Origin of the sequence: Aeromonas sp. 600479 (assembly GCF_049175515.1) — a bacterium.
GTDB lineage: Bacteria > Pseudomonadota > Gammaproteobacteria > Enterobacterales > Aeromonadaceae > Aeromonas > Aeromonas veronii_A.
The window spans coordinates 171,745-218,193 of the sequence record NZ_JAAKVF010000005.1; the positions used below are offsets into that span (position 1 = coordinate 171,745).

43 protein-coding genes, 2 tRNA genes and 1 riboswitch (1 of these 46 only partly in view) are annotated in these 46,449 nt (G+C 59.9%); of the genes, 25 read left to right on the forward strand and 20 right to left on the reverse strand.

The window, feature by feature from the left end:
• Window positions 1-833, forward strand: the 3' portion of a protein-coding gene (gene rimK / locus G5149_RS08415; protein ID WP_337073133.1) for a 30S ribosomal protein S6--L-glutamate ligase. It extends 64 nt beyond the left edge of the window; only the last 833 of its 897 coding nucleotides appear in the window; its start codon lies off the left edge, out of view; it ends in the stop codon at window positions 831-833.
• A gap of 95 nt (window positions 834-928) precedes the next feature.
• Here rimK and G5149_RS08420 read toward each other — a convergent pair whose 3' ends face one another.
• Together G5149_RS08420 and G5149_RS08425 are read right to left on the reverse strand one after the other, a co-directional pair.
• On the reverse strand, window positions 929-2,173 hold the full coding sequence (locus G5149_RS08420) for a sensor histidine kinase (protein ID WP_421212235.1): 1,245 nt from the start codon (window positions 2,171-2,173) through the stop codon (window positions 929-931).
• Window positions 2,170-2,838, reverse strand: a complete 669-nt coding sequence (locus G5149_RS08425; protein WP_005342942.1) for a response regulator transcription factor — start codon at window positions 2,836-2,838, stop codon at window positions 2,170-2,172. The genes G5149_RS08420 and G5149_RS08425 overlap by 4 nt, the downstream gene beginning before the upstream one ends.
• A gap of 88 nt (window positions 2,839-2,926) precedes the next feature.
• On the opposite strand from G5149_RS08425, the gene G5149_RS08430 reads away from it, so the two are divergent.
• From G5149_RS08430 to thiH, 9 genes are all read left to right on the forward strand, one after another.
• The gene (locus tag G5149_RS08430; RefSeq protein ID WP_005340092.1) at window positions 2,927-3,349 is read left to right on the forward strand and encodes a hypothetical protein; all 423 of its coding nucleotides are present in this window, start codon (window positions 2,927-2,929) and stop codon (window positions 3,347-3,349) included.
• Window positions 3,350-3,435: 86 nt separating this feature from the next.
• Window positions 3,436-3,921: a hypothetical protein gene (locus tag G5149_RS08435; RefSeq protein ID WP_421212236.1), complete on the forward strand. Its 486-nt coding sequence runs from the start codon at window positions 3,436-3,438 to the stop codon at window positions 3,919-3,921.
• Between the two features lie 260 nt (window positions 3,922-4,181).
• Window positions 4,182-5,645 carry an aerolysin AerA gene (aerA, locus tag G5149_RS08440; RefSeq protein ID WP_421212260.1) on the forward strand — a complete coding sequence of 488 codons (1,464 nt, stop codon included), beginning with the start codon at window positions 4,182-4,184 and terminating at the stop codon, window positions 5,643-5,645.
• A gap of 252 nt (window positions 5,646-5,897) precedes the next feature.
• Window positions 5,898-6,010, forward strand: a riboswitch (TPP riboswitch).
• A gap of 280 nt (window positions 6,011-6,290) precedes the next feature.
• Window positions 6,291-8,282 (forward strand): phosphomethylpyrimidine synthase ThiC, encoded by a 1,992-nt coding sequence (gene thiC, locus G5149_RS08445; RefSeq protein ID WP_421212237.1) that lies wholly within the window; start codon window positions 6,291-6,293, stop codon window positions 8,280-8,282.
• Window positions 8,279-9,895 (forward strand): thiamine phosphate synthase, encoded by a 1,617-nt coding sequence (gene thiE / locus G5149_RS08450; RefSeq protein ID WP_421212238.1) that lies wholly within the window; start codon window positions 8,279-8,281, stop codon window positions 9,893-9,895. The genes thiC and thiE overlap by 4 nt, the downstream gene beginning before the upstream one ends.
• On the forward strand, window positions 9,885-10,661 hold the full coding sequence (locus G5149_RS08455; protein ID WP_421212239.1) for a HesA/MoeB/ThiF family protein: 777 nt from the start codon (window positions 9,885-9,887) through the stop codon (window positions 10,659-10,661). The genes thiE and G5149_RS08455 overlap by 11 nt, the downstream gene beginning before the upstream one ends.
• Window positions 10,658-10,864 (forward strand): sulfur carrier protein ThiS, encoded by a 207-nt coding sequence (gene thiS / locus G5149_RS08460; RefSeq protein WP_421212240.1) that lies wholly within the window; start codon window positions 10,658-10,660, stop codon window positions 10,862-10,864. The genes G5149_RS08455 and thiS overlap by 4 nt, the downstream gene beginning before the upstream one ends.
• Before the next feature lie 85 nt (window positions 10,865-10,949).
• Window positions 10,950-11,717 carry a thiazole synthase gene (locus G5149_RS08465; RefSeq protein ID WP_005342956.1) on the forward strand — a complete coding sequence of 256 codons (768 nt, stop codon included), beginning with the start codon at window positions 10,950-10,952 and terminating at the stop codon, window positions 11,715-11,717.
• The gene (gene thiH, locus G5149_RS08470; RefSeq protein WP_421212241.1) at window positions 11,714-12,973 is read left to right on the forward strand and encodes a 2-iminoacetate synthase ThiH; all 1,260 of its coding nucleotides are present in this window, start codon (window positions 11,714-11,716) and stop codon (window positions 12,971-12,973) included. Before G5149_RS08465 ends, thiH begins: the two co-directional genes overlap by 4 nt.
• A 599-nt stretch (window positions 12,974-13,572) precedes the next feature.
• Here the strand turns inward: thiH and G5149_RS08475 are convergent.
• The 3 genes from G5149_RS08475 to G5149_RS08485 form a co-directional block, all read right to left on the reverse strand.
• Window positions 13,573-14,163: a hypothetical protein gene (locus G5149_RS08475; RefSeq protein WP_421212242.1), complete on the reverse strand. Its 591-nt coding sequence runs from the start codon at window positions 14,161-14,163 to the stop codon at window positions 13,573-13,575.
• 99 nt (window positions 14,164-14,262) lie between these two features.
• Window positions 14,263-15,576: a DUF3644 domain-containing protein gene (locus tag G5149_RS08480; protein WP_421212243.1), complete on the reverse strand. Its 1,314-nt coding sequence runs from the start codon at window positions 15,574-15,576 to the stop codon at window positions 14,263-14,265.
• A 185-nt stretch (window positions 15,577-15,761) separates the two neighbouring features.
• Window positions 15,762-16,190 carry a GNAT family N-acetyltransferase gene (locus G5149_RS08485; RefSeq protein WP_421212244.1) on the reverse strand — a complete coding sequence of 143 codons (429 nt, stop codon included), beginning with the start codon at window positions 16,188-16,190 and terminating at the stop codon, window positions 15,762-15,764.
• Window positions 16,191-16,477: 287 nt separating this feature from the next.
• On the opposite strand from G5149_RS08485, the gene G5149_RS08490 reads away from it, so the two are divergent.
• Window positions 16,478-17,059 carry a penicillin-binding protein activator LpoB gene (locus tag G5149_RS08490; RefSeq protein WP_421212245.1) on the forward strand — a complete coding sequence of 194 codons (582 nt, stop codon included), beginning with the start codon at window positions 16,478-16,480 and terminating at the stop codon, window positions 17,057-17,059.
• 89 nt (window positions 17,060-17,148) lie between these two features.
• On the opposite strand, the gene G5149_RS08495 is transcribed toward G5149_RS08490, so the two are convergent.
• Both G5149_RS08495 and G5149_RS08500 read right to left on the reverse strand, forming a co-directional pair.
• Window positions 17,149-17,784, reverse strand: coding sequence for a Vat family streptogramin A O-acetyltransferase (locus tag G5149_RS08495; protein ID WP_216952783.1), 636 nt, complete (start codon window positions 17,782-17,784; stop codon window positions 17,149-17,151).
• 23 nt (window positions 17,785-17,807) lie between these two features.
• Window positions 17,808-18,125 (reverse strand): DUF6968 family protein, encoded by a 318-nt coding sequence (locus G5149_RS08500; protein ID WP_058056329.1) that lies wholly within the window; start codon window positions 18,123-18,125, stop codon window positions 17,808-17,810.
• A 295-nt stretch (window positions 18,126-18,420) separates the two neighbouring features.
• Between G5149_RS08500 and G5149_RS08505 the strand changes: the two genes are divergently transcribed.
• Window positions 18,421-19,311 carry a GGDEF domain-containing protein gene (locus tag G5149_RS08505; protein ID WP_421212246.1) on the forward strand — a complete coding sequence of 297 codons (891 nt, stop codon included), beginning with the start codon at window positions 18,421-18,423 and terminating at the stop codon, window positions 19,309-19,311.
• A 153-nt stretch (window positions 19,312-19,464) separates the two neighbouring features.
• Here G5149_RS08505 and G5149_RS08510 read toward each other — a convergent pair whose 3' ends face one another.
• On the reverse strand, window positions 19,465-19,719 hold the full coding sequence (locus G5149_RS08510) for a hypothetical protein (RefSeq protein WP_421212247.1): 255 nt from the start codon (window positions 19,717-19,719) through the stop codon (window positions 19,465-19,467).
• Window positions 19,720-19,783: 64 nt separating this feature from the next.
• On the opposite strand from G5149_RS08510, the gene G5149_RS08515 reads away from it, so the two are divergent.
• Window positions 19,784-21,058, forward strand: coding sequence for an amino acid permease (locus tag G5149_RS08515; protein ID WP_421212248.1), 1,275 nt, complete (start codon window positions 19,784-19,786; stop codon window positions 21,056-21,058).
• 66 nt (window positions 21,059-21,124) lie between these two features.
• Here the strand turns inward: G5149_RS08515 and G5149_RS08520 are convergent, their stop codons facing one another.
• The gene (locus G5149_RS08520) at window positions 21,125-21,763 is read right to left on the reverse strand and encodes an exopolysaccharide biosynthesis protein (RefSeq protein WP_421212249.1); all 639 of its coding nucleotides are present in this window, start codon (window positions 21,761-21,763) and stop codon (window positions 21,125-21,127) included.
• Between the two features lie 251 nt (window positions 21,764-22,014).
• On the opposite strand from G5149_RS08520, the gene G5149_RS08525 reads away from it, so the two are divergent.
• Entirely contained in the window at window positions 22,015-22,638 is a 624-nt protein-coding gene (locus G5149_RS08525) for an outer membrane beta-barrel protein (RefSeq protein WP_421212261.1), read from the forward strand.
• Between the two features lie 91 nt (window positions 22,639-22,729).
• Here G5149_RS08525 and G5149_RS08530 read toward each other — a convergent pair whose 3' ends face one another.
• The gene (locus G5149_RS08530; RefSeq protein ID WP_421212250.1) at window positions 22,730-23,653 is read right to left on the reverse strand and encodes a GGDEF domain-containing protein; all 924 of its coding nucleotides are present in this window, start codon (window positions 23,651-23,653) and stop codon (window positions 22,730-22,732) included.
• Between the two features lie 505 nt (window positions 23,654-24,158).
• On the opposite strand from G5149_RS08530, the gene amt reads away from it, so the two are divergent.
• Entirely contained in the window at window positions 24,159-25,586 is a 1,428-nt protein-coding gene (gene amt, locus G5149_RS08535) for an ammonium transporter (RefSeq protein ID WP_216979591.1), read from the forward strand.
• A gap of 82 nt (window positions 25,587-25,668) precedes the next feature.
• Here the strand turns inward: amt and G5149_RS08540 are convergent, their stop codons facing one another.
• The 9 genes from G5149_RS08540 to G5149_RS08580 all read right to left on the reverse strand — a co-directional run bounded on the left by G5149_RS08540 (window position 25,669) and on the right by G5149_RS08580 (window position 33,808).
• Window positions 25,669-26,136, reverse strand: a complete 468-nt coding sequence (locus G5149_RS08540; protein WP_421212251.1) for a glycine zipper 2TM domain-containing protein — start codon at window positions 26,134-26,136, stop codon at window positions 25,669-25,671.
• A gap of 97 nt (window positions 26,137-26,233) precedes the next feature.
• Window positions 26,234-26,731 (reverse strand): GNAT family N-acetyltransferase, encoded by a 498-nt coding sequence (locus G5149_RS08545; protein ID WP_005340127.1) that lies wholly within the window; start codon window positions 26,729-26,731, stop codon window positions 26,234-26,236.
• A 112-nt stretch (window positions 26,732-26,843) separates the two neighbouring features.
• Window positions 26,844-27,248: a nitrous oxide-stimulated promoter family protein gene (locus G5149_RS08550; protein ID WP_005356534.1), complete on the reverse strand. Its 405-nt coding sequence runs from the start codon at window positions 27,246-27,248 to the stop codon at window positions 26,844-26,846.
• A gap of 87 nt (window positions 27,249-27,335) precedes the next feature.
• Window positions 27,336-29,138 (reverse strand): aminopeptidase P family protein, encoded by a 1,803-nt coding sequence (locus G5149_RS08555; RefSeq protein ID WP_421212252.1) that lies wholly within the window; start codon window positions 29,136-29,138, stop codon window positions 27,336-27,338.
• Between the two features lie 33 nt (window positions 29,139-29,171).
• Window positions 29,172-29,837, reverse strand: coding sequence for a GntR family transcriptional regulator (locus G5149_RS08560; RefSeq protein WP_041234058.1), 666 nt, complete (start codon window positions 29,835-29,837; stop codon window positions 29,172-29,174).
• Window positions 29,838-30,029: 192 nt separating this feature from the next.
• Complete coding sequence (gene pckA, locus G5149_RS08565) at window positions 30,030-31,655, reverse strand: phosphoenolpyruvate carboxykinase (ATP) (protein WP_421212253.1); 1,626 nt, start codon at window positions 31,653-31,655, stop codon at window positions 30,030-30,032.
• 149 nt (window positions 31,656-31,804) lie between these two features.
• A complete protein-coding gene (gene hslO, locus G5149_RS08570; RefSeq protein WP_216980233.1) occupies window positions 31,805-32,689 on the reverse strand; it encodes an Hsp33 family molecular chaperone HslO in 885 nt (294 codons plus the stop codon).
• A gap of 83 nt (window positions 32,690-32,772) precedes the next feature.
• Complete coding sequence (gene hslR, locus G5149_RS08575) at window positions 32,773-33,171, reverse strand: ribosome-associated heat shock protein Hsp15 (protein WP_421212254.1); 399 nt, start codon at window positions 33,169-33,171, stop codon at window positions 32,773-32,775.
• 256 nt (window positions 33,172-33,427) lie between these two features.
• Window positions 33,428-33,808, reverse strand: a complete 381-nt coding sequence (locus tag G5149_RS08580) for a hypothetical protein (protein ID WP_005340143.1) — start codon at window positions 33,806-33,808, stop codon at window positions 33,428-33,430.
• A gap of 185 nt (window positions 33,809-33,993) precedes the next feature.
• Here G5149_RS08580 and G5149_RS08585 point away from each other — a divergent pair, with 185 nt between their 5' ends.
• Both G5149_RS08585 and ydiK read left to right on the forward strand, forming a co-directional pair.
• Entirely contained in the window at window positions 33,994-35,373 is a 1,380-nt protein-coding gene (locus G5149_RS08585; protein WP_421212255.1) for a bifunctional NUDIX hydrolase/phosphatase PAP2 family protein, read from the forward strand.
• Window positions 35,370-36,461: an AI-2E family transporter YdiK gene (gene ydiK / locus G5149_RS08590; RefSeq protein ID WP_421212256.1), complete on the forward strand. Its 1,092-nt coding sequence runs from the start codon at window positions 35,370-35,372 to the stop codon at window positions 36,459-36,461. Before G5149_RS08585 ends, ydiK begins: the two co-directional genes overlap by 4 nt.
• Window positions 36,462-36,565: 104 nt before the next feature.
• Here ydiK and mutS read toward each other — a convergent pair whose 3' ends face one another.
• The gene (gene mutS / locus G5149_RS08595) at window positions 36,566-39,157 is read right to left on the reverse strand and encodes a DNA mismatch repair protein MutS (RefSeq protein WP_421212257.1); all 2,592 of its coding nucleotides are present in this window, start codon (window positions 39,155-39,157) and stop codon (window positions 36,566-36,568) included.
• Between the two features lie 250 nt (window positions 39,158-39,407).
• On the opposite strand from mutS, the gene pncC reads away from it, so the two are divergent.
• The 8 genes from pncC (at window position 39,408) to G5149_RS08635 (ending at window position 46,449) form a co-directional block, all read left to right on the forward strand.
• Window positions 39,408-39,899 (forward strand): nicotinamide-nucleotide amidase, encoded by a 492-nt coding sequence (gene pncC, locus G5149_RS08600; RefSeq protein ID WP_042052756.1) that lies wholly within the window; start codon window positions 39,408-39,410, stop codon window positions 39,897-39,899.
• Between the two features lie 80 nt (window positions 39,900-39,979).
• A complete protein-coding gene (gene recA / locus G5149_RS08605) occupies window positions 39,980-41,044 on the forward strand; it encodes a recombinase RecA (protein WP_005348744.1) in 1,065 nt (354 codons plus the stop codon).
• Between the two features lie 41 nt (window positions 41,045-41,085).
• Window positions 41,086-41,595, forward strand: coding sequence for a regulatory protein RecX (locus tag G5149_RS08610; protein WP_139742581.1), 510 nt, complete (start codon window positions 41,086-41,088; stop codon window positions 41,593-41,595).
• A 295-nt stretch (window positions 41,596-41,890) separates the two neighbouring features.
• Complete coding sequence (alaS, locus tag G5149_RS08615) at window positions 41,891-44,515, forward strand: alanine--tRNA ligase (RefSeq protein ID WP_421212258.1); 2,625 nt, start codon at window positions 41,891-41,893, stop codon at window positions 44,513-44,515.
• Window positions 44,516-44,531: 16 nt separating this feature from the next.
• Entirely contained in the window at window positions 44,532-45,770 is a 1,239-nt protein-coding gene (locus G5149_RS08620) for an aspartate kinase (protein WP_005336054.1), read from the forward strand.
• A 103-nt stretch (window positions 45,771-45,873) separates the two neighbouring features.
• Entirely contained in the window at window positions 45,874-46,062 is a 189-nt protein-coding gene (gene csrA, locus G5149_RS08625; protein ID WP_005336053.1) for a carbon storage regulator CsrA, read from the forward strand.
• Between the two features lie 214 nt (window positions 46,063-46,276).
• Window positions 46,277-46,369, forward strand: a tRNA-Ser gene (locus G5149_RS08630).
• Between the two features lie 3 nt (window positions 46,370-46,372).
• Window positions 46,373-46,449 (forward strand) — tRNA-Arg (locus tag G5149_RS08635).

A 46,449-nucleotide genomic window follows, 5' to 3' on the forward strand; every position in this document is an offset into this window, starting at 1 on the left:
CACAGGCGCGCGGTCATCAGGTAGAGGTGCTCGACACCCTGCGCTGCTATATGAATATCGCTTCCCACAACCCTTCCATTCACTACGAGGGTGGGGAGCTGGGAAGTTATGACGCCGTGATCCCGCGGATCGGGGCCAGCATTACCGCCTACGGCACCGCCGTGCTGCGTCAGTTCGAGATGATGAATACCATGTCCCTCAACAGCTCGGTGGCCATCAGTCGTTCCCGCGACAAGCTGCGGGCGATGCAACTGCTCTCCCGCCACGGTATCGGCCTGCCCATCACCGGCTATGCCCACAGCACCCACGATGTGCCCGACCTCATCACCATGGTGGGCGGGGCACCGCTGGTGGTGAAACTGCTGGAGGGAACCCAGGGGATTGGCGTGGTGCTGTGCGAGACCCAGAAAGCCGCCGAGAGCGTGATCGAAGCCTTTATCCAGACCAACAACAACATTCTGGTGCAGGAGTATATCCGCGAGGCCAATGGCGCCGATATCCGCTGTCTGGTGGTCAACGGCAAGGTGGTTGCCGCCATGCGCCGCCAGGCCCAGCCGGGGGAGTTTCGCTCCAACCTGCACCGTGGCGGCACCGCCGAGGCGATCAAGATCACTCCGGAAGAGCGCGCAACCGCGGTGCAGGCCGCCAAGATCATGGGGCTGGATGTAGCGGGGGTCGATATCCTGCGCAGCGCCCGTGGCCCGCTGGTGCTGGAGGTCAACTCCTCCCCCGGCCTGCAAGGGGTGGAAGCCGCCTCCGGCAAGGATGTGGCCGGCAAGATCATCGAGTTCCTCGAACTCAAGGCGAGCCGCAAGAATAAACCGGCGGAGTGAGCCTAACGCTTGCATCCATCAGATAGAAACAGGGCGCCCTCGGGCGCCTTGTTGCTATCTGGCTGGTGGGTTGGCGGTGCCACTGCGCCCTCACCCTAATCCTCTCCCAAAGGGAGAGGGAACTGTTCGGCAGTGATCATCGCCAGCCTTGCGCTGAATACGCCATTCTCGAGCCGGGTGTCGATCTGCCAGCCCAGCTTCTCGCAGATGCGCTGGATGATGGTGAGGCCACAGCCGTAGCCGAGGATCTGATCCGGCGCCGCTGCCGTCGGGTTGCTGATGGTGAGCACCGGGCCGCACAGCTCGATGTCGATATGTCCCTCGGCATAGCTCAGGGCATTTTTCAGCAGGTTGCCGAGGGCGATGGCGAGCAGGGAGAGGGGGGCATTTACTTCGCTGCTCTCGTCCAGATTAAGCCGGATATCGAGGGCCTCCCGCTGCAACAGCGGGGCGAGGCGGGCCAGCTCCTGACGGATCAGCGGGGTGACCTGTTGCAGCGGTCGCTCCACTGCCTCCTTGCGGCCCAGTAGCAGGAAGGTCTCGGTGAGCAGCGCCATCTCGTCGGCGGCGGCGCGGATGCGGGTGGTGGCGCGGGCGGCCGGTGCGGGCAGATCCGTCACCTTGCCGAGCAGGGCCGCCGAGCCCTGGATCACCATGTTGGGGGTGCGCAGCTCGTGGCTGGCGAAGCGGCTGAACTCCTGCTCGCGGGCGAACACTGCGCTCACCTCCTGCTTGCCGGCCAGCAGCGCCAGCTCGATATCCCGCAGCTCCTGCCAGGGGGCGTCGGGCTCGAAATCCGCCTGATCCGGGGTGAGGTGGGCGACTCTCTGTTGCAGCCGTTGCAGCGGCCCTGTGATGTGGCGTACCAGCCAGATGCCGAAGCCGAGGCAGCCCAGCAGCAGCGCCAGCCCGATCAGCCGGGTCGCCAGATGCAGCTTGTCTTCGTAGGGGTCGAGGTAGTCGTCGGCGTCGTCGTTGAAGACCAGATAGAGCAGTCCCTCGCCGGAGGGGTGACGGGCCACCAGAAAGTGTTTGTCCTCCTTGCCCAGCTGGTGCTCGAAAAAGCCGGGAGTCTGATAGGGCTTCAACCACTTAGGCAAGCGGCCCGCCTCGGTCCAGTAGCTGGAGAACTGTCTGGGGCTCGGAGCCGCCGCAGCCGGGCCGAGTCGCAGCCAGTCATCGCTGTAGCGGGTCACTTCCGCCTCCAGCCAGTGGCGCAGGCTCAGCTCCTCCATCTTGTCTTCGGCCACCAGCATCAGGCCGGAGAGCAGGATCAGCAGCACCACCCCGGCGCCGCCGAGCGCCATGATCAGGCGGCGGCGCAGGCTCGGCAGGCTCATGCGCTCACCAGTCGATAGCCCTGACCGTGCAGGGTCTCCAGCATGGGAGTGGGGAAGGGTTTGTCGAGCGCGTTGCGCAGGGCATAGATATGGCTGCGCAGGGCATCGGAGTCGGGCTCCTCATCCCCCCAGACGGTGTCGAGTACCTCCTGACGGCTGACGATGGCGGGGGCGCGGCGGGCCAGCAGGGCGAGGATTTGGAACGGGATCTTGCCGAGCTTGAGGGGCTCACCGGCGCGGGTGGCGCGGCCGCTGGCGACATCGACCGTCAGCTCGCCAAAGCTGATGGCACCCACATCGCCGCGCGGGCCGCGCAGGCTGAGGGCTTGCAGCCGTACCTCCAGCTCCTCCATGGCGAACGGCTTGACCAGATAGTCATCCCCTCCAGCCTTGAAGCCTGCCAGCTTGTCCTCCAGGCTGTCGCGGGCGGTGAGAAACAGCACCGGAGTGGCAATCCCCTGCTCGCGCAGGCGAGCCACCGTGCTGAGGCCATCGAGGCGCGGCATCATCACATCCATGATGATGACGTCAAAACGCTGCTCCTCCAGCAGTTGCAGCGCCGCCTGACCGTGATAGGCACAATCGAGGCGGTGACCGGCCAGCTCCAGATAATCCATGATGGTTTCCGCCACCTGAGGATTGTCTTCCACTACCAAAATCTTCATGCTTTGCTCTCCTGGTTGGCGAGCGTTTCACGCTCTTTTCACACCGGATTCGGCATCCTGTTTGCCAGTGTAACCCCGAGGATCCCTGATGAAGAAGTCTCTCTGCGCCCTCCTGTTGCTGATCTTGTTGCCACTTGGCACCGCACAGGCGACCGAATTCAAACTGACCGGCCGCACCACCTGGCAGCTTGGCCAGTTGATGGTCAACGGCATGCCGTTCGTGATCGACGACCAGACCCGCTTCAAGGATTGGCTCAACGAGGATGATCTCGGCGGTACCTGGGTCGAGATGAAGGGGGTGGTGGAGAACGGCGTGCGCTATGTGCGCAAGGTCGAAGCCCTCGACGAAGATGACAAGGACGAGATGGATCTGGAGGGGCCGGTGGAAGGGGGGCGGATCTGGGGCTACACCACTTCGGATAACAGTCTGGCGCCGTTTGAAGGGCGCTGGCTTGAGCTGGAGTGCAAGTTTGACGGCATGCGCCTGAGCCGCTGCCGCGAGGATGACTGATCCGATCTCTGCGTTCCGATTAGAAATGCTCCCGAATGAAGCCCATGCTTGTCCAGCATGGGCTTTTTGTTCAGGGACGAACGAAGATGGAACAATCGAGAAAGTGGTGTGCATGGATGCTGGGTGTGCCGCTCTGGGCGGTGCAGGCGGGAGCCGACGAGCTGTGGCTGGTGGAGCTGGAGCACAGCGACGGCATCCGCCTGCAATTTCAGGGGGCCGAGGTGGAGCAGGGCAGTGCCGCCGTCTGGCGGCAGGGGGAGATTTGGCCGCAGCCACTCAAACCCGGCGACCAGCTCGCTCTGCTGGTGGCTGATGGCGTTGCCACCCGGATTGAGCTGCTGGCCGCCAGAGCCCCGCTGGCCAATCAGCCCTGGCAGCGGGCGCAAGATCGCCTGCAATCCTTTGATGATCGGCAGCTCACGCTGGCTACCCTGGGCATTGTGCCACTCAATCCGCAGGTGCGCTGGGTCAACGGTTCGGCCGCCGATCTGCATGCCGGGAGCGAGCTGGTATTGATCAGTTCGGCGGATGGAATATTGCAGGGAATTGAAGTGATCAATCCGGAAGAGTAATTCAGCATCTTCTTATTTAATATAGTTTCACCATATTGTGGCAGCCATTAAATAATGACTGTCACAATATTTATGATTTATTCCTCAATAAAGTCATCACTCTAATTATTTTCTTATACCACCATTATTTTGTTTGTCATGGATGTTTTTTGGTGGTTTATTTTATTGGTGTCAGGTTTTTTCGGAGTCCATACCTGTCAAATGAAAAAGGATATTTCTACACAATAACAATTATCGTATGTCTGAAAGAGGGATAAATGATGAATAGAATAATTACCGCCAATCTGGCGTTTTTGGCGTCTTCATTGATGCTCGCTCAGGTGCAGGCGGCTGAACCTGTCTACCCTGATCAGGTCAAGTGGGCGGGCATTGGCACGGGCGTCTGTGCCAGTGGTTACCGTCCTCTGACCCGCGATGAAGCCATGAGTATCAAGGGTAATCTGGTCAGCCGCATGGGGCAGTGGCAGATCACCGGGCTGGCGGATCGCTGGGTGATTATGGGGCCGGGATATAATGGCGAAATCAAACAGGGCACTGCCGGAGAAACCTGGTGTTATCCCAACTCACCGGTTTCAGGAGAAATACCAACACTCTCTGACTGGAATATTCCGGCGGGTGATGAGGTCGATGTGCAATGGCGGCTTGTCCACGACAATGATTATTTTATCAAACCAGTCAGCTATCTCGCTCATTATTTGGGATACGCCTGGGTGGGTGGAAATCATAGCCCCTATGTCGGGGAAGATATGGATGTTACCCGGGTTGGCGATGGCTGGTTGATAAAGGGAAATAATGACGGCGGCTGCTCCGGATATCGTTGCGGGGAAAAGAGCTCCATCAAGGTAAGCAACTTCTCATATACCCTGGAACCCGACTCCTTCAGCCATGGCCAGGTCACCGAGAGCGGCAAGCAGCTGGTGAAGACCATCACGGCCAATGCGACCAACTACACCGACCTGCCCCAGCAGGTGGTGGTGACCCTGAAGTACGACAAGGCCACCAACTGGTCGAAGACCGACACCTACAGCCTGAGCGAGAAGGTGACCACCAAGAACAAGTTTCAGTGGCCGCTGGTGGGGGAAACCGAACTGGCTATCGAGATCGCTGCGAGCCAGAGCTGGGTCTCCCAGAAAGGGGGCTCGACGACCGAGACCGTCTCGGTTGAAGCGCGCCCCACGGTGCCGCCTCACTCCAGCCTGCCGGTGCGGGTTGCCCTCTACAAGTCCAATATCTCCTACCCCTACGAGTTCAAGGCCGAGGTCAATTATGACCTGACCATGAAGGGCTTCCTGCGTTGGGGCGGCAATGCCTGGTATACCCATCCGGAGAATCGTCCGACCTGGGAGCACACCTTTGCTGTCGGCCCGTTCCGCGACAAGGCGAGCAGCATCCGTTACCAGTGGGACAAGCGTTATATCCCGGGTGAAGTGAAGTGGTGGGACTGGAACTGGACCATCAGCGAGTATGGTTTGTCGACCATGCAGAATAACCTGGGTCGTGTGCTGCGCCCGATCCGTTCGGCAGTGACCGGTGACTTCTATGCCGAGAGCCAGTTTGCCGGCGATATCGAAATCGGTCAGCCCCAGACCCGTTCCGCAAAGGCTGCCCAGCTGCGCAGTGCCTCTGCCGATGAGGTGGCGCTTACCGGTGTGGATCTGGACAGCGAGGCCCTTGCCAACGAAGGATTTGGCAATGTATCCCTGACCATAGTTCCGGTTCAATAACCTCCCTCACAGGCCCCTTTCATAGGGGCCTGTTTCTGTTTGCCCTGCGCCCCTCGATTTTCCCTCTTTTTCTCCTCTTGTCCCTGAATGATCACAGCGGGAACCTGTGGCGTGCCAAGGTGATGCCAACGCAGGTTTGACCTTTGTTTGGGGTGGCCCCGTGAGCGAGGCATCGTTCACTCATTTGTTGAAAGAGGCGTGTTGGCCAGATTGTTAACGGCTTGTGCTTTAAATTTTCCCCCTTATACTGGCGCCATCTTGTCGGAGTGCTGACCGTCGAACGACGCGAAGCTGAGACCGTTAATTCGGGATCCGTGGAACCTGATCAGGTTAAAACCTGCGAAGGGAACAAGGGTAACTTGCGGGTTACCGCGCCGGAGGAGGAACAAGCCTCTTCCGCTCATCGAAGGGATCACCCTTGATGGGTCAGGGCGCACAGGAGGGAGTCTGTCCCGTCCGGTTTTCCAGCACGTGGGGCGCCTTGCCCACAGCGTGCAGAGAGCGGGAAGGGGCAGTACAGCAGCGCGGAGATCTATCCCGCGCGCACTCCCTCCCGAGATAAACACCCCGCCGCAAGTTCATCTTCTCCTCGAACTCCAGACAAGCAAACACCCATAACTTCAACCAGTTAATGTGAGTTTTGCTATGTCTACTTCTGTATCTGATACCACCAAATCCAGCCGCCGCGAGCAGCGCTCCAGCGCCCAGGCCTTTATCGACAGCCTCAAGGGGATGGCTCATCCCAACTCCCGTCGCATTTTTATCGAAGGCTCCCGCTCCGATATTCGTGTTCCCCTGCGGGAGATCCAGCTGGCCGACACCTTCGTCGGCGGCACCAAAGAAGATCCCAAGTTCGAACCCAACGAACCGATCCCGGTCTACGACACTTCTGGCCGTTACGGGGAGGAGGGGGTTGCCATCGACGTGCGCCGTGGCCTGCCGCGCCTGCGGGAGAACTGGGTGCTGGAGCGTGATGACACCGACGAACTGCCGGGGCTCAGCTCCACCTTCACTCAGGAGCGGCTGGCCGACGAGGGGCTGGATCACCTGCGCTTCGAGCATCTGCCGAAACCGCGCCGTGCCAAGCCGGGCCGCCGGGTCACCCAGCTCCACTACGCCCGTGCCGGTATCGTTACTCCCGAGATGGAATTTATCGCCATTCGCGAGAACATGGGTCGCGAGCGGGTGCGCTCAGAGCTCCTGCGTACCCAGCATCCGGGCCGCGATTTCGGTGCCCGCCTGCCGGAAAATATCACCCCCGAATTTGTCCGTGATGAGGTGGCCGCCGGTCGCGCCATTATCCCCAGCAACATCAACCACCCGGAAGCGGAGCCGATGATCATCGGCCGCAATTTTCTGGTGAAGATCAACGCCAACATCGGCAACTCGGCGGTCACCTCCAGCATCGAAGAGGAGGTGGAGAAGCTGGTCTGGTCGACCCGCTGGGGCGCGGACACAGTGATGGATCTCTCCACCGGCCGCTATATCCACGAGACCCGCGAGTGGATCCTGCGCAACAGCCCGGTGCCCATCGGTACCGTGCCCATCTATCAGGCGCTGGAGAAGACCAACGGCATCGCCGAAGACCTCACCTGGGAGCTGTTCCGCGACACCCTGCTGGAGCAGGCCGAGCAGGGGGTGGACTATTTCACCATCCATGCCGGCGTCCTGCTGCGCTTTGTGCCGATGACCGCCAAACGCCTCACCGGCATCGTGTCGCGCGGCGGCAGCATCATGGCCAAGTGGTGCCTCTCCCACCACAAGGAGAACTTCCTCTACCAGCATTTTCGCGAGATCTGCGAGATCTGCGCCGCCTATGACGTGGCCCTGTCGCTGGGCGACGGTCTGCGCCCCGGCTCCGTCTATGACGCCAACGACGAGGCCCAGTTCGCCGAGCTGCGCACCCTGGGCGAGCTGACCAAAATCGCGTGGGAGTACGACGTGCAGGTGATGATCGAGGGGCCGGGTCACGTGCCGATGCACATGATCGAGCGCAACATGACCGAGCAGTTGGAGCATTGCCACGAGGCGCCTTTCTATACGCTAGGCCCGCTCACTACCGACATCGCACCGGGTTACGATCACTTCACCTCCGGCATCGGTGCCGCTCTCATCGGCTGGTACGGCTGCGCCATGCTCTGCTACGTGACCCCCAAGGAGCATCTGGGGCTGCCGAACAAGGAGGATGTGAAACAGGGGCTGATTACCTACAAGATCGCCGCCCACGCCGCCGATCTGGCCAAGGGTCATCCTGGTGCCCAGATCCGCGACAACGCCATGTCCAAGGCGCGCTTCGAGTTCCGCTGGGAGGATCAGTTCAATCTGGCCCTCGACCCCGACACTGCCCGCGCCTATCACGACGAGACCCTACCGCAGGAGTCCGGCAAGGTGGCTCACTTCTGCTCCATGTGCGGGCCCAAGTTCTGCTCCATGAAGATCACCCAGGACGTGCGTGACTATGCGGCGAAGCTTGAAGCCGTTGAGATCAAGCTGGTCGGCATGGATGGCCAGCAGGAGCAGGTAGTGGCTCAGGTGGAGAGCGGCATGGCCCGCATGGCCGAGACCTTCAAGGAGACCGGCGGCGAGATCTACCATCAGGCGGCGGCGCTGAAACAGGCCGCAGGGGAGGAGGCGTGAGCAGCGCAAGCGGGGCTGTCAGCCCCGCCGATCTGCCGCCCGTGACCGACTCGCGTCCTGTGGTCTGGACGATAGCGGGATCCGACTCCGGCGGCGGTGCCGGTATTCAGGCCGACTTGCACACATTGTATGACCTTGGCGTGCACGGTTGCTCGGTTATCTCCGCCATCACAGCCCAGAACTCGGTGGCGGTGAAGATGGTTGACCCTGTGCTGATGCAGACCTTCACCGCCCAGATCGACGCCCTCGGCGTCGATCTGCCGCCCGCCGCCATCAAGATCGGCCTGCTGCCGACCCGGCTCCATGTGGAGGTGCTGGCCCGCCGACTGGCGGCTACCCCGGCCCCCTTCGTGGTCTACGACCCGGTGGCCATTGCCAGCACCGGCACCCCGATGGCGGAGCCCAATATGCTGGAGGCGGTGCGCGAGCAGCTGTTGCCACGTCTGTCGCTCATCACCCCCAACGGCCCCGAATTGGAAGCCCTGACCGGACTGCCGGTCAGCAGCCCCGAACTGGTGCGCCTCGCCGCCCGCCGCCTGCGCGAACTCGGCGCCCGCGCCGTGCTGGTCAAGGGGGGCCATCTGGAGTGGAGCGGCGATCTCTGCCTCGACTACTACCAGGATGAGACCCGCGAATTCTGGCTGGCGGCGCCGCGCCTGAATACCCGCCACGGCCACGGCACCGGCTGCTGCTACGCCAGCGCCATCGCCGCCGTGGTGGCGCAGGATTATCCGGTAGAGGACGCCATCACCCTCGCTCGTGCTTACCTGCAACAGGGGCTGGCGGCGGCGCAGGGAGTGGGGGCAGGCCCGGGCCCCATCGCCCATCTTGGCTGGCCAGCCGATCTTGCCCACTTCCCCCGTGCCGTGCTGGCAGGGTCTACCCTCGATCGCCGCTTCGGATTGTATGAGACAAGCAGTGCCCGCCTGCCGCAGGGTCCCTTTGCCGCAACCGAACACAACCTCGGCCTCTATCCGGTGGTCGATTCGGTCAAGTGGCTGCGTCGCCTGCTGGGGCAGGGGGTCAAGACCATCCAGCTGCGGATCAAGAATCTGCCCGCCGCTCAGGTAGTACCGGCCATTAGTGATGCGGTTGAGCTTGGTCGCCGCCACGGGGCGCGGCTCTTTATCAACGACTACTGGCAGCAGGCCATCGAGGCGGGCGCCTGGGGCGTGCATCTGGGGCAGGAGGATATGGAGACCGCCGATCTCGCCGCCATTCAGGCGGCCGGGCTGCGTCTTGGCATCTCCACCCACGGCTACTTCGAGCTGATGCGAGCCCGCGAGCTGGCCCCCTCCTATATGGCGCTCGGCCATATCTTCCCGACCAACACCAAGGCGATGCCTTCGCGCCCGCAGGGGCTGGTGCGGCTGCACCGCTACCGCGCCCTGATGTGCGACTGGCCGACGGTGGCCATCGGCGGCATCAGCGAGGAGCGGGTGGCGGCGGTCAAGGGGAGTGGGGTCGGCAGTATCGCGCTGGTCTCGGCTATCACTGCCAGCGACGACTGGCAGGGGGCGACCGAGCGGCTGCTTGCTGCTGTGGGGGGGGGGGATGAGCCGCGCTCGGCGCAGCTTATGACCGACATGCAGGAGGCGGCCCATGCTCTCTGATGTTGAGTATTTGCGATACGGCCGCCAGCTGATGCTGGCGGAAGTGGGTGAAGAAGGGCAGGCACGGCTCAGGGATAAATCCGTGCTGATCGTCGGCCTCGGGGGGCTCGGCTCGCCGCTCGCCCTCTATCTCGCCGGGGCCGGGGTGGGCACCTTGTGGCTGGCCGATGGCGATACGGTCGATTCCAGCAATCTGCCGCGCCAGATCCTGTTCGATAGCGAGGCAGTCAACCACTCCAAGGCGGAGCTGGCCCGCGAGCGCTTGGCGGCCCACAACCCGCTGGTGGAGCTGATCGCCATCAACCAGCGGCTCGATGCCGCCAGCCTGCCGGAGTTTGTGGCCGAGGTAGATCTGGTGATCGACTGCTGCGACAACCTCGCCACCCGCCAGGCCATCAACGCCGCCTGCGTGGCTCAGGGCAAGCCCTGGATCTCCGCCGCCGCAGTGGGTTGGCAGGGGCAGCTGATGGCGCGCACCAGCACGGATCACGCCTGCTACGCCTGCCTCTATCCGCTGGATACCAAGCTCGCCCAGAGCTGCGAGACCAGCGGCGTCACCGGTCCGCTGGTCGGGGTGATGGGCTCTTTGCAGGCGCTGGAGGCACTGAAACTGCTGCTCGGGATGCCGAGCCTGGTCGCTGGCACATTGCGCCGCTTCGATGCCCTGACCCATCAGTGGCAGACCCTCACTCTGGCTCCCGATCCCGATTGCCCGGTTTGCGGGCAGCGCCGATGCCCGACACACGATAAGGAGATCACCCCATGACCCTCACCATCCGACTCAACGATAAAGCCCAGTCGCTGACGGCAGGGCAGAGCGTGGCCGACCTGTTGGCGGCGCAAGACGTTAATCCACAGGGGGTGGCGGTGGCCCTCAACGGCGCCGTGCTGCCCCGAGGCCGCTGGGTCGAGACCCGTCTCAATGACGGGGACGAACTTCACCTCTTTACCGCCATTGCAGGAGGCTGATCCATGATGCTTGCGTTCCCAACTTCGAGTGCTCTGCCTTGCGGCGAAACTTCATCTCTTCTTACCACTGTGGCGGGAGGCTGACATGCTCAAGATTGCCGATCACACCTTCTCATCGCGCCTCTTTACCGGCACCGGCAAGTTTGCCCGCCCGGAACTGATGGCCGCCGCCATCGAGGCGAGTGGCTCCCGGCTGGTCACCATGGCTATCAAGCGGCTTGAACCGGGCAAGGCCCACGACGATATCCTGAGCCCCTTGTTGCAGCTCGGGGTCAAGCTTCTGCCCAACACCTCAGGCGCCAAGACCGCCGCCGAGGCGGTATTTGCCGCCCACCTCGCCCGCGAGGCGCTGGGGACGAACTGGCTGAAGCTGGAGATTCACCCCGATCCGCGCTATCTGCTGCCCGATCCCATCGAGACACTGAAAGCCGCCGAGCAGCTGGTGAAAGAGGGCTTTGTAGTGCTGCCCTACTGCGGCGCCGACCCCGTGCTCTGCAAGCGGCTGGAAGAGGTGGGCTGCGCCGCCGTGATGCCGCTCGGCGCGCCGATTGGTTCGAATCAGGGGCTGGTAACCCGGGAGTTTCTCTCCATCATCGTCGAGCAGGCCAATGTGCCTGTGGTGGTGGATGCGGGGATCGGTGCGCCGAGCCACGCCGCCGCCGCCTTTGAGCTGGGTGCCGACGCCGTGCTGGTCAACACCGCCATTGCGGTGAGCGGCGACCCGGTCGCCATGGGCCGCGCCTTTGCGCTGGCCTGCACCGCCGGTCGCAGCGCTTATGAAGCTGGCCTTGGCGCCCGCGCCCTGCAGGCCCAAGCCTCCAGCCCGCTCACCGATTTTCTGGGGGCGTTATGAGTCATGATGCTGGCTCGGGGCAAGAGCCAATCGCCACGCCCTCTTTCTCGGTTTCTCACGAGGCCGATGTGTTTAGCCCCCCTCTCCCTCTGGGAGAGGGGCTGGGGGTGAGGGCACTGGGTGTAAGGGCTAAGGAGCCTTCTTTTCTCGACCGATGGCAGGAGCTGGAGTGGGACGATATCGGCATGCAGATCCGCGCCAAAACTGCCGCCGATGTGGCCCGCGCCCTGAGCGCACCCCGCCGCACCCTGGCCGATTTTATGGCGCTGATCTCCCCAGCCGCCGAAGCCTATCTGCCGCAGATGGCGGCCGAGGCCGAGCGGCTGACCCGCCAGCGCTTTGGCAACACCATCGGCTTCTATGTGCCGCTCTATCTGTCGAACCTCTGCGCCAACGACTGCACCTATTGCGGCTTCTCCATGAGCAACCGCCTCAAGCGCAAGACCTTGAATGCAGAGGAGATAGAGCGCGAGTGTCTGGCCATCAAGGCGCGCGGTTTTGACAGTGTGCTGCTGGTGACCGGCGAGCACGAGCACAAGGTGGGGCTCGCCTATTTTCGCGAGGTGATGCCCATCATCCGCCGCCACTTCAGCACGGTAGGGATGGAGGTGCAGCCCCTCTCGCAGGCCGACTATGCCGAGCTGAAAAGCCTCGGCCTCGACGCCGTTATGGTCTATCAGGAGACCTACCACGCCCCCACCTACGCCCGCCACCATCTGCGCGGCAACAAGCGGGACATCGCATGGCGCCTCGCCACACCGGATCGGCTCGGCCGTGCCGGTATCGACAAAATTGGCTTGGGGGCGCTCATCGGTCTCTCCTCGGACTGGCGCGCCGACAGCTACTTTGTCGCCGAGCATCTGAGCTGGCTTGAGCGCCACCACTGGCAGAGCCGCTACTCGCTCTCCTTCCCGCGCCTGCGCCCCTGCACCGGCGGACTTGAACCTGCCGTGGTCATGTCGGATCGCCAGCTGGCCCAGCTGATCTGTGCCTGGCGCCTCTTCTCGCCCACGCTGGACTTGTCCCTCTCCACCCGCGAGTCCGCCACCTTTCGCAACGGCGCGGTGCGCCTTGGCATCACCCAGATGTCGGCCGAGTCGCGCACCCAGCCGGGGGGCTATGCCGAAGGGGATGCGGAGGAGCTGGAGCAGTTCGCCATCCACGACGACCGCCCGGTCGGTGAAGTCGCCGCTGCCGTGCGACAGGCGGGGTTGCAGCCGGTGTTCAAGGACTGGGAACCCTTCTTGGGCCGATAGGGGCGGCCATGCCCCCCTTTGCCGGTGGCATCCCGGCGTCCAGCCAGACTCCGTGCCAGTGGTGAACAGGCACGGCTGCGCCGTGCAATCGTAGGGTCGATTAGCCGGTAGGCGTAATCGTCCGTTCCGAGGTATGGCGTTGGCGGCAGGGGCCGTTGTGTGGTGGCACGGCTTCGCCGTGCAGGACGCGAGGCCTCTGGCCTCGAAGGGGTTTCGCCCGCCCCTCGGGCCGGGGCGAGTGACTTTGGAAAGACCCGCTCTTTTCAAAAAATGCACCAAAGGTCTTCTCCCCCCGCTTATTCGCCCGACTTCGTCTCACCCGCTTGTCCGACGGCACGCGCCGACGGGCCTTTGGCCTTCGCCATCCATGGCTTCGGCCAAAGCCCGCTTCGAACATCCCTGTTCTCGCGCCTAATCGGGTCGAGCAGCGCTCGCCCTTTCCCGATTTGGCCCATGGCCCGGCGCCGCTCGCTCGACATCCTGTCTCGCGGCCTGGACAAGCGGGTTCGCCTCTGCGAATTAGAGGGGGACTAAGCCCTTATTTACCCCCAACGTTCAGTGTGGGATGTATGGATATGGTATGCACTTCGGTTATGGAGTTATTGGTAGTTCAGTTTTAAATCTTCTATAATTTCTTTTCTTATTGAAGATAAAACTGGACCTACGCTTCCTATTACAATCATTGCTTGTTCTGGTTTTACAGTCTCTTGACTTTCTTCAGCCATGTTACGCATTCTGTTAATACAGCCCATCAATTCCCCTATTGAAGTCATAATATTTGAATCTTCGTTAAAAAAGATGGCCTTTTGAGAACAATATTTATAAAGCTCTTCAAACTTGCGTGATGCATCACAAAGGGTGTTTATATCCTTGGTCTTAGAGTCAATAAACATAGGTACAACATACTGCTCCAATGTGATCTTGACATCAGCAGCCATTGAATATGCTTCAGAAAGTACATCAATCCGTTTGGCATGATTTGAATTTATTATGTAGGTCATTCTCTCCAAATCTGTGTGTAAGCTAGCTAAACTAGACTGATAGTTTGCTTCTATCTGTTTAAGTCTAAGTGAAAGCTCCTCACTTGATCTTCTTGCTGCATCAGCTTTTTTCTGTGACAATATGACCCCCAAGAGTGCAATTAGCGCAGAAATTATACTTGCTATCGCGGCTATAACTGCTGATTCCATTTTGGTAAAGTCCTCATAAATTTAGCTGTGCAGAGCATTGGTTGTAATACTCTGATATAAGGTGTGTTTTTATGCTTGGTGAAATACTATTCAGGAGATTTACTTATACACTTTCTGCTTTCTGGCTAGGTTGTAACTCCTCTTGGCATTTTTTAAATAATCACAGTGTTCCATTATTTTTTTGATAAACTCTTCGACTAACTCAATGGAGTAATAGTGTAGCTCTGGGTTTGCATTCTTATAATGGAACTTATTGTTACATGATTTCCACGAATTCTTGAATGCGACAGCATCGAAACAATTTTTATTTATTAGCGGTATGCCTGTTTTCTTATCATGTGACAAATGCTTTTTAAGAACACCCTCATCATATCTATCTTGTAGCCGAGAGTTTATTTCATTGATCGCATCCTTCTGTAAGAATGGATGGGTCTTTTCTCTATCGGTTGGCTTTTCTATTATTAGTGCTTGTCTAAGGGCTTCAATACCATCCTCCGCTCTGGTTAACGCAATAGTATTTCCTTGAGCATCATCGGTAGCAAATATTAGTTTTACATTAAGTGGAATGGCAAACTCAATGTCATTGCTTTGATTTACTTCATTTTCGATTGATGTCGCTAATTCTAGGATGTCATCAGCTATGTCACCATAAGTTGACTTCATTATAGATATAGGTGGTGATTTAAATTCACCAACTAAAGAAATCATGCCTGTGTGGCTATTGTTTATAAATGAAACCTCAGTGAAACTTTCGAATTGCGATGTGTAGTTAAGGACTCCAGACTGAAATACTCTGGATATAATTCCTTGTATCTCAGGCATAAGTAGATGAACAGCTTGATCTCTAAAATAAGCGACCTGCTCTATGTTTTTCCTTATTTTAGAGTTTGCAGGGTAATATCTTTCTAAGCACTCCCGTAAGGATATTGTTTCTTTGAATCCTTTAGTCTTGGTTCGAAAAATAGACTTTTCACCATCTCGTTCTATGAGCGCAGCCTTTAAAAATTGCTCCCACGCCGTGCAAAAGCACATTGAGAAAGCATCCATCTTGTTCTCCAAGGATGGCCTGTTGTATAACTCCAAGGCAAGAAGCATATTGTCTTTAGATTTTGCTAATAATGCTTTGGCTAATTTTGACCTGCAGTTGTGACCTAATCCTCTCCTGTTTTTGGATTGGGATAGTAATTTAGAGAACTCTACTTCTGATATATTTTGACAGTTGGATGCATCATATAAACCATCAGGGGTTTCACTGATGAAGTCTGCTAGTTGCCCTTTTATCCAATAAGTTCTGAATGTTGTTGCTTTCCATCCTGTTGCAGTCAGAACTTCTTCTAGGGAGAAAGAAATACCATTTTTTTCTTTTTCTTGAAGAAATAAAAACAATGAAGATAGAGACTTACTTATTTTCATAAACACCCCGAGACAATAATTATATATATTAAAAATCATCTTGTGGCAGTGTAGCTCCAACCAATCGCAGGATGAAGCATTTGAGTCTTTTAATGTGAGTTGGTGCACCCTCTGCATCGCCGATGCGAAATGATGGAATGTATGTTCTGGGGTATCCTCCCTTTGACAGGTGGCAGGATCTTCAATTAGTGCTCCTGCTTTTTCAGGAAGTAACTGATATGCCCCGGCGGCATATCGGGCAGCTGGCCAAAGACTTCGTAACCCTGCTTCTGGTAGAAGGGGAGGGCCTGAAAACTGGTGGTTTCCAGATGGTAGTTGCTGATGCCCTTGCCTTGGGCGTACTGCTCCATGGCGCCGAGCTGGCGGCCGCCCCAGCCATCGCGGCGGATGCTTTCATCGATCCAGAGCCAGTCGACGTGCAGCCAGCCCCACTTGATGTCGGCGATGATGCCGCCATGTACCTTGCCCTCTTTATCCTTGATAAAGCTGGCGATCCGCTCGCGCCGAAGTTCGTACAGTTGAGGGCCTGCCTGGCTGACGTTGTAGCCCGTCAGGCCAATGCGCAGCGCTTCAACATCATCGTCCTGAGGCGGTTGGGGGGGGGTGAGTTGCATAGTGCTTCCTGCTTGAGTGTGATGATCTCTGTCGGGTTGCGACGTGTTGTGCGCCGGGCTTACCGCTGCGTTACTGTTGATGTTTTACCGACACTACCCTAACGGAATCGGGTGGAGCCGTGCCAGCTTTTTCGTGGGCCCAGGTTCGCCAGTCTCTGTCGCCCTGTGGTGGTGGGCGTATCGACCCCGCCGGGGTTTGTCCCTAGCATAAGGAGGATGCGGGGCAGGGGCTCCGCCATGCGGGCATGTGTTGATGCCCGTTTACGGATTTCTGGCGGAGAGAAAAGATGAAGCTGCGTTCCTTGTTGATGGTGGGGGCCCTGCTGCTGGGCGGTTGTGCGGTCAATCCCTACGGTGGTACTCAGGCTCCTGTCAGTGAACCCGATCAGCCAGTGAGCCAGCCGGACAAGCCGGTGACCAAACCGGATAGCGGGGACGTTCAGCCCAAGCCGGTGGCGCCGACAGGACTGGCCCAGGCCATGGCCGATCTCTTTGTGCAGGCCCCCGAGGTGCGGGAGCTGGCGCAAACCGGTCAGCCGGTGCTGCTGCTCACCCCGCCCCAGAACGGCACCGGCGAGCCGGTGGACACCCGCGCCATGGCGGCGGCCATGAGCAAGCGCATCCAGAGCAAGAGCGGTTTTCATTTTGTCGACCAAGGGCAGGTGGCAGCCATCACCGGCCAGCTTGAGTATCAGCAGGGCAGGATGAACCCGGCCTCCCTGGTGCGGCTTGGCCGTCAGACCGGCGCCGGCTACATGCTCTACGGGGATCTGGTGGCCGAGGGGAGCCGTTATCGGTTGTCGATGACCCTGATGGAGCTGCGCAGCGGCGAGCTGATCTGGAGCGGTAGTCGCTCCGCCAGCCACTGAGCGGTCTGCGACCAATCAAAAAGAGGGTTGAGTGCCTGTGCGCTCAACCCTCTTCTCATTTCTGGCCCTATGCCTGATGGGGCTTGTCTCTAGCGGATTGCCGCTTCCAGCGCGGCTATCTCGCCGCCGCTGATAAGCGGCAGGTTACGGCTGATCTGCTCCACCGGCCAGTCCCACCAGGCGATGGCGTTGAGACGGGCTATGGTGTCGTCGTCGAAGCGGTAGCGGATCACCTTGGCGGGATTGCCGCCGACCACGGCATAGGCGGGCACGTCTCCGGTGACCACGGAGCGGGCGGCGATGATGGCGCCGTTGCCGACTTTTACTCCCGGCATGATCAGGGCGTCATAGCCAATCCAGACATCGTTGCCGATGACGGTATCCCCCTTGTAGGGGAGGCTGCCCGGGGCGGGGGCGGCATGCTCCCAGCCGTTGCCGAAGATAAAGAAGGGGTAGGTGGAGAAGCCGGAGGTCTGGTGGTTGGCGCCGTTCATGATGAACTTCACCCCGCGGGCGATGGCGCAGAACTTGCCGATGATGAGCTTGTCGCCGATGAAGGGAAAGTGGTAGAGAACGTTGCGCTCGAAGCCCGCCGAATCCTCCGGGTCGTCGTAATAGGTGTAGTCACCCACCTCGATATTGGGCCCCTTGATGGTGTTCTTGATAAAACACACCTGGGGGAAGCCATTCATGGGGTGGGGATTGGCGGGATCGGGTCCGTGCATCCGGGCTCCTAGGGTTGGCCGGGCTAGAGCGCCGGGAAGTAGCAGGCGCTCATGTCGATAGGGTGATCGGGGCAGCCTGGCAGATAGAATTGCCAGCCCGCATCGGAGAAGGCGCGCAGTTCAGTTTCGACAAACTTGATGGCGAGGCTCAGGGCCTGCAGGCTGTCGATGCCGTAGATAAAGGTTTTGTCGCTCAGCCCCGCCAGCTTCACCTTGCAGCGCCAGTCACCGCTGGCGGACTTGGGATCCGGCTCGGGGGCCTTGATGGCGATCTTGAGGGTGAGCTGTTCCCCTTCGGTACTGATAGCGTCGAAGCGGGCGGTAACGATGGCGTTCTTCATCCTGCAACTCCTTGTGCGATTCCCCTCCTGCGGCATCGGGCTGCGTCTCCATGGAGGGATAAAAATGGGGGCGAGCCAAAGGAGCCTAAACGAAGCCTCTTTTTGAAACAATGGGATATGGGGGGATCCCGGTGGTTTGCGTGTTGCGACGGGCTGTTTCACCACGCGGGGTACACTTGCTGTAAAGGATTGTTGGCTACCGCTGCAAATCTATCTCTTATGCTGATTGCTGGTGGATCATCGGGTTGGGGCACAATATACGGCCCCTGTTGGCCGCTGAAGTACAGGAGCATCTATGACACTGTCGGTATTGCAGCTTTACGAGGTGATGGCCCAGTTGCCCGACCCGGTCTTTATCCTGAGTGAAGATGGTTATTACGTTGAATACATAGGAGGCATGGAGCAGCAATCCTATCAGGACGGCAATCCGCTGGCAGGGAAGCAGTTGCGGGATGTGCTGCCGGAGACGATGGCGCTCTGGGTGATGGCGCAGGTCGCGCTGGCGCTGGATAGCGGCCAGGTTCAGGTGGTCGAGTACGATCTGGCGGCCAGCGAGGTGGGTGGCATTGATGCCGGTGTCGGGCCACAAGGGATACAGCGCTTTGAGGGCAAGATTGCTCCTCTGCCCTCCCTCTATGACGGCAAGCGGGCGGTAGCCTGGGTGACCCGCAATATTACCCGCCAGTACGAGTTGCAGCAGCGATTGCTGCGTCAGAGTGAAACCGACCAGCTGACCGGTCTCTACAATCGCCATTTTTTCTTCGAGCACTGTCAGCCGTTGCGGGCAGGGGAGGCGCCCTGTGGCCTTATCATGCTCGACATCGATCACTTCAAGCAGATCAACGATCACTACGGTCATCAGCAGGGAGATCGGGCCTTGCAGCGATTCAGTGGCTGCATCGATGCCCTGTTGCGGGCGGACGATCTCTTTGTGCGCAGCGGCGGCGAGGAGTTTCTGATCCTTTTGCCACGGATCGATGAAGCCGGTTTGCTGCAGATAGCGGAGCAGATCCGTGCCGCTGTCGAAGCATTGCCTGCCGATCCGGTCGCCATCACGGTCAGTCTGGGCACAACCCTGGTGCAGCCGGAGGAGGAGATCAATCAGGCGCTGGCCCGGGCCGACGAGTGGCTCTATCGAGCCAAGCGGGCAGGCCGCAACCGGGTAGCACACTGCCCGGCAGGTTGAGAGAGTCTATCCGGTCGCATGGCGGAAATAGCCCGTTCTTTTACTCTAAATAAGTTGACTGACATCACTGTCAATTAGTAGAAAAGTTGGGCTTATTATTTAACTCATATTCTAAAGGATAAGGTGTTAATATTATCGGCCTGATCGCTGGTCTTATTTATGTTGTTGGGCAACAGGATGAGGTTTTATCGGTATGTTATCAAAAGGGTTTGAATCTGGTTCTTGATGACGAATGTGACACATTTCGTTGTCTTTTGAAACAATCTGATTCAAACGGTCATGAATTATTAACCTTGACCAGGTTGGCGATTTCAACGATGGTAGCGTGGCAGCTCCGTTCCCTTCCGGTGGCCCTATTGGCCACTGGCGGTGTTGTTCTTTCACGAACAGGGCGATCTGCCATGACATATCGCCAGCCTGTTATTCGGGCCAATAAAAATAATGATGACAGACTAATAAGGTATATATTGCAATGAGTGTTTCTATTGCTGAAAAGAGTAACCCTGTTTCAAAATTGAAATGGGAGAAAAGCGATTCGGTATGGACCATGGGCTTATATGCCACTGCGGTTGGTGCCGGTACGTTATTTCTCCCTATTACGGTTGGCAGTAATTCTCCGGTTATTTTGCTATTTATATTATTGCTGGCTTTCCCGCTCTCTTATTATTCCCACCGGGCATTGAGCCGCTTTGTGCTCTCCAGCTCCCATAAGGAAGGGGATATCACCCATGTGGTGGAGGAGCACTTCGGTGCCAGAGCGGGCAAGCTGCTGATGCTGGTCTATCTGATGGCCTTCTACCCCATCATTCTGGTCTACAGCATCTCTATCACCAATGCGATCCAGAGCTTCGTGGTTCACCAGCTGGGGGACGCCGAGCTTCCCCGCGGCTTGCTGGTGCTGGGGGTGATGCTGGGCCTGCATCTGATCCTGTTGGCTGGCAAACAGATCGTGGTGTCGGCCATCAGCGTGCTGGCTCTGCCGATGGTCGCCTTTCTGATTGGCCTATCCATCTATCTGCTGCCCCAGTGGAGCCTCTCCTATTTCAGCGAGAGTCAGGCAGTGGAGTGGCGTGATCCGGCGTTCTGGAAATCCCTCTGGCTGATCGTGCCGGTGATGGTGTTCTCCTTCAGCCATGCGCCCATTATCTCCTCCTTCAGTGCGGCGCAGAAGAAGCGTTGTCAGGAGAGTGCCGACCTGCGTGCCAAGCGGATCATCAAATACAGCAGCATGCTGATTTGCGGCAGCGTGCTCTTTTTCGTGGTGAGCTGCGTGATGAGCCTGAGTCAGGCCGAGATGGCGCTGGCCCGCACCGACAATATCTCCGTGCTGTCGGCGCTGGCGAACAAGTTCTCCAATCCGCTGATCGCCTATGTGGGGCCGCTTATCGCCATTCTGGCCATGTCCAAATCCTTCCTCGGCACCTCCATGGGGGTGAGCGAGGGGACGGTGAGCATGGTGAGCGGTGCCTGTCAGGGGCTGGGGCTCTCTCTCAAGGAGTCGACCATCGCCCGGGTGTCGTCGGTGATCCTGTTTCTGGTGACCGCCCTCATCACCTATCTGAACCCCAATGTGCTCGACATCATCGAACGCGTCAGTGGCCCGCTGATCGCGGTGATCCTGTTTCTGCTGCCAGCCTGCTCTATCTATCGCTTGCCCGCACTCAAGCGTTATCGCGGGCCGAGTACCCTTTTTGTGTTGGTGATGGGGCTGCTTGCCATCTCGGCCCTTATCTACGATCTGCTTTGACCGGGCAGTATCCCGCACAAATCCAAAAGGGCGACCATCTGGTCGCCCTTTTTCTGTGCATCGGGGTTAGCCGAGCAGGCCGGTGGCGCTCTGGCCCGCCATCAGCAAGCCGATGGCCAGCACGCTGAACCAGACCAGGGTTGCGCTTACCAGCAGATAGCCGCTGGCGACGAACAGACCGTCCCGCTGCAACATGCCGGTGGCCAGCAGCAGGATGGCCCAGGCAGGCATGGCGTTGGTGAAGGGGATGGCGCCCAGGGGTAGCATCAGCAGCAGGGCGGCCAGCATGATCAGCAGACCGTTGCAGCGGTTGACCGTGCTGCTGCCGGTCAGCACCAGCAGACGCGGGCGGATAACGCGATCGACACGGGCCAGCAGAGCTGCCCCCTTGTGCAGGGTCGGCTTGAGCTGGTCGGCGGCGAAGCGGCGCTCCATCAGGATGGCGGGCAGCCAGGGCACCCGGTTGAGGGTGATGCCGATACCGATAAAGAGGATCAGCAGGCCAAACGGGGTGCTTACGCCGGGGATGGAGACCGGCAACAGAAAGGGGACGGTGAGCAGGACGCAAAACAGCAGCATGCCCTGTTCGCCCACCAGCTCCAGCATCTGGCGCAGGCTGATGTGGCTTTCGTCGATGGCGTGCGCGGTGGCCCGCAGGGTATCCGCGAGGGTGGTTTGGGGGTCGTGAAGTTGCGCGGCAACCATTCCCTGATGTCCTTCTGAGTGGTGATCACGGGCTCCGATGACCCGATTTGGCGCCAGCATACGTGGCAGAGGTTAACCGTCGATGAATGGTGATGGGTGTTACATAGCGGCGGTTGTCGCGTTGCTTGGCAGAGGTTTCGGCGAGGGGATATCGCGCACTGAAAGTGATCCGGTACAGCCGCCATTTAGGATGGGCGCAGGATGCCTCTGGTATGCTTTCTGCACAATCACACAGGGAGCAGGGGACGATGATGAAGAGAGCCGGGATAGCGATGATGGGGCTGTTGCTGCCACTGGGGCAGGCCTGGAGTAGCGAGGCTGCGACCACATCTGGTTGGCAGGTGACGCCGTTTTTCGGCTACAGCTCAGCCATCGACTTCGAGAAGAGTGACGAGGTGGTGCAGCCGGTCTCGCGCTCGGCCTCGCTCGATTCACTGCAGGGGCAGGGCTCCGGCAGTTGGGGTCTCTTTATCAGCAAGGAGGTGGATGATCCGGGCATGATCGAGCTGCTCTACAGCCATCAGTCCACCACCCTCTCTCCCGACCAGCCGGATCGCCTGACGGTGGACATCCTGCACTTTGCCGGTGCTCTGACCCTCTCTGACAACCTGATGGCGCCCTATATCGGCGCCGGGATCGGGGTGACCCGCTTTGCCGCTTACGACAGCGAGGTGACCCCTTCCATGTCGCTGGCGCTCGGGGTGCAACCGCGCCTCGCCGAGCATCTGGCGCTGCGGGCCGAGGTGCGCGGTTATGGCTCGCTGGTTAACGACAACAACCAGTTTCTCTGCAACCCGGAGCAGTGCGTGTTCAAGGTACGCGGGGAGCTGGTGACCCAGTGGCAGGCCAATATCGGTCTTACCTTCCGCTTTTAGGTGGGGGGATTTCCCCCCATAAAACAGGGGCCCCTGGGCCCCTGTTTCAGCAGCAATGTTCCGCAGTGACCGGCAATCAACCGGCAGCTCTTCACGCCTCTTTATTAGTCGGCGTCGCCCATACCGCGCAGTTTCTACCCGCCTCCTTGGCGCCATAAAGCGCCTGATCCACCCGTTTGAACAGCGAGACGGCCGGCTCCCCGGGCTCGCGGATCCCCATCCCCAGACTGACCGTCATGGTATGGGTCGGGTCGGGGGCTATGGTGCGGGTCGCAGTGAGCAGGGTGTTGGTCAGTTGCTGCAAATCGGCTTCGTGAGCGACGGGCAGCAGCAGGGCAAACTCTTCACCACCGACACGGGCCGCCAGCGCACCCGGTGGGCAGTGCTGTTGCAACAGCTCGCCAAACTGCTGCAACACCCGATCCCCGATATCGTGGCCGTAGTTGTCATTGATCCGCTTGAAGTGATCCAGGTCCAGCAGGATGAGGGCATGGCAAACCCCTTGCTCCAGAAACAGCTGCTGATGAAAGTAGCGCCGGTTTGGCAGCTTGGTCAGATCGTCAAACAGCGCCTGCTCTCTGAGCCGGGTATTGATATGAAAGAGGTGGTGCATGGTGCTCAGGATGCCGATGCTGCTGAGCAGGATGCCGCTGGAGCGCAGCAGATCCTCGGCATAGATGGCGAGCCAGAGCGGCTGCGCCACCAGCTCATCCATGATGTCGGCGGTGGCCCCCATGATCCACAGCATCAGACCGCAGGAGAGCATGCGGTAGGTGTGGGTGGGCAGGTGGGCGCACTGCACCACCCAGAACAGGAACAGCATGGTGAGCCAGTTGATCACCTCGAAGCCAAAGCTGACGGCGTAAAAGCGCTCGTAAGGGAAGTGGGGCAGCAGCAACAGATGCAGGGCCATGATGGCCAGCATCACTATCCCCAGCAGCGCGATGTGGGCGCGATGCTCCCGGTCGAGATGACGGTAGTGGGAGAGGCTGATGTCGAGACGATCGAACTGCATGGTGTTCCTCGGATTGGGCCTGCCATCAGCTTGCAAACAAGGGGCTGTGTAATGGCATGCCGTGGTCGGATAACAGGAAACGGCTGGTCTGTCAGTGTAAACGAGCGGGCCCGCAGCGCGCGATATCGATGACGTCAGCTTGTGGGCTGGCTCAGGGTTTGCGCACTTCTGGTGCGCGACGTATCGCCTGCCCTGTGACAGGGCGACCCAGGGCAGGTTAGCGCAGCTCATGCGCTAAATTGGTGCATTGATAATGCATGATCTTTATAACGCAATGATTTAAAAGGATTTAAATTTGTGGCCCGCTTTATGCTTTTTACATGTCAGACGGTCTCTTGCGGTCATCGGCGGCAGACGCAGTGATGAGGAAGTGGCAAGAGGCATCCCCGTGCCGGGCGCGGGTGTGATTCTGGCGGGTTGCAGCAACACCTTGCGGTTCGCCACAGATTCAATCAGGGAAACGGAGCCGGTCTTGTACCGGTACGACAGGGAAGGAGAGTGCTCTATGGTCAAAAAATGGATGATGGCGGGTCTGACGATGTTGCCTGCCTTGCTGGTTACCCCAAGTTGGGCCGAAGAGGTCGCTCAGGTACAGGCGGCGGTGGCACCGGTTGCCGCCATGACAATCAACAAGGGTGACAACACCTGGATGCTGCTCTCGGCGGCCCTGGTGATCCTGATGTCGATCCCCGGTCTGGCCCTCTTCTACGGTGGTCTGGTGCGGGCCAAGAATATGCTGAGCGTGCTGATGCAGGTCTTTACCCTGTTCTGCCTTATCTGCGTGCTCTGGGTAATTTACGGTTATTCACTGGCCTTTACCGAGGGGGGCAATTTCTACGGCTCCTTCAGCAAGGTGCTGCTCAAGGGGGTGACCCCTGACTCCATCGCCGCCACCTTCAGCAAGGGTGTCGGGATCAGCGAGCTGATCTATGTGGTGTTCCAGGGGGCCTTTGCCGCCATCACCTGCGGCCTTATCGTGGGGGCGTTTGCCGAGCGCATCAAGTTTGCCGCCGTGCTGCTCTTCTCGGTGATCTGGTTCACCTTCGCCTATATCCCGCTGGCTCATATGGTGTGGTATTGGGCGGGTCCGGATGCCTATACCAGCGCCGAAGCCGCAGCAACCGCGACCGCAACTGCCGGGTATCTGTTCCAGCATGGTGCGCTGGACTTTGCAGGCGGCACCGTGGTGCACATCAACGCCGCTGTGGCGGGTCTGGTGGGTGCCTATCTGGTGGGCAAGCGTCTGGGCTACGGTCGTGATCCCATGACCCCCCACAGCCTGACCATGACCATGATCGGTGCCTCCCTGCTCTGGTTCGGCTGGTTCGGTTTCAACGCGGGCTCCGCGCTGGAAGCCAACGGGGTGGCTGCGCTCGCCTTTATCAACACCTGGGTGGCGCCGGCTGCGGCAGCTCTGTCATGGACGCTGGCCGAGTGGGTGATGAAGGGGCGTCCCTCCCTGCTGGGTGCGGCGTCCGGAGCGGTGTCCGGTCTGGTGATGATCACCCCGGCGGCCGGGTTTGTCGGTGTTGGTGGCGCGCTGGTGATGGGTCTTGTCAGTGGTGTGGCCGGTCTGTGGGGCGTCCACGGTCTCAAGCGTCTGCTGGGGGCCGATGACAGCCTGGACGTGTTTGGCGTACACGGGGTGTGCGGCATTCTCGGCGCCCTGCTGACCGGCGTCTTTGCCAGCCCGGATCTGGGCGGCACCGGGGTGTGGGACTATGTTACCAATCAGGTTGCCGAGGGGTACTCCATCCTGACTCAGGTGAAGATCCAGGCTATCGGGGTCGGTGTCACCCTGCTCTGGTCCGGTGCCGTGGCGGCGATTGCCTTCAAGGCGGTCGATATGCTGATCGGGCTGAGGGTCAATGGCGATGCCGAGCGGGAAGGGCTGGATGTCACCTCCCACGGCGAGAAGGCTTACAGCATGTAATCCAGAACGTCAGACAACAAAAAACCGCCGGAACCGGCGGTTTTTTTATGGCTCGAGGGTGGCGAAACCTTGGTTCACACGCTTAATTCACGACGGCCACGTTGATGCTGCCATTGCCCTGGGTCATGCGTACCCGCGCGCCCGGCACGAAGGTGGGGCTGGCTTTCTGCACCACCACGATGGCTTCGCCGTTCTCTTTCTTGATCTCCAGCTCGACCCCGTCGACCTGGTTGAGTTTGTCGCCAGCGGCCTTGCCGGCTGCCGCGCCGGCAATGGCACCACCTGCTGTGGCGATATCACGGCCGGTGCCGCCGCCTATGGTGCTGCCCAGCAGGCCGCCGACCACGGCGCCGCCAATAGTGCCAATCAGGGAGTTCTCATCGGCCTGGATCTTCACCGGGCGGGTGGAGATGATGGTGCCATAGCTTACGGTTTGTACCTGTTTGGCACGGTCTTTGGTGTAGACATCGCCAGAGTAAACATCGCTGTTGGCGCAACCGGTGATGGTGGTTGCTGCCAGCAGGGCAATAAGGGTCATACGCTTCAACATGGTGGGCCTCCTGGGCTGCACGTAATTTGAACAATTCGGTTGATGAGTGAACTTTACTCCAACCCCGTCACACATGAAATCGGCAAAATGTAACCAATTATGCGTTCTGTAACCGGTTTTGTCCTTGAATCGCAGCTGTACCGGAGAGGGTTTTAACCAGCAGCAGACGGTCTTCTCCGGGGCCGAAATAGTCGGCTACTTCCGCCTGCAATGTGTAACCGAGCCGGTAGTAGAGGCGCTGGGCCGGATTGGCCGGATCGACCGTGAGCCGCAGTTCGCTGATCTGCAGCGCCTGCTGGTTGGCCTCCATCTGGCGCATCATTCGCTCGGCCAGACCAAAACCGCGCGCCTCGGGCAGCACCGCCAGCGAGAGCACCCAGCCTTGCGACCGCTCCTGACCGAATCCCCCCAGCACATACCCCACCAGCTGCCCCTCGTATTCGGCCACCAGCAACAACTCTGGCCACAAATCCATCGCTTGACGAAAGAAGAAGGCGGGATAGACATCTTCGCCAAACACCTTGGCATCGATCTGCCAGATGGCGTGCATGTCATTGTGGGTAGCGGTGCGTAGCAGGGGCGGGTTGTGGTGCATCAGGACTCCATTGGAAACAAACGGATCGGCAACGCCGCTGACCTTGGGGTCAACGGCAAAAAAGGAGTCATAGGGTAGTGGTCATCCCCTGCCGGATGCAAGGGATTGGCGGTTATGGCGGCAGGGGGCGGCTCTGGGGCAGTTTGGGCGCCTTGCGCAAGCCGTCGAGCAGGTGGCGGAGGGTGAGCCAGGGGTGGCGCAGCAACATGCGCGGGCCGCTCCACTTCATCACCTGCTGGATCTGTTTGCGCATCGCCGGTGCGTAGCAGTGGATATTGCAGTTGGCACAGGTGGGTTTGTGGCCGTGGCCATAACGGCAGCGACGAAGGCGCTGATGGGCGAAATCCCGCAACTGGCGACAGTGGCGGCAATGGGGATCCTGATGATGGTGCTGGCAGTAGAGGCGGATCATGGCGCTGACCGTCTGCTGCTCGCGCATGAGTCTGGGATGGTCACTCGCCTTTTTGCTGGCTGCGGCGTGTGAGCCCCGGGCTGGGCTGGCATGATGACTTTTCATGGCCGCCATTCTCCTGACCTGCTCGCTTTGGGTGTTGATACAGGTCAAAAGGGGGGATAAAAAACAGGGCCCGCAGGCCCTGTGTCATCAGATGAGGCTGGTTGCCTGCTCCAGCCAGGCGAGATCCTCGCCCTCGAGCAGTGGGCTCAGGCGGCGGAACACCTCGACATGGTATTCGTTGATCCAGCGGAATTCGGCCGGGCTCAGCAGGCTGCGATCGATCAGGCGGGTATCGAACGGAACATAGGTCAGGCGCTCGAAGCCCAACATCGGCAGCTCACCGATCTGCTCCAGCTCGGTCACCACCACCAGGTTTTCACAGCGGATGCCGAAGCCATCTTCGCGGTAGTAGCCCGGCTCGTTGGAGAGCACCATGCCCGGCTGCAGGGCGACCATGCTCCCTTTCGGGGCGATGCGCTGGGGCCCTTCGTGGACGCTCAGGAAGTGGCCGACGCCGTGGCCGGTGCCGTGGTCGTAGTTGTAACCGGCTTGCCACAGCGGCATGCGGGCCAGCACGTCGAGCTGGATACCGGCGGTGCCGCGCGGGAAGCGGGCCTGATCCAGCGCAATATGTCCCTGCAGCACCCGGGTAAACATCGCCTTCTGCTCATCGGTCACCTCACCCACCTTGATGGTGCGGGTGATGTCGGTGGTGCCATCCAGATACTGGGCGCCGGAGTCCAGCAGATAGAGGCTGTCCTGGCCGAAGGGGCGCGGGGTGCCATTGGTATGGCGGTAGTGGCACATGGCGGCGTTGGGGCCGAGTGCCGAGATGGTGTCGAAGCTCGGCTCGACGTAGTGTTCCTGCTCGCGGCGGAACGCTTCCACCTGATCGGCCAGGGTGCCTTCATCCACTCCCTCGAATTCGCCGGAGGCGATCAGCCGATCCAGCCAGGCGAGGAAGCGGGTCATAGCCACGCCATCGCGCAGGTGGGCGGCGCGCATGCCGGTCAGCTCGATCTCGTTTTTGCACGCTTTCGGCAGCATGGTTGGATCCTGGCCTGCCACCAGAATGGCACCCGCCTCTTCCATGATGAGCTGGGTCCAGGCATTGGCCGTGTCCGGATCGGCCAGCACCTTTTGCTGATCTTCACCGATGCGTTGCAGCACATCTTCCAGCTTGTCGACAGGATAGACGGAGACATCCTGGCCCACGTGTTGACTGAAGGCGAAGCAGTCGATCTTGTCGGTATCGACGAAGAAATCCATGGTGGTGTTGGCGTAGAGCACGGCAAAACCGAGCACCACCGGCAGCCGCTCGATGTCGCGGCCACGCAGGTTGAGCAGCCAGTTGATCGGCTCGGCCTGGGTCAGCAGCACGGCATCCAGCCCGCGCTTGCGCAGATCACTGGCCAGCATTTCACGTTTGGCCTGGCTGGACTGGCCCGCAAGCTCCTCGCTGTAGAGGATGACCGGTGCCTTGGGGGGCTCGGGGCGATCGCTCCAGTTCAGGTCGATGGGGTTCTGCTCGACTCGCACCAGCTCGATACCGCGCTCGGCCAGCACTGCCTTGGCGTTCTTGTACCAGGTCAGACTGTGCAGACGGGCGTCGAAACCGACCCGGGTGCCGGAGGGGAGTTGTTCAGCCAGCCACTGCACGTGGGGATTTTCGATGAGGTGGAGCAACTCGAACAGTTCGGACGGCGCCTGCATGCGGGCCTGTACCGTATAGCGACCATCGACAAAGAGGGCGGCACGCTGGGCCATGATGATGGCAACGCCGGCAGAGCCATTGAACCCGGTGATCCAGTCAAGCCGCTCGGCACAAGCGGGAATGTACTCGCCGAGGTGCTCATCATCGTGGGGGACGATAAAGGCGTCCAACTCCTGCATGGCCAGCTCGGCCCTGACTTGGGCGACGCGGGTTTCAATTATCTCGAAATTATTCATGTCGTTAGTGCCAGATGGTTGCTATATGAGTGTTCAGTTTTTATGGCCGCTGGCCAGGATCTGTTTGATCGACTGGCCCGCCGCCTCGATATGCTGCCTGAGCAGCACCACCGCCTCGTGCTTGCGCCGGGTGCGGCACAGTTCCAGCAATTGGGCGTGTTCACGTTCCGCCTTGTCTACACCGCCCTGGGCAAAGAGCAGCTCGAAGCGGACATAGCGGTCACAGCTCAGATTGATCTGGGCGATCAGGTCAAGTGCCTGGGGGCGACCGGCAGCCTGATAGAGGGTGGCGTGAAAGCTGTGATTCAACTCGGCCCAATGTTCGATCTGGGTGCCTGACTCCAGGGCGTGATCAAATTGGGCGAGGATCGCCTCCGCTTGCGCGAAGGTGGCTTCCGTCATCTTGTCGACGGCGTGAAACAGGGTATCGGCTTCCAGCAGCGCTCGCAAATAAAAGAGCTCGTCGATGGCCGAGGCGTCCAGCATGGTGACCACTGCGCCGCGATGGGCTTCGAACTTGACCAGCCCCTGCGCCTCCAGCTGCATCAGGGCTTCGCGCACCGGGATGCGGCTAACGGCCAGCTCTTTGGCAATGGCATCCTGACGCAAGGGGGCGCCAGCTGGGAACTCCCCACGGAGGATCCGGCCACGGAGGTTTTCCATCACCATCTGGGTTCGGGTCTTGTAGGGTGGGGTCATGGTCGGGTCACGATTGGGCGTTACAAAATTGTATATTGTATAAAGTTTGGCTGAATCTACCCCGTCAGGGCTGGCAAGGCAAGGTTTAGGGGTCTGTTGCTGCGTGGTTGGCGGCGTTCGGGGCTGCCATAAAACAAAAATGCCGGTCAGCATGGCTGACCGGCATGATATCAAGGGTTCGAAGCGGGACAGTTACAGCTGCGGACCTGCCGCAACCAGACGCTTGCCCTCTTCATTGTCGGTGAAGCGCTCGAAGTTTTTGATGAAGCGCTGGGCCAGATCCTGCGCCTTGGCGTCCCACTCGGCCTTGTCGGCATAAGTATCGCGCGGGTCCAGGATCGCCGGGTTCACATCGTGAAGCGCGGTCGGGATCTCCAGATTGAAGATCGGCAGCACCTTGGTTTCGGCCTTCTCGATGGAGCCATCCAGAATGGCGTCGATGATGGCGCGGGTATCCTTGATGGAGATGCGCTTGCCGGTGCCGTTCCAGCCAGTGTTGACCAGATAGGCCTCTGCACCTGCCGCTTCCATCCGTTTCACCAGCTCCTGACCGTACTTGGTCGGGTGCAGGGAGAGGAAGGCTGCGCCGAAGCAAGAGGAGAAGGTCGGAGTCGGCTCTGTGATGCCGCGCTCGGTACCGGCCAGTTTGGCGGTGAAGCCAGAGAGGAAGTGGTACTTGGTCTGCTCCTTGGTCAGCTTGGAGACCGGGGGCAGCACGCCGAAGGCGTCGGCGGTCAGGAAGATCACCTTGGTGGCGTGACCTGCCTTGGATACCGGCTTGACGATGTTTTCGATGTGATAGATGGGGTAGGAGACGCGGGTGTTCTCGGTCTTGGAGCCATCATCGAAGTCGATGGTGCCATCGGCAGCAACGGTCACGTTCTCCAGCAGCGCATCGCGGCGGATGGCGTGGTAGATGTCCGGCTCGGCCTCTTCGGAGAGCTTGATGGTCTTGGCGTAGCAGCCCCCTTCGAAGTTGAACACGCCGTGGTCATCCCAGCCGTGCTCGTCATCGCCGATCAGCTGACGCTTGGGATCGGTGGAGAGGGTGGTCTTGCCGGTGCCGGAGAGGCCGAAGAAGATGGCTACGTCACCGTCCTGACCCACGTTGGCGGAGCAGTGCATGGAGGCAATGCCGCGCAGGGGCAGGAAGTAGTTCATCATAGAGAACATGCCCTTCTTCATCTCGCCACCGTACCAGGTGCCACCGATGAGCTGCATCTTCTCGGTCATGTTGAAGGCAACAAAGTTCTCGGAGTTGAGACCCTGCTCCTTCCAGTTCGGGTTAGTGCACTTGGCACCGTTCATCACCACGAAGTCAGGCTTGAAGGTTTTCAGCTCTTCCTCGCTCGGGCGGATGAACATGTTTTTCACGAAGTGTGCCTGCCAGGCCACCTCGGTGATGATGCGCACGGCCAGGCGGGTGTCCGGGTTGGCACCGCAGAAGCCGTCTACCACAAACAGGCGCTTGCCGGAGAGCTGTTTGGTGACCAGCCCTTTCAGATGTGACCACACTTCGGGGGTAATCGCTTTGTTATCGTTTTTACCCTGGTCAGACCACCACACAGTATCCTGGGTAGTGGCATCTTTGACGATATATTTATCTTTCGGAGAGCGGCCGGTAAAGATACCGGTGTTGACGTTGACGGCGCCCAGTTCGGTGACGACGCCGCGCTCGAACCCTTCCAGGTCAGGGCGAGTCTCTTCAGCGAAAAGCTGCTCGTAAGAGGGGTTGCGAACGATTTCCTGGCTGTTTTTGATGCCGTACTGGTCCAGTCCTAATTGTTGGGCCAGGGTGGGTTCTGCCACGATTGTCATTGTATTCTCCTGGGTTCAGAGGTTTGTAGGGTTCTATCTGACGTTCATCCTATCACTTAGGTGGTAGAGTTTAGCGATCGCCATCAAACTTTATAAAATAGGGTGTTTTTTTGTTATTAAAGTTAAAGGCGGGTTTTGCCCGCCTTTAATTAGTGTAACTTGTTTGCATCATTGCCGGGAGCCCTGCTGAACAGGGTTTCGACATCGATCCCATTAAATTGGTACTGGGCGCCGCAATAATCACAGTGCATGTCGATCTTGCCGAGCTCCTGCACCATATCCATCACCTCTTCCTTTTCTATCTGCAGCAGGGCCCCTTCGCAGCGCTCGCGGGAGCAGGTGCAGCGGAACTCGACCGCCTGCGGATCGAACACCCGCACCTTGTCCTGATGGTAGAGACGGTAGAGGATCTCTTCGGCTTCCAGACCAAACAGCTCTTCATCCTTGATGGTGCTGGTGAGCTGGGTCAGGTGCTCGAAGTCGTCGCTGTGATCCTCGCTCTGGGCTGGCAGTTCCTGCAGCATGATGCCGGCGGCGCGGGGTTGCCCTTCATGGTAACCGGTACGGATCCACAGCTTGGTCGCCAGCTGTTCGGACTGGGCGAAGTAGTGCTCCAGACAGCCAGCCAGGGTGTCGGCGTCCAGCGCGATGATGCCCTGATAGCGTTCGCCCTGTTCCGGCGTGATGGTGATGACCAGCTGGCCGTTGCCGATCAGGCTCTGCAGTTTGTCGTCGCTCGGCAGCTCGCCCTCATAGCGTGCCACGCCGCGCAACTGCTGGTTGTTGTCACCGTTGATCACGGCCAGACGCACCGGGCCATCGCCCTGCAGCTGCACTGTGATGGAGCCTTCAAACTTGAGGGTAGCGGTCAGCAGGCTGGTGGCGACCAGCAGCTCGCCCAGCAGCTTTTGCACCTGCACCGGGTAGTTCTGGGCTTCCACCACGTGGCGGTAGGTGTGATCCAGCTGGACCAGCTCGCCACGTACTTCGTACTCTTCAAACAGATAGCGATACAGCAGATCTTGGTTGCTCATCATATATTCCTGAGTTCTTCGGTGAGGTAAATCGGACGCAGTGACCGCCTGTGGCCGTCACTGCGCTATCAAATCGGGGTCGGTCAGTACTGCTTGACCTTGAGCAGCTGACGCCGCTCCTGCTTGTCGGGGCGACGCTCCGGGCTCGGCGCAAACTGGCTGTTGAAGCGGCGTGCCTCGCTGTTTTCAGCCCGTTTTTTCAGGCTTTCGGCGGTCTCTTCATAGAGCTGCTGGGCCAGCGGTGCCGATTTGCGCTGATCGCTGATGGCCAGCACCCGCACTTCCCGCTCATCCTGTCCCTGCCAGAAGCGGATCAGAGCACCCACTTCCACCTGTTTGCCCGGTTTGCTGCGCTGACCATTGTAGTGCACCTTGCCGCCGTCAATCCGATCCCGCGCCAGCGAGCGGGTCTTGTAGAAACGGGCCGCCCACAACCACTTGTCGAGACGAACCTCAAGGGCGCTTTCCGGATGATTGGCCATGAACAGGCTCCATAACGGGGAAAAGAGGCGGTCGATTATACCAGAGCCCGGGGGCGGGATAGAAACCGGGCAACCGCCGTGCGGGGCACAAACCATGTCAAGGTGATGCAACATATGGGCAGTTTGCTGATTAACAAGGGAATGGCGCTGGTTTATCGGGTATTCATGGGGGCTGGGAAGGGCCTCCATACCGCGCATATAACACTGCCGCCCCTGTTGGGGGCGGCAGCGTTCACATCCGTTGACCACTGCTTAGTCAGAAGTGATCGTGCTGATCCGGCTTCTTCTGGTCGTGGGGGCCTTCGCTGTGGGCGATGGCGGTGCGGATGAGGTCAACCCCGGCACGGATAATCAGCACCCCCATGTTGACCAGCTTGACGCAGACCCACATGAAGGTGATGAGCAGGATCAGCTTGAGCACGGTCTGGAACGCTTCCAGGAAGTTCTGCTCCAGCTGGGCGGTGAGGCCGTTGGCGCTGGTCATCAGCCAGGTGTAGACCTCGCGCACGAACGGGATGCGGCTTGGCATCTCCAGCACATCCAGTGCCGCAGGCAGGGCCTGAAAGATGACGATGCTGCCGAACAGGATCAGGATGACACCGATGGCGATGCCGAGGAAAAAGCCGAACTGTCTCATGGAGGGCTCCAGCGTTTGCTGCATGACATTGAAGATAGCCGCCAATAGTAGGGAGTGCCCTCGCTCATCGCAATCTTCCCGGTGTGGCCATCATGGCCGGATCAGCGCTGAACAGGCCGCCAGCATTGCCCAACTATCTGATTTCTGGGAGGCTTGTCGCCATTGTGCATAGGGAAAGCAAATTGATGTCGAGAACCCTCTTTTTACTGTTGCTGGCGCTGTTTACCGCTCTGCCAGCCCTGAGCGCCGAACCGACGGCGGCAGTCTGCGCCATCCGCCATCAGGATCAACTGCTGCTGGTGCAGGATCGTATCTCCTCCCGCTACAGCTTGAGCGGCGGCTACATAGATGGTGACGAGCGCCCCGAGCAGGCGGCGCTGCGCGAGCTGTATGAAGAGACCGGCCTGCGCGGCGAAGTCGTCGCGGATCTTGGCCGCTGGCAGAAAGCGCGGGTCTTTGCCTGCCGCACTCTGGAGCCTATCGTCGCCCAGCAAGATTCCGATTTTGTCTCGCTGCTGCAGGCTCCCAATCTGGGTGGAGAGATCCTCAATGCCCGCTTGATCGCGGTGGACAAGCTGCCCCGCGCGCAGCGCCGCTTCCCCGATCAGCTCGACTGGCTGCAAGCCCGGCTTGGCGAGCTGCCCGAGAGCGAGGTGCGCTGGCAGGCCGATTTCGTAGAGCAGGGCAATGCGCTGCATCAGGCCGAGATCCCGCTGATGCTGCGCCTGCAGCAGTGGCTTGGGGCCGATGTCTGGTGGCTGTCGGTCAGCAATCTGTTTGGTTCAGGCGGCTTTCAGCTTGCCCTGATACCTTTGCTGCTCCCGTTGCTGGGGTGGCCACGGCTGCGCCAGCTGCTCTTTACCATGCTCTGGCTCGGGCTGCTGGTGCAGGCGAGCAAGGAGGGGATCGGCTGGCCGCGCCCCTTCCATCTGCAACCTGAACTGGCGACTCACAGTGCCCAGGGCTTTGGCATGCCGAGCGGTCACACCGCCTCGGCCCTGCTGTTCTGGGGCGCGCTGCTTGGCTGGCTCTGGCCTGCCCGGCGCGGGCTGGCCTACTCGCTGGCGCTGCTGCTGGCGCTCACCACCGGTCTGGCGCGGGTCTGGCTCGGGGTGCACTTTATCTCCGATGTGGCGGCGGGGCTGCTGATTGGTGCCTTGCTGCTGGCGGTTCGCCCCTACTGGCGGCTGGATCAGCGTTCATCCGCTTGGGGCTTGCTGATCGCCGCCGCACTGGTTTGCGCTGGCCTGAGCCAGTCGGCCCATCTGGCCGGGATCGGGCTGGTAGCGCTGGGCCTCTGGCTCGGGGGAAGGGGCACGCTGGTGCGTGACGGTTATTCCCCGTGGCTTATCGGCGCCGTGGTACTGGCGGGCATGCTGCTGATGGTGGCGGGCGCGTGGGCATTGCCGCTGTTGACCAGTAGTTCGCTCACTATCCTGCTTGGTCAGTTTGTGCTCTTTTTCGGGCTGGGGCTCTGGTTGAGCGTCGGTCTCTGGTGGATACTCTCTCTCTTGAAACAAGACTCACGACCCAGGGGCGGACGCCCTGCAAGGGGAACTCTATGAATATGAAAAAAGTGGATTTGGCCAAGATAACCTTGGGGGTGCTGTTTCTCAGCCTCCTGATCATCTCCTGCTTTATGGTGCTGCGCCCCTTCCTGCCCGCACTGGTGTGGGCCACCATGATCACCATCGCTACCTGGCCACTGATGTTGATGGTGCAGCGGTTGCTGTGGGGCAAGCGTGCGCTGGCCGCTCTCTTTATGAGCCTGGTGCTATTGCTGATGTTTGTCATTCCGCTCTTTATGACACTGGCCAATGTGGCGGAGAAAGCCCCCATGCTGATCGAACTGGGGACCAATATCAGCCAGTCGCCGCCGCCCGAGCTGCTCTGGTTGCAGCAGATCCCGCTGGTGGGCGGCAAGCTCTATGACTTCTGGCAGCAAATTCTGGCGAGCGGTGGTCAGGTGCTGTTTGCCAAGCTGGCGCCCTACTTCGGTCAGACGGCGCGCTGGCTGGCTGCTCAGGCGGGTAATCTGGGCATGCTGCTGGTCCACTTCCTGCTGACGGTCGGTATCTGTGGTCTGCTCTATCACTCCGGTGAAGTGGTGGCGACCGGCATTCGCCGCTTTGCCCACCGGCTGGCCGGGGATCGCGGTGACAATGCGACCGTGCTGGCTTCCCAGGCGATCCGTGCCGTGGCCATGGGGGTGGTGGTTACTGCGCTGGTGCAATCCTCGGTGGCCGGGGTGGGGCTGTGGATCGCTGGCATCCCCTACACCATGGTTCTGGTGGTGGTAATGTTCCTGCTCATCGTCGCCCAGATAGGTCCCTTTCCGGTGCTGATCTCCTGTGTCGGTTATCTCTACTGGAGCGGTGATACTACCTGGGGCACCTTCCTGCTGGTCTGGTCGCTGATCGCCGGCACCATGGACAACTTCCTGCGTCCCTTCCTGATCAAACGCGGTGCCAATCTGCCCCTCATTCTCATTCTGGTGGGGGTTATCGGCGGCCTGCTGGCGATGGGGATCATCGGTCTGTTTATCGGCCCCGTGGTGCTGGCGGTGGCTTATACCCTGCTGGATGCCTGGATCAAGGAGGGTGACCATCAGTCAGAGGCGACCCATATCGCTGCACCGCCCAGAGTAGATTGACGGTTCTATAACAAGCTGATGCAAAGAGCCGCCCGATGGGCGGCTCTTTTGTTGATGATAACAGCGTGAGGCCGGTTGTTTCATACCTGAGCCGAAGCGGTTGTTCACAACATCTGTTTGAGGCGATAGAGCAGATCTAGCGCCTGACGGGGGGTGAGCTCGTCCGGGCGCACTGCTTCCAGCTCATCGACTACCGGATGGCTCTGGGGCGCCATGGTCACCGGAGCCGGGCGGGTTTCACCGGCGGCGACCGGAGTGGCGCTCTCCAGCTCGTGTAGTTTGTGACGTGCCTGCTGGATCACCGATTTCGGCACCCCGGCCAACGCCGCCACTTGCAGGCCGTAGGAGCGGCTGGCCGCGCCTTCCTGCACCGCGTGCATAAAGGCGATGGTGTCGCCGTGCTCCACCGCATCCAGATGGACGTTGGCCAGCCCGCTCATCAGCTCGGGCAAGCGGGTCAGCTCGAAGTAGTGGGTGGCAAACAGGGTGTAGGCGCCAATCTTGCTCGCCAGCTGTTCGGCACATGCCCACGCCAGCGAGAGGCCGTCGTAGGTGCTGGTGCCGCGGCCAATTTCGTCCATCAGCACCAGACTGCGGGCGGTGGCGTTGTTGAGGATATTGGCAGTCTCGGTCATCTCCACCATAAAGGTGGAGCGGCCGGAGGCGAGATCGTCCGATGCCCCGATGCGGGTAAAGATGCGGTCGATGGGGCCGATGCGGGCGCTGTCGGCGGGGACGAAGGCACCGATATGGGCCAGCAGCACGATCAGCGCGGTCTGGCGCATGTAGGTCGATTTACCGCCCATGTTGGGACCCGTGATGATCAGCATCCGCCGCTCCCGCTCCAGCCGGATGGGGTTGGCGATAAAGGGAGCTGTCATCACCTGCTCAACCACCGGATGGCGGCCCGCTTCGATCAGGATCTGATCCTCATCGATGAGGGTCGGGCAGCGGTAGTCGAGGGTCTCGGCCCGCTCGGCCAGGTTGGCCAGCACGTCCAGCTCCGCCAGTGCGGCGGCGGAATCCTGCAGGTCGCCGAGGTGGGGCAGCAGAGCATCGAGCAGCTCTTCGTAGAGCCGTTTCTCCAGCGCCAGCGCCTGGGACTGGGCTGTGAGTACCTTGTCCTCGTACTTCTTCAGCTCGTCGATGATGTAGCGTTCGTTGTTCTTGAGGGTCTGACGGCGGATGTAGTGGGCCGGCACCAGATGGCTGTTGGCGCGGCTCACTTCGATATAGAAGCCGTGCACCTTGTTGTAACCCACCTTGAGGGTGTTGATGCCGGTCAGCAGCTTCTCCCGCTCCTCGATGCGGGCGAGGCTGGCGGTGGCACCGTTGGCGAGATCCCGCAGCTCGTCCAGCTCCTGATTGAAGCCGTCACGGATCACGCCACCATCGCGGATCAGCACCGGCGGCACCTCCATCACCGCACGCTCCAGCAGGTCGAGCAGCTCGGGGAAGGTGCTGGCCCGCTCGGCCAGCTGTTGCACCGCTTCGTGTTCGTTGTCCGCCAGCAGGCGTTGCAACTCGGGTAACTGGGCGAAGGCCTGACGCAGGCGGGTGAGGTCGCGCGGGCGGGCCGAGCGCAGGGCGAGACGGGCCAGCACCCGCTCCACATCACCCACCTGACGCAGCAGGTTGCCCAACTCGTCGTAGAGGTTCTGCTCGATGAGCTCCTTGATGGTGCTCTGGCGACCTTTCAGGATCACCCGATCGCGGATCGGCTGGTGGATCCAGCGCTTGAGCAGGCGGCTGCCCATGGGGGTGGCGGTGCGATCCAGCACCTCGGCCAGGGTATTCTCATAGCCACCGGCCAGATTCTGGGTCAGCTCCAGATTGCGGCGGGTGGCGGCATCCATGATGACGGCGTGATCCGGCTGTTCAAGGCGTACATTGCGGATGTGGGGCAGGGCGGTGCGCTGGGTATCTTTGACGTACTGCATCAGACAACCAGCGGCGCACAGGGCGGTCTCGCTCTTGTCGACGCCAAATCCCACCAGATCCTGGGTGCCGAACTGCTGGCAGAGCAGCTTGCGGGCGGTGCCCAGCTCAAACTCCCACTCCGGGCGGCGACGCAGGCCGCGGCGACCCTCTATATGGTGCAGGAATTCGAACGATTCCGGGTAGAGCAGTTCGGCCGGATTGGTGCGCTGCAGCTCAGCCAGCAAGGTCTCTTCTTTCTCGAACTGGTTGATGAAGAAGCGGCCGGAGCCGATGTCCATGGTGCCATAGCCGAAGCGGCGGCCATCGTGGTAGACGGCGGCGATCAGGTTGTCCTGTCGCTCGCTGAGCAGCGCCTCGTCGGAGACGGTGCCCGGGGTGATGATGCGAATGACCTTGCGCTCCACCGGCCCCTTGCTGGTGGCGGGATCCCCCACCTGTTCGCAGATGGCGGCGGATTCGCCAAGCTGCACCAGCTTGGCCAGATAGCCCTCGATGGCGTGATAGGGCACCCCCGCCATCGGGATGGGGCTGCCCGCCGACTGGCCACGTTTGGTCAGGGAGATATCGAGCAGTTGAGAGGCCTTGCGGGCATCGTCATAGAACAGCTCGTAGAAGTCGCCCATCCGGTAGAACAGCAGGATCTCCGGGTTCTCGGCCTTGAGGCCAAGGTACTGCTGCATCATGGGCGTGTGGGCGCTCATATTGGCGCCGGAAGCGGAGCTTGTGGCGCCGCTGGCTTGGTGTTGTGCGGTCATGTTCTGTTCCAGAAGGGGCCTCTGCGGGCCAGTGTCTGCGGTGATGAGCCTTGGGCTTGATGGCGCCATTCTACACATAAGCGCCGCGACGGGGGAGCGGGTGTTCCGGGCGCGGTTGCTCTGCGCTATTGAAGGCATGACACTGGTGCGGCACCTCACATTGCGGCAGGCAAGGGCGGTCTGCCGTGGTTGCGGGCGGCGCTAGCGGGATCGCATAATGTGCCCCTTGAGCGGATCATAAGGAGTCGTGATGAAACTGGATGCAGAGATAGAGCACCTTGCCATCGAGCTGGGACGGGCCCTCGGTCAACGGGGCTGGCTGGCGGCGACCGCCGAATCCTGTACCGGCGGCGGGGTGGCCAGCGCCATCACCGACATCGCGGGTAGTTCCGGCTGGTTCGATCGCGGATTTGTCACTTACACCAACGAAGCCAAGCAGCAGATGTTGGGGGTGAGCAGCGAGAGCCTTGAGCAGCACGGTGCGGTGAGCGAAGCCGTGGTGCTGGAGATGGCCCGCGGCGCGCTGGCCCACTCGTCTGCCTCCATCAGCGTTGCTATCAGTGGTATCGCCGGTCCCGGCGGCGCCACCGAAGGCAAGCCGGTCGGCACCGTCTGGTTCGCCTGGGCCGACCGCAATGGCCGTCACCACTCCCTGCTGGCCCGCTTCGACGGGGATCGCCGGCAGGTACGCCAGCAGGCGGTGAGACAGGCCTTGTCGGGTCTGTTGGCCCTGCTCAGATAAATTGGGCTTGATACTGTATGAATAGACAGTATACTTAGCCCAACTTCACTTCTTACTCACGATTTCCAGCGGAGATTGGCATGGATCAGAACAAACAGAAGGCACTGGCGGCTGCGCTGGGTCAGATTGAAAAGCAGTTCGGCAAAGGTTCCATCATGCGTCTGGGCGACAGCAAGACCATGGATATCGAAGCCATCTCTACCGGTTCCCTCTCCCTGGACGTGGCGTTGGGCATTGGCGGTCTGCCGTGTGGCCGTATCGTCGAAATCTACGGCCCGGAATCTTCCGGTAAAACCACCCTCACCCTGCAGGTGATCGCGGAAGCCCAGAAGAAGGGCAAAACCTGTGCCTTCGTCGATGCGGAACACGCCCTCGACCCTATCTATGCTGCCAAGCTGGGCGTCAACGTCGACGACCTGCTGATCTCCCAGCCGGATACCGGTGAACAGGCGCTGGAAATCTGCGACATGCTGGTTCGCTCCAACGCCGTTGACGTCATCATCGTCGATTCCGTGGCGGCCCTGACCCCGAAAGCGGAAATCGAAGGGGAGATGGGTGACTCCCACGTTGGCCTGCAGGCCCGTCTGATGTCCCAGGCGCTGCGCAAACTGACCGCCAACATCAAGAACGCCAACTGCCTGTGCATCTTCATCAACCAGATCCGGATGAAGATCGGCGTCATGTTCGGTAGCCCGGAAACCACCACAGGTGGTAACGCGCTCAAGTTCTACGCCTCCGTGCGTCTGGATATCCGTCGTATCGGCGCCATCAAGGAAGGCGACGAAGTGGTCGGTAACGAGACTCGCGTCAAAGTGGTCAAGAACAAGGTGGCCCCGCCCTTCAAGCAGGCTGAATTCCAGATCTTCTACGGTGCCGGTATCTCCAAAGAGGGCGAGCTGGTGGATCTCGGCGTCAAGCACAAGCTGATCGACAAGGCGGGTGCCTGGTACAGCTACAATGGCGAGAAGATCGGTCAGGGTAAGGCCAACGTCATGAAGCTGTTCGCCGAGAACAAGGTGATGGCTGGCGAAGTGGAAGCCCGCCTGCGCGAGCTGCTGCTCTCCGGTGCCGTGCCAGTCGATGACAAGGCTGCTCCGGTTGAGGCAGACGAGTTCGATGCCGAAAGCGAACAAGAGTTCGAGTAAGGAACAAAGGAAGGCCGGGTAGATACCCGGCCTTGTTATTTATGGTTGATGAATCCGTTACCGAACCGGTCGAGCCTGCCGAACCGACCTTTGCAGAGCAGCTTACCGCCGCCCGCGCCTTTGCCATGCGCAGTCTGGCCCGCCGCGAGAGTGCCGAGTCCGAGCTGGCTAACCGGCTGCGCCAGCAGGGCTTCAATGAAGAGGTGATCGAGGCGGTGGTCGACTACTGCCGCGGTTACAACTGGGTCAATGACGAACGTTACGGCGGTATGGCTGTACGGGCCGGTGCCGCCAAGGGCCATGGCCCCATCAAGATCCGCTTCGATCTGCGCCGCAAGGGGCTCGACGATATGCAGATTGATGCCGCATTCGATCAGCCGGAGCTGGACTGGTTCGAACTGGCGTTTGCCCTGCTCGAACGGCGCGCCCGAGTGGCCGATCTGGCGGATTTCAAGCTGCGGATGAAGTGGCTCAAGTACCTGCTGGGGCGCGGCTTTACCCAGGATCAGGCCCGTTATGCCATCTCGGCCCTGCAGGAGCGGGAGGAGTAACGCCACTGCGTGGCAAACGTCGTTTCACCTCTCCTTGTGGCAGGTTTTTCCTGCTCGCTCAGTAGCTTGCGCGCACAATCCCGAAAAAGCGGTCTTTTGTTCATCTCATCCCTCTTTATGCGCTGCTTTTTTGCCTCTCGACAGTGAAAAAAGCCACTGTGGGCAGCGGCGCTCTTATCTGGCCCGCTTATGTGCGCTTTTTCGCCCGTGGCGGCCCTGTCTGTTTTACTTTACCCCGCAGAAAACTTACATTAATGCGGTTAAAAGTCCGTATTCGAATCAAGCAGGATTTTCCATGTATATGTCCACGTCAGAGATTCGCGCTGCGTTTCTCGAGTATTTCCGTTCCCAGGGGCACCAGGTTGTCTCCTCCAGCTCGCTGGTACCGCATAACGACCCGACCCTGTTGTTTACCAACGCGGGTATGAACCAGTTCAAGGACGTGTTCCTTGGCGCAGACAAGCGTGCCTACAATCGCGCGACGACTTCCCAGCGTTGCGTGCGTGCCGGTGGTAAGCACAACGATCTGGAAAACGTCGGCTATACCGCTCGTCACCACACCTTCTTCGAAATGCTGGGCAACTTCAGCTTCGGTGACTACTTCAAGCAGGATGCCATCAAGTTTGCATGGGGCTTCCTGACCGAGGTGCTACAGCTGCCGAAAGAGCGCCTGCTGGTGACCGTCTACGCGACTGACGATGAGGCTTTCGATATCTGGGAAAAAGAGGTCGGTGTCCCGGCCGATCGCATCGTGCGCATCGGTGACAACAAGGGTGCCCCTTACGCTTCCGACAACTTCTGGGCGATGGGCGATACCGGCCCGTGCGGTCCCTGCACCGAGATCTTCTATGACCACGGCGATCACATCTGGGGTGGCCGTCCCGGCTCACCGGAAGAGGATGGCGACCGTTTCATCGAGATCTGGAACGTGGTCTTCATGCAGTTCAACCGTCAGGCTGACGGCACCATGGAGCCGCTGCCGCGTCCGTCCGTGGATACCGGTATGGGTCTGGAGCGTATCTCCGCCATCATGCAGGGTGTCCACTCCAACTACGAAATCGACATCTTCCAGGCGCTGATCAAGAAAGCGGCCGAGATTGTCGGCACCACCGATCTGAGCAACCAGTCCCTGCGCGTCATCGCTGACCACATCCGCTCCTGCGCCTTCCTGGTGGCAGATGGCGTGATGCCGTCCAACGAAGGTCGTGGCTATGTGCTGCGTCGCATCATCCGCCGCGCCGTGCGTCACGGTCGCAAGCTGGGCGCGACCGATGTCTTCTTCTACAAACTGGCTGCCGAGCTGGCAGTGCAGATGAAGGATGTCGCTGCCGAGCTGATCGCCCAGCTGCCGCTGGTCGAGCGCGTGCTGCGCATCGAAGAGGAGCAGTTTGTCCGCACCCTGGATCGCGGTCTGCTGCTGCTGGAAGATGCTCTGGCCAACCTGGGTGATGCCAAGGTTATTCCGGGTGAGGTGGTGTTCAAGCTGTATGACACTTACGGCTTCCCGGCCGACCTGACTGCCGACGTGGTGCGCGAGCGCGAGATCGGCATCGACGAAGAGGGCTTCAAGGCCGAGATGGAGAAGCAGCGTGCTCGTGCCAAAGAGGCTTCCAGCTTCGGCGTGAACTACAACGAGATGCTCAAGCTCGACTTCGAGACCCCCTTCACCGGTTACAAGACCCTGACCGAGCGTACCCGCGTGGTCGGTATCTACAAGGGTGTGGAAGAGGTGAGCGGTCTTATCGCCGGTGACGAAGCGGTCATCGTGCTGAAAGAGACCCCCTTCTACGCCGAATCCGGCGGCCAGATTGGCGACAGCGGTACCCTGAAAGTGGACGACGGCATCTTTGCCGTGACCGACACCCTGAAAGCGGGCAAGGCGATCATCCACAAGGGCTACATGGAGCTGGGCACCCTGGAGAAAGGGGCTGAGGTCGAGGCCGTGGTAGACGCTGACCGTCGTCAGGCCATTGCCCTGAACCACTCAGTGACTCACCTGCTGCACGCAGCTCTGCGTCAGGCACTGGGCGAGCATGTCACTCAGAAAGGTTCTCTGGTTGGGGCTGAGCGCATGCGCTTTGACTTCTCCCACTTCGAGGGGCTGACCATGGCGACCATTCGCCGGGTCGAGGAGCTGGTCAACAACCAGATCCGCGCCAACCACGAAATCACCACCCAGCTGATGGATCTGGAAGCGGCCAAGTCCGCCGGTGCCATGGCGCTGTTTGGTGAAAAATATGAAGACGACGTGCGCGTGGTGCGCATGGGCGACTACTCCACCGAGCTGTGCGGCGGTACTCACGCCAAGCGCACCGGTGATATCGGCTTCTTCAAGATCATCGCCGAGAGCGGTATCGCAGCTGGCGTGCGCCGTATCGAAGCGGTGACCGGCAAAGCGGCCATCGACTTCATGCATCAGGTTGGCGAGCAGATCGAAGAGGCTGCCGCACTGGTGAAAGGTGACCAGTTCTGCATCGCCGACAAGGTTCGCCAGATGCTGGACAAGGCCAAGATGATGGAGCGCGAGCTGGAGCAGCTCAAGGCCAAGCTGGCCGCTCAGGCCGGTAACGACCTGCTGGGTCAGGTGATCGAGATCAACGGTCAGAAGGTGCTGGTTGCAGCGCTGGAAGGGGCCGATCCGAAATCCCTGCGCGGCATGCTGGACGAGCTGAAGAACCAGATGAAGTCCGGTGTTGTGCTGCTGGCCACCTGTGCCGATGGCAAGGTCAACCTGATCGCGGGTGTCACCAACGACCTGACCGGCAAGGTCAAGGCCGGTGAGCTGGTCAATCTGGTTGCCCAGCAGGTGGGTGGCAAGGGCGGTGGCCGTCCGGACATGGCACAGGCGGGTGGTACCCAGCCTGAGGCGGTGCCGGCAGCGCTGCAATCCGTTCACTCCTGGCTGGAAGAGCGCCTGTAATCGGGCGAGGTGATCTGTGGCACTCTATGTACAGAAGTACGGCGGCACCTCGGTCGGCACACTGGAGCGGATCGAGGCGGTAGCTGAGCGGGTCGAGCAGACCCGCGCCCAGGGACACGACGTGGTGGTGGTTGTCTCCGCCATGTCGGGCGAAACCAACCGGTTGCTGGGCATGGCCCAGCAACTGGATCCTGATGCCAACCGGCGGGAGATGGATGTACTGGTCTCCACCGGTGAGCAGGTCACCATAGCGCTGCTGGCGATCGCGTTGAACAAACGCGGTTGTCCCGCGGTCTCAATGACCGGTGATCAGGTGCGGATTCATACCGATTCCGCCTATGGCAAGGCACGCATCACCCACATCGACACCGAGCTGGTTCATGCCGAACTGGCTGCGGGCAAGGTGGTGGTGATCGCCGGTTTCCAGGGCCGTGACGAGCATAACGCCATCACAACCTTGGGCCGCGGCGGTTCGGATACCACGGCGGTTGCCGTGGCGGCGGCCATCAAGGCCGATGAGTGCCAGATCTTTACCGATGTGGATGGGGTATACACCACGGATCCGCGCATCGAGCCCAAGGCGCGTCGTCTCGACACCATCACCTTCGAGGAGATGCTGGAGATGGCAAGTCTCGGCGCCAAGGTGTTGCAGATCCGCTCGGTGGAGTTTGCGGGCAAGTACCGCGTCCCGCTGCGGGTGCTGTCGAGCTTTATCGATGGAGAGGGAACCTTAATCACATATGGAGGTGATAGGATGGAAGCTCCCCTGGTATCCGGGATCGCTTTTAACCGCAACGAGGCCAGCCTGACCATTCTGGGCGTGCCGGACAGACCAACTGTTGCCGCGCAGATCCTGAATCCGATCAGTGACGCCAACATTGATGTCGACATGATTGTGCAGAACACCCTGGGAGATGGCACCGCCGACTTCACCTTCACGGTGAATCGTGATGACTATCGCCGCGCCCGGGCACTGCTGGAGGAGACCGCCACCGAACTTGGCGCCTCCTGCGTGCAGGGAAATGGCGAAATTGCCAAGGTTTCCATTGTCGGTGTCGGCATGTGGAACCATCCCGGTGTTGCGCGCACCATGTTCAAGGTATTGGGCGAGGAGGGGATCAACATGCAGTTGATCTCGACCTCTGAAATCAAAATCTCTGTGGTAATTGACGAGAAGTATCTGGAGCTGGCGGTGCGGGCCCTGCACGCGGCTTTCGGGTTGGATCAGGCACCGCAAGAGCAGCCCTTGGGCTAACAATCTCTGATTGATTTAGTTTCAACCATTTACCATATCGGTATCTTTGTTAGATAATGTCGCATATCGATATAAAAACAAAACAGGATACAGGAGCAAGCGAATGCTTATTTTGACTCGTCGTGTTGGGGAAACCCTGATGATTGGTGATGAAGTGACTGTCACCGTACTGGGCGTTAAAGGCAACCAGGTCCGTATCGGTGTTAACGCACCGAAAGAGGTCTCCGTACACCGCGAAGAGATCTACCAGCGCATCCAGGCCGAGAAAGTTCCGGGCCAACCGGGCTTCTAAGCCACTTTCATGGCTGTGACAAGGCGACACCTCATGTGTCGCCTTTTGTTTTTTCTCGGCCCCTGAAATCGCCCTGTAGGGCGCGAATCTGCGGGATAAGTGTCGATATTGTTTGAATATTCCACGCTTTGACCAAATGCTGAGCGAACGCACTTTTTTCTCCAAAAAAGTGTTTGACTAAAAATCCCTGTGAAGTATTATCAGCCCCGCAAACGGAGAGGTGGCCGAGAGGCTGAAGGCGCTCCCCTGCTAAGGGAGTATGCGGCTTATACCCGCATCGGGGGTTCGAATCCCCCCTTCTCCGCCATTTGCGCCCGTAGCTCAGCTGGATAGAGTACCTGGCTACGAACCAGGTGGTCAGAGGTTCGAATCCTCTCGGGCGCACCA

What these genes read in the sequence shown, in the direction of transcription:
- G5149_RS08420 (WP_421212235.1), bottom strand. Translation starts at nt 2,173, where the DNA reads ATGAGCCTGCCGAGCCTGCGCCGCCGCCTGATCATGGCGCTCGGCGGC.
- G5149_RS08425 (WP_005342942.1), bottom strand. Translation starts at nt 2,838, where the DNA reads ATGAAGATTTTGGTAGTGGAAGACAATCCTCAGGTGGCGGAAACCATC.
- G5149_RS08430 (WP_005340092.1), top strand. Translation starts at nt 2,927, where the DNA reads ATGAAGAAGTCTCTCTGCGCCCTCCTGTTGCTGATCTTGTTGCCACTT.
- G5149_RS08435 (WP_421212236.1), top strand. Translation starts at nt 3,436, where the DNA reads ATGGAACAATCGAGAAAGTGGTGTGCATGGATGCTGGGTGTGCCGCTC.
- aerA (WP_421212260.1), top strand. Translation starts at nt 4,182, where the DNA reads ATGAATAGAATAATTACCGCCAATCTGGCGTTTTTGGCGTCTTCATTG.
- thiC (WP_421212237.1), top strand. Translation starts at nt 6,291, where the DNA reads ATGTCTACTTCTGTATCTGATACCACCAAATCCAGCCGCCGCGAGCAG.
- G5149_RS08455 (WP_421212239.1), top strand. Translation starts at nt 9,885, where the DNA reads ATGCTCTCTGATGTTGAGTATTTGCGATACGGCCGCCAGCTGATGCTG.
- thiS (WP_421212240.1), top strand. Translation starts at nt 10,658, where the DNA reads ATGACCCTCACCATCCGACTCAACGATAAAGCCCAGTCGCTGACGGCA.
- G5149_RS08465 (WP_005342956.1), top strand. Translation starts at nt 10,950, where the DNA reads ATGCTCAAGATTGCCGATCACACCTTCTCATCGCGCCTCTTTACCGGC.
- thiH (WP_421212241.1), top strand. Translation starts at nt 11,714, where the DNA reads ATGAGTCATGATGCTGGCTCGGGGCAAGAGCCAATCGCCACGCCCTCT.
- G5149_RS08475 (WP_421212242.1), bottom strand. Translation starts at nt 14,163, where the DNA reads ATGGAATCAGCAGTTATAGCCGCGATAGCAAGTATAATTTCTGCGCTA.
- G5149_RS08480 (WP_421212243.1), bottom strand. Translation starts at nt 15,576, where the DNA reads ATGAAAATAAGTAAGTCTCTATCTTCATTGTTTTTATTTCTTCAAGAA.
- G5149_RS08485 (WP_421212244.1), bottom strand. Translation starts at nt 16,190, where the DNA reads ATGCAACTCACCCCCCCCCAACCGCCTCAGGACGATGATGTTGAAGCG.
- G5149_RS08490 (WP_421212245.1), top strand. Translation starts at nt 16,478, where the DNA reads ATGAAGCTGCGTTCCTTGTTGATGGTGGGGGCCCTGCTGCTGGGCGGT.
- G5149_RS08495 (WP_216952783.1), bottom strand. Translation starts at nt 17,784, where the DNA reads ATGCACGGACCCGATCCCGCCAATCCCCACCCCATGAATGGCTTCCCC.
- G5149_RS08500 (WP_058056329.1), bottom strand. Translation starts at nt 18,125, where the DNA reads ATGAAGAACGCCATCGTTACCGCCCGCTTCGACGCTATCAGTACCGAA.
- G5149_RS08505 (WP_421212246.1), top strand. Translation starts at nt 18,421, where the DNA reads ATGACACTGTCGGTATTGCAGCTTTACGAGGTGATGGCCCAGTTGCCC.
- G5149_RS08510 (WP_421212247.1), bottom strand. Translation starts at nt 19,719, where the DNA reads ATGTCATGGCAGATCGCCCTGTTCGTGAAAGAACAACACCGCCAGTGG.
- G5149_RS08515 (WP_421212248.1), top strand. Translation starts at nt 19,784, where the DNA reads ATGAGTGTTTCTATTGCTGAAAAGAGTAACCCTGTTTCAAAATTGAAA.
- G5149_RS08520 (WP_421212249.1), bottom strand. Translation starts at nt 21,763, where the DNA reads ATGGTTGCCGCGCAACTTCACGACCCCCAAACCACCCTCGCGGATACC.
- G5149_RS08525 (WP_421212261.1), top strand. Translation starts at nt 22,015, where the DNA reads ATGAAGAGAGCCGGGATAGCGATGATGGGGCTGTTGCTGCCACTGGGG.
- G5149_RS08530 (WP_421212250.1), bottom strand. Translation starts at nt 23,653, where the DNA reads ATGCAGTTCGATCGTCTCGACATCAGCCTCTCCCACTACCGTCATCTC.
- amt (WP_216979591.1), top strand. Translation starts at nt 24,159, where the DNA reads ATGGTCAAAAAATGGATGATGGCGGGTCTGACGATGTTGCCTGCCTTG.
- G5149_RS08540 (WP_421212251.1), bottom strand. Translation starts at nt 26,136, where the DNA reads ATGTTGAAGCGTATGACCCTTATTGCCCTGCTGGCAGCAACCACCATC.
- G5149_RS08545 (WP_005340127.1), bottom strand. Translation starts at nt 26,731, where the DNA reads ATGCACCACAACCCGCCCCTGCTACGCACCGCTACCCACAATGACATG.
- G5149_RS08550 (WP_005356534.1), bottom strand. Translation starts at nt 27,248, where the DNA reads ATGAAAAGTCATCATGCCAGCCCAGCCCGGGGCTCACACGCCGCAGCC.
- G5149_RS08555 (WP_421212252.1), bottom strand. Translation starts at nt 29,138, where the DNA reads ATGAATAATTTCGAGATAATTGAAACCCGCGTCGCCCAAGTCAGGGCC.
- G5149_RS08560 (WP_041234058.1), bottom strand. Translation starts at nt 29,837, where the DNA reads ATGACCCCACCCTACAAGACCCGAACCCAGATGGTGATGGAAAACCTC.
- pckA (WP_421212253.1), bottom strand. Translation starts at nt 31,655, where the DNA reads ATGACAATCGTGGCAGAACCCACCCTGGCCCAACAATTAGGACTGGAC.
- hslO (WP_216980233.1), bottom strand. Translation starts at nt 32,689, where the DNA reads ATGAGCAACCAAGATCTGCTGTATCGCTATCTGTTTGAAGAGTACGAA.
- hslR (WP_421212254.1), bottom strand. Translation starts at nt 33,171, where the DNA reads ATGGCCAATCATCCGGAAAGCGCCCTTGAGGTTCGTCTCGACAAGTGG.
- G5149_RS08580 (WP_005340143.1), bottom strand. Translation starts at nt 33,808, where the DNA reads ATGAGACAGTTCGGCTTTTTCCTCGGCATCGCCATCGGTGTCATCCTG.
- G5149_RS08585 (WP_421212255.1), top strand. Translation starts at nt 33,994, where the DNA reads ATGTCGAGAACCCTCTTTTTACTGTTGCTGGCGCTGTTTACCGCTCTG.
- ydiK (WP_421212256.1), top strand. Translation starts at nt 35,370, where the DNA reads ATGAATATGAAAAAAGTGGATTTGGCCAAGATAACCTTGGGGGTGCTG.
- mutS (WP_421212257.1), bottom strand. Translation starts at nt 39,157, where the DNA reads ATGACCGCACAACACCAAGCCAGCGGCGCCACAAGCTCCGCTTCCGGC.
- pncC (WP_042052756.1), top strand. Translation starts at nt 39,408, where the DNA reads ATGAAACTGGATGCAGAGATAGAGCACCTTGCCATCGAGCTGGGACGG.
- recA (WP_005348744.1), top strand. Translation starts at nt 39,980, where the DNA reads ATGGATCAGAACAAACAGAAGGCACTGGCGGCTGCGCTGGGTCAGATT.
- G5149_RS08610 (WP_139742581.1), top strand. Translation starts at nt 41,086, where the DNA reads ATGGTTGATGAATCCGTTACCGAACCGGTCGAGCCTGCCGAACCGACC.
- alaS (WP_421212258.1), top strand. Translation starts at nt 41,891, where the DNA reads ATGTATATGTCCACGTCAGAGATTCGCGCTGCGTTTCTCGAGTATTTC.
- csrA (WP_005336053.1), top strand. Translation starts at nt 45,874, where the DNA reads ATGCTTATTTTGACTCGTCGTGTTGGGGAAACCCTGATGATTGGTGAT.